Origin of the sequence: Serratia sp. 22264 (assembly GCF_052045345.1) — a bacterium.
Classification (GTDB): Bacteria; Pseudomonadota; Gammaproteobacteria; order Enterobacterales; family Enterobacteriaceae; genus Serratia; species Serratia plymuthica.
In genome coordinates, this window is the sequence record NZ_JBQEOY010000001.1 from 1,129,301 (window position 1) to 1,185,251 (window position 55,951).

Genomic DNA, 55,951 nt, shown 5'->3' on the forward strand with positions numbered 1-55,951 from the left:
CAGCAGAACCAGCAACATCACCGCGGCGGAAAGCACGAAGCGGTAACTGATCGACACCGGAATGGCTACCGGTCCTGCCTGTTGCAGGGTAATCGCAATCCAGGTGGTGCCCCAAATCAGCACCACGGCAAGGTACAACAGCACGTTCATAATCGACTCCGGCAAAATAGATTGCCGCAGTATCCGCCGTTGCTCGCTGTCGCGCTTTCAGCGCTTTGCGCACAATTGCATATTCTTGCGCTTTTTTTAGCAAAAGCGCGGGTCGTGGACTGGTGCGGTGTGGCGTCACTCTTTACACTGAAAACACTTCAGCGAAGCGGGGCCGGCGATGTCCAGATACAAGGCGTTTGAAACACTGCGGGAACATAAAGCGCGGTTGCACGGCAGCGTGCTGCTGGGTTCCGGCGTGGAGCTGGCCGCCTGGTCCAACCGTGACGATCGCATTACCCAGGAAAGCGCCGATCACCATACCCTGAGCCTCTATGTCGCCGATGGTTACGAGTGCTATCAAAAAGTGCCCGGCGGCTGGAAGAACGGCGGCGGGCCGGACCGTTTCTGCATTATGCCTCGCCAGTATGAATCCACCTGGGACGTGCGCAGCGATTTATCTTTCGTGCACCTTTACTGCACCGACCGGCATCTGCGGCAAGTGGTGGAGCAAACCTGGGATCGCAGCCCGGCGGCGATCGCTCTCGAACCCTGTGCTTTTGCCGAGGATCCGCAAATTACGCTGTTGTACCGCCAGTTTTTGCTTAACTGCAACTGGCAGGAGCGCGCCAATCACTTGGCGCTCAGCAGTGCTACAACCCTGCTGATGTCGCATCTGGTTCAGCGCTACAGTCAACTGCAATGGGCCTTGCCGACAGTGCGCGGTGGCCTGGCGCCGGCGGTGGCCAGGCGGGTAAAAGAGTATATCGAGCAGCACCTCGACAAGCCGCTGTTGCTGGCGGACCTGGCGGCGCAGGCCGGGCTGAGTGAGTTCCACTTTGCCCGCATGTTCAAACATGACACCGGCCTGGCGCCACACCAGTTTGTGATGCGCGCGCGGCTGCAACAGGCGGAAAAATTGCTGTGCCACAGCTTGCTGCCGCTGACGCAGATTGCGTTGGAATGCGGCTTCAGTTCCGCCAGCCATTTCAGCAACCGCTTCAAAGCGGCTTATGGATTTGCCCCGATGCAGATGCGCCAAGGGCGTTAACCCTGACAGGAGATAGCATGGAACAGCAGTTCGCAGGACTTGGCGTATTGTTTATTGCCGGATTTGGGCCGATTACGCAGCAAACGGAGCACAGCAAGGCGTTTTATGTCGACGCGCTGGGGCTGCCGCTCAAGCCGATGCCCGGCAATGCCGATTATCTGCTGGCCGAGCATGGCGCGCTGGAAGGGGTGAAGCACTTTGCCTTGTGGCCGTTGGCGCAGGCGGCGCAATCTTGCTTCGGCAGCGAACATTGGCCGGCCGATCTGCCGGTGCCGCAGGCATGGATGGAGTTTGACGTCGCCGACATGGCGTTGGCCACCCAAGGGTTGATCGACAAGGGGTACCGCCTGCTGGTCGCCAACCGTGAAGAGCCCTGGGGCCAGAGCGTCACGCGCCTGCTCAGTCCGGAAGGGTTGCTGATCGGCATCACTTTCACGCCCTGGTTGCGCGACTGAATTACAATCATGGCCCGTTAGGGCATTTTGCTGTTGGCTTATGAGGGATCATGGATGGAAAACAAAACCCTAGAGATACTCACCTACACCCTCAAGAAGGGGGCTGGCCGCGATTTTCACAAGATCATGACGGAAACCAGCGTCCCTCTGCATCGTAAGGCGGGGATCGACGTTGTCTGCTTTGGGAACTCTTTGCACGATGCAGATTCGTACTTTCTGATCCGGGCTTTTGACAGTGCCGAACATCTTGAAAGCGCCCAGGATGAATTTTACAAAAGCGATGCCTGGCGCGCGGGCCCGAGGGAGGCGATTATCGAAAGGATTGAGCAAAGCATCAAGTCTGTACTGACAATCAGCAACGCTGCACTGGATGCGATGCGGGTTTAGCCTGTCCAAATAGCGTTAAGGCAATAACCGGAACGTCAATCAGGACGTGCCGTTACGGCACTTCCGAACCTCAGTGTCGTTCACTTGCGTACGCTTTCCACCTTTCTAAACTGGCTGCGCAGCAACAGGCAATTGATCAGCACCAGCACCGCCGTTACCGCAAACACCCAGCGGAAGCCCATCAATGCGGAAATACTGGAGCCAATCAGCGGGCCGACCACGTTGCCGAGGTACATAAACGATTGGTTATAGCCGAAGATGCGGCCGGTAACCTGATCGGAGGAATACTTCAGCAGCAGCGTTTGCACTGCGGGCATCAAGGCGCCATCGGCAAAGCCCAGCAGGAAGCGCAAGATCCCCAATTGCAGCGGCGTTTGCACCCAGGCCATGATGGCGAACAGTAGGGTGGTCAACCCCAGCGCCGCCATCAGAATGCGAGCGGTGCCGATACGGTCGCCAAGCCGGCCGAGACGCGGCGCGGAAACCAACGCGGCAATACCGGGAACGGCAGCGATCATGCCGCTGATAAAGGCGATATTGCCGCTGTCGCCGGACAAATCCTTGATGAACAGCGTCAGGATCGGGCTGATGGAGGAATTAGCCAACTGGATCATCAACGTACTGATGAACAGCGTGACAATCAGCGTCGGATAAGGCAGCGACTGGAATACCGCCTTGCCGCTCAATCGGTTGGCCTTTTTCACTTCGATATGGCGTTCTTTTATCAGGAACAGGGTAATGAGGAAGCTGACGAACATCAGCCCGGCGGTAACGAAAAACACCACGCGCAGGCCCAGATGGTCAGCCATCAAGCCCCCCAGCAGCGGGCCGACGATCACCCCGGAAACCGGGCCGGTAGATAAAGTGCCCAGCGCCCAACCGCTTTTATCACGCGGCACCTGCGAGGCCACCAGCGCCATAGCGTTGGGAATATAACCGGAGGTCAGGCCCATCAACGCGCGCAGTGCAAACAGCTGATAAACGTGGGTCACCATGCCCTGCAGCACAATGACGATCGCCATCCCCAGCGAAGCGCGCAGCAGCATCAGCTTACGGCCTTTGCGGTCCGCCAGGCTGCCCCACAGCGGCGACACCAGTGCAGAGACCAAAAAGGTGCCGCTAAACACCAACCCTGACCAGATGCTGAGCGACTGGTGGCCGCTGACGCCGAGCTGTTCAATATACAGCGGCAGAAAAGGGAGGATCTGGCTCATCGCCAGCCCGGTGAAAAAACAGCCGAGCCAGACCGAAATCAGATTGAGTTTCCACGCTTCCATCAACTTGTCGTACCACTTTGAATTAAGAGGACATTATTGAGCAGAATAATAATAACACCGGTTATCAGGCGTGGGTGGCGAAATGAGTGAGCAAAAGTAAAACCCGCGTTGCGCGGGCTCAGAGATTTAGCGTTGGTTGTCCTGTTCTACGGCGTCATACAGCCGCTGGAGAATATCCGGGAAGGCGGATTGTACGCGGTTCCAGCTTGGCACAAAGGGTTTATCGCCGGGGTTTTCGCTGAAGGCTTGCCCGGCCTGCGAAATCACCCGAGAGAACAGTTCGACCGCTGATTCTTCGCTGTGGCGATCGAAATCCAGACCGTTCATTTTGGCATCGTGCTCAAAGGCATCGATCATATCCAACGCCGTGCGGTAGTAGGTGGCGCGCAGTACGCGAAAAGAATCGCTGGTGATCGGCACCCCCTGGATCGCCAGTTTGCGGTACAGCGCTTTGGTGATATCACCCGCCATACGCTGCAGGCCGCTGTGCGGATCCTCTTCCGACATTGCCTGGTGCTTATGATCGTAATTATCGGCGATATCCACCTGGCAGATTCTATTAGTGGCGGTGTTGCGGTGGACTTCCGACAATACGCCGATCTCCAGCCCCCAGTCGCTGGGAATACGCAGGTTGTTGAGAATGTGGGTCCGCATGGCGAACTCGCCCGAGAGCGGGTAGCGATAGCTGCGCAGATAGTCGAGAAAATCCGAATTGCCGTACACTTTCTGCAGCGATTTCAGCAGCGGAAACACCAATAATCGGCCGACCCGGCCATTCAGCTTGCCGTTAGCCACCCGGGCATAATAACCCTTGCAGAAATCGTAATGAAAATGCGGGTTGGCCACCGGATACAGCAGGCGTGCCAGCATGCGGCGATCGTAAGTGACAATGTCACAGTCGTGCAGCGCCACACAGCTGGAACGGCGTGAAGCCAGTGTGTAGCCGACGCAAAACCACACGTTGCGGCCTTTGCCCGGTTCGTTGGGCGCCAGCCCTTCGGCGCTGAGCTGGTCGGCAATCGCCGTCAGGCGCGGCCCGTCGTTCCACAAAATGCGGTGGCGCTGCGGCAGGCGGGAGAAAAAGCTTTTTGCATGCAGGAATTGCTCATGGTTGGCGCGATCCAGGCCAATGACGATCTCCTCCAGATAGGGCACCTGCGCCAAAACATCGACGATCTTGTCCAGCGCCGGGCCTTCCAGTTCGGAATAGAGCGAAGGCAGTATCAGCCCCATGGTGTTGCGGCCGGAAAATACCTGCAACTCGTATTCCAGTTCGGACAATTCGCGCTGTGCGAGATTGTGAAAGTTGGTGATGATGCCATCTTGATAAAAATCACTCATGGTGAGATCTCCCGTTAATCAGAAAATGATCCAATCCTTCGCACCAGCCCTGGGGGCCTTGCAGGCGCGTACGGTACAGCCGGCCGGCGAAATCGCCCGGTAAATCGAGAGGTTTGTCCTGCTGCCCCCGGATCAACACCGCCAGATCGCTGGCTTGCAGCAGGGAAATATCGTTGGGGCCGTCGCCCAGACTGAGGGTGGTAAGGGGCGAACCGTGCGGTAACTGATAATCCGCGGTTATCCAACGGGCGGCGTTGCCTTTGCTGACGGCCGCGCTCATCACGTGATAAAAGCGTCCGCCTTGGGTCAACTCGAGCTCGTGCTGCGCCAGGAGCGTGCGAAACTGGGCAAGTTGTGCATCGTTACCGGCCCAGCGCAAGGGTTCAGAACCGGCACGCCGGCGCGCCAGATGCGCCTGATCGCGCGTTAAACCTGTCCATTGCGCGACGGTTGCGTCATCCACATCGGCAAAGCCCTGAAAGGCAAAACCCGTCTGGCTGCGCAGTTCCCGCAGCGTGGCGCAAAGGCTGGGGTAATCTGCACCCAGGTGCTTGGTTGGATAGTCGGGACGATCGCGCCATTGCGCGGGGAAGACAATCTGCGCGCCGTTTTCCGCAATAAACGGCCAGTGGCTCAGCCCGAGTTGCCGCTGCAACGGGGCGACTTCTGCGGTAGTTTTACTGGTGGCGATAATCAGCGGCGTCTTCGTGCGCGCCAGTCGTTCCAGCCAGGGCTGCGCCGCGTGCCAGCGGTAGCTGTGGTGATCCAGCAGCGAACCGTCCAGATCGGTGAAAATTAACAGATTGGGGCTCGGTTTCAGCATTTCATCTCCATGATATCGTGCGCAATTCACTGATAAACAGGTTGATTACTTTGTTGTCATGTAGACCGACTGAGAAACGGCGCGTGGCGTTGTAGAGGGTGCTTGCCGTAGACACCGTGACTCCTCCAGGTGAAAATTGTGATGTGAATCACAATTTACCCTAACGGCTTATCGCAGGGGGCGCAAGTTTTGGCCGTCACCCGCAAAACGGGTTATTGCGTTTAATCGTTGCAAAATGGGGGGCGTGTCCGCTTGGCTGGCGGGATTACGACGCAATCAGCCGGTTAAACAGCGTTTGTTGAATATCCAGCTTTTGGGCAAGAAAGGCATGTACGGTGATAAGTGAATCTTCGAGCGAATAAATAACGCGATAGCCGTTGACCGTATTACATTCACGGTATTTATCGCAGCCAATTTTCAATAGTTCAGGGCAAATCTGACAGCCGGTTGGAAAGAGGTTTACCCTGGTTTCGAACCCAGTAATGATGCTTTCAACGACCGGTAACGGCAGCACATTATTGGCTTTCAAATGGTGGACAATCTCGAGCAAAGTACTCTTTGCCGTTGCGGTATACTCAATATCAATCCGTTCCCTCATGCGACATCTCCTTTTGAGCGCATTACTTATCTATATCAGCCAGCAATTGGTCGCGGGAATAAACTTTGCCTTCTTTTTTGTCTTTTTCAGACAGCGTTAGCAATTTAAGCAAGGAAATGGCGTCATCCCTTTGCTGGCGTTGTTCATAAGATTCGATCACATAAGCAGGGGTACCATTTTGCGTCACCAAAATAGGCTCAGACAAATCGAGCGCGGCGGCGTGCTTCTTAACATAGCTGATGGTTTCAACTTTCATACTGGCGTCCTCGTGTCTTGCGTGAGCCAAATTTAGTTCATATTCAGACTATAAGCAATGCACCACGCAGAACCGAATCTGCTACTCTGCGGGGAGGCGGTTTTCGCCATCCAGTAAAATTATCCCTATCGAATCAGGAGGCAAACGTGCCCGAGGAAAAGCAAAGCATTCACCTGCGCCCGATGATTGAAAGGGATCTGCCGGCGGCGTTCGGGCTGTCGCAACAGGCGCGCTGGCCTCACCGCCTGGAGGATTGGCAGCAGGCGTGGGGATTGGGGATGGGAGTGGTCGCGGTGGCCAACGGAGAGACGGTCGGCACCGCGCTGCGCTGGTTGTGGGGGGCGAATCGCGCCACGTTGGGGTTGGTGATTGTCGACGAACGGCATCGCGGGCAAGGCATCGCCAGGGAAATGGTGCAGACGCTGATGGCACCATTGACTGACCATCAACTGCACCTGGTGGCTACCGAACAGGGCAAGCCGTTGTATCAACAGTTGGGGTTTATCGAACAGGGGCAGTTGGCACAGCATCAATGTCGGGAGTTGCCTGCCCGCGACGCCGTGCCTTTGCCGGAGGACGTCACCCTGCGCCCGGTATCGCCGCAGGATCTGCCAACCCTGGCCGAGCTGGATTTCGCCGCTTGCGGCATGCGGCGCCAGCCGCTGCTGGAGACATTGCTGAGTAGCGCCGGGCAGGCGCTGGTGCTGGAACGGCAGGGGATTGCCGTCGGTTTCGCGGTGCGTCGCCGCTTTGGTCATGGCAACATGATCGGCCCGGTAATTGCGCCCGATATTGCCTCCTCCGTCGGGTTAATCGACGCGCTGTGCCGGCCCTGCACCGGCCAGTTTGTGCGTATCGACACGCCGCAGGCCAACAGCCTCGGCCCCTGGCTGGTCGAGCGCGGTTTGCCCAGCGTGGACACGCCCGCCATCATGGTGCGCGGCGCGCCTCATAGACCGGATCCTGCGAGCGTGCAGACTTTTGCATTGTTTTCGCAAGCGCTGTCATAAAATTGAAAATCAGGTACCACGGCGGTGCATCGCCAGATGCATTGCCCAATTGTTGTGCAATAGTTATCAACTGATGACTTTGCTGTAACCGCAGGTTTTGCCGTTCCTGCGCCGCCGTACGCCGCCGCGCGTGAAATATCCCCAGAAAGTCCGCAATTGGCACAGGCCATGCATTGTCATCATCAGTCTTTGTTACCTGAGTAACAGACAGCGGTTTGATGACAACTCACCAACAGCGGGCGAACTATGGCAGACCATCCTGATGTGATCGCACAGATAGAAGCGTCATTTGCGGTACAAACCCCGACCGGCAAGCGTATTGCCGGTTATCTGCTGGCCAATCTGGCGCAGGTGCCGTTTGAAACCGCCGACGGCATCGCCCGCAGCACGGCGACCAGCGGCATTTCGGTCGGCCGTTATCTGCGCAGCCTGGGTTACCGCAATCTCGACGATCTGAAACGTACGCTGCGTGAACAAGGGGCGGCGCTGTACCAACCCTGGGGCGTCACCGATCGTCTGGGGGCTTACCGCCGGCGGCGCGATCAGCCGCAGCCGCAAAAGCTGCGCCAGGCGTTAACCCTGGAGCTGGAGGCGATAGAACACGTTTACCAGTTGGCCGGCGGGGAGGCGTTCAACCGCGTCAGCCGCCAACTGGCGCAGGCGGAAGCGGTGTTTGTGGTCGGCATCCAGTCTACGCGCGGCATCGCCAACGCCTTTTACAGCCATCTGGAGTATCTGCGGCCCAGAGTCTATTACGCCGACGGGCTGTCCGGTACCTACGTGGAATCGCTCAATTCGGAATTTGGCGCGCCCTATCTGGTGCTGACCGACACTCGCGCTTACTCGACCATCGCCCGGCAGTATTGTCAGGCGGCCTGCGCGCGCGGGCTGCGGCTGGCGTTGATCACCGACATTTACTGCCCGTGGGCGCGGGATTACCCGATTGACCTGCTGCAGGTAAAAACCGACACCGGCCAGTTTTGGGATTCGCTGGCGCCGCTCAGTTGCCTGTTCAACCTGCTGCTGTCCTCGGTACTGGAACAGGGCGGCGCGGCTGTGGAGCAACGGCTGGCCAACAACCGCCTTCTGCAAAAAGAACTGGGCCAATTTGAATCTTAACCGCATGGGAACAGGTAATGAGTGACAATGTAACGTTAATGGATCTGGCTGAGGCGTTTCCCGATCTGCCGATCGAGTTGAAATACGCAGGCGCCGATAACCTCACCGGCCGGCCTATTTACCGCGAAAGCCGCTGCCTGTTGCATCCCGACGCGGTACGCGGGCTGACACGCTGTCTGTTGGCGGCACGGCTTGCCGGTTTATCGCTAAAGGTGTTTGACGCCTATCGGCCGCAGCAGGCGCAGGCGCTGCTGTGGCTGGCATGCCCGGATCCGCAATATGTCACCAGCACGCAAACCGGCTCGCACCACAGCCGCGGCGTGGCTATCGACGTGACGCTGCTGGATGCGGCGGGCGCGGCGCTCGATATGGGCACCAGCTTTGATGAGATGAGCGAGCGTTCCCATCCGTTTTACCCCGATTTTCCTCCCGAGGTGCAGCGCAACCGGCTATTGCTGAATGCGGTGATGGCCGCCGGGGGGTTTTGCGGCATCGCCAGCGAGTGGTGGCATTTTGAGCTGCCCAACGCCGGTGACTATCCGCTGTTGGCCGATCGCTTCGGCTGTTTTTCTTACGATTAAAACGACGCACCTTCAACACACCAGGAGTCAGTTTATGAGCAAAGTTAAATACGCCGCGCTGGCGGTGGCAGTCGCTGTAGGTCTGGCCGGTTTGGCTCCGGCGCAGGCGGCGGTACCCAAGGATATGCTGGTGATCGGCAAAGCGGCCGACCCGCAGACGCTGGATCCGGCCGTGACCATCGATAACAACGATTGGACGGTAACTTACCCTGCCTACCAGCGGTTGGTGCAATACAAAACCGAAGGCGGCAAAGGCTCCACCCAGGTTGAAGGCGAACTGGCGGAAAGCTGGGCCGCTTCAGACGATCAATTGGTCTGGACCTTTAAGCTCAAGCCGGGCAACAAGTTCGACGACGGCAGCGAGGTTAACGCCGAGGCGGTGAAATGGTCGTTTGAACGGCTGATGAAGATTGGCCAAGGGCCGTCAGAAGCTTTCCCGAAAGATCTGCAGGTGACGGTGGTGGATCCGCTGACGGTGCGTTTCACGCTGAAAACGCCGTTTGCCCCGTTCCTCTACACGCTGGCCAATGACGGCGCCGGCATCGTCAACCCGGCGATCGCCAAGGCCAATCCGGCCGACGAAGGCAAAGCCTGGCTGGCGAATCACAGCGCAGGTTCCGGCCCTTACAAGCTGGATCGCTGGCAGAAGGGCCAGCAGTTGGTGCTGGTGCCCAATCCGCATTACGGCGGCGCCAAACCGGCGTTCAAACGCGTAACGGTGAAAATCATCGCCGAAAGCGCCACCCGCCGCCTGCAATTGACGCGCGGCGATCTGGACATCGCCGAATCTCTGCCCATCGACCAGCTCACGGCGCTGAAAAGCGAAAACAAGGTGGCGGTCAATGAGTTTCCTTCGTTGCGCGTCACTTATCTGTACCTGAACAACGGCAAAGCGCCGCTGAATCAGGTGGATTTGCGCCGCGCCATCTCTTATGCGGTGGATTATCAGGGCATGGTGAAGGGCATTCTCGGCGGCAACGGCAAACAGATGCGCGGACCGATCCCGGAAGGCATGTGGGGCTACGACGCCGCCGCACAGCAGTACAGCCTGGATGCGGACAAGGCCAAGGCCGCTCTGGCGGCGGTGAAAGACAAGCCGACGTCGCTGAACTTCCTGTATTCGGTCAGCGATCCGAACTGGGAGGCGATAGCGCTCTCGGTGCAGGCCAGCCTGGCGACGGTAGGCATTAACGTCAAACTGGAGAAGCTGGCTAACGCCACCATGCGCGATCGCATCGGCCAGGGCAATTACGACATCGCCATCGGCAACTGGAGCCCGGACTTCGCCGACCCCTACATGTTCATGAACTACTGGTTCGAATCCGACAAGAAAGGGCTGCCGGGCAACCGCTCGTTCTACAGCGATCCGCAGGTGGATGCGCTGTTGAAAAAAGCGGTTTCGGTGTCCGATCAGCAAGTGCGCACCGCCGATTATCAGGCCGCGCAGAAAATCGTCATCGACCAGGCGGCCTACGTCTATCTGTTCCAGAAAAACTATCAGGTGGCGATGAACAAAGAGGTGAAGGGTTTTGTGTATAACCCGATGCTGGAACAGGTGTTCAACGTTGGGCAGATGAGCAAGTAATTCTCTTTCGGGCAGCCGTTTGGCTGCCCCCTTGCACCACGGGAAACGACTATGAACGTTTGGAGCCTTATCCGCCAGCGCTGCTGGGGGCTGGTGCTGGTGATGTTCGGGGTGTGCGTCATCACTTTTACCATCTCGCACCTGATCCCCGGCGATCCGGCGCGGCTGCTGGCCGGCGATCGCGCCAGCGAGGAAATCGTCCGGCATATTCGCCAGCAACTGGGGCTGGACCAGCCGTTATACGTGCAGTTTGGCCGCTATGTGCTGGATCTGCTGCACGGCGATCTGGGCACGTCTATCCGCACCGGGCGGCCGGTGCTGGACGACCTGCGCGCCTTCTTCCCGGCGACGCTGGAGCTGGCGTTTTGCGCTTTGCTGCTGGCGATCGCTCTGGGGGTGCCGCTCGGCGTGCTGTCGGCGGTTTACCGCAATAAATGGCCCGATCATCTGGTGCGTCTGCTGTCGGTGACCGGCATCTCCACGCCGGCGTTCTGGCTGGGGCTGGGGGTGATCATTTTGTTTTACGGCCAACTGAACGTCTTGCCCGGTGGCGGCAGGCTGGACGACTGGCTGGATCCGCCCACCCATATTACCGGGTTCTATCTGCTGGATTCGTTGCTGACCGGCAACGGCGAAGCGTTTTGGAACAGCCTGCAGCACCTGATCCTGCCGGCGCTGACCCTGGCGTTCGTGCACCTCGGGGTGGTGGCGCGGCAAATCCGCTCGGCGATGCTTGAACAACTGGGCGAAGACTATATCCGCACCGCACGCGCCAACGGCCTTTCGCACTGGCGGGTGGTACTCGGCCACGCGCTGCCGAACGCGTTGATCCCTTCGGTGACGGTACTGGGGTTGGCGTTGGGGGATTTGCTGTACGGCGCAGTGCTGACCGAAACGGTATTCGCCTGGCCAGGCATGGGCGCTTACGTGGTGGATTCCATTCAGGCGCTGGATTTCCCTGCGGTGATGGGCTTTGCCGTGGTGGTGTCTTTTGCCTATGTGATGGTTAATTTGATCGTCGATCTGCTTTATCTGTGGATCGACCCGCGAATGGGGCGCGAGGGCTAATGACTATGTCTCAACTTGAACAACCGTCGTCTCAAATCGAGCCACCGCCGGCGGCGGAACCTGCGCTGCGCTTTGTCGGCGCGCGGCGCGCCTGGTATCGGGTGCGGCGCAGCCCGCTGACGCTGTTGGGTGGCGCCATCATGTTCTGCGTGCTGTTTTTGATGCTGTTTTCCCCCTGGCTGGCGCCGCACAATCCGGACGCCATCGACCTGACCGCGCGGCTGCTGCCGCCTTCGGCCGAACACTGGTTCGGCACCGACGAAGTAGGCCGCGACCTGTTCAGCCGGGTGCTGGTCGGCAGCCGGCAGTCTGTTGCCGCCGGGCTGGCGGTGGTGGTGCTGGCGGGCGGAATTGGCTCGCTGCTCGGCTGTTTCTCCGGCGTGATGGGCGGCACGGTGGATGCGTTGATCATGCGCTGCATGGACATCATGCTGTCGGTGCCTTCGCTGGTGCTGACCATGGCGCTGGCGGCCGCGCTCGGGCCAAGCCTGTTCAACGCCATGCTGGCGATTGCGGTGGTGCGCATTCCGTTTTACGTGCGGTTGGCGCGCGGGCAGACGCTGACGCTGCGGCATCAGGCTTATATGCAGGCGGCGCGCACCTTTGGCGCTTCGCGCTGGCATTTGATTGGCTGGCATGTCCTGCGCAATGTCATGCCGCCGTTGGTGGTACAGGCGTCGCTGGATATCGGTACCGCCATCCTGATGGCCGCCACGCTGGGCTTTATCGGCCTTGGCGCCCAACAACCGACCGCCGAATGGGGTGCTATGGTGGCCAACGGCCGTAACTATGTGCTCGACCAGTGGTGGTATTCGGCCTTTCCCGGTACGGCGATCCTGATCACCGCCACCGGTTTCAACCTGTTCGGCGACGGTCTGCGCGACTTGCTGGATCCTAAAACCCGGGGGCGTTGATGAGTGACACTACGGTTTTATCGATTGATGAGCTGCAACTGGAATTCCCGGTTTACGGCGGCAGCGTCAAGGCGCTTAACCGCGTTTCGTTGCAGGTCAAGGCCGGCGAAATCGTCGGCGTGGTGGGGGAATCCGGTTCCGGCAAATCGGTAACGGCAATGATGACCCTGCGCCTGCTGGCCGAAGACGGTTACAACGTGACCGGCGGCAAGCTGGAGGTATTGGGCACCGACGTGCTCAGCGCCAGCGAGCGGCAAATGCGCCAACTGCGCGGTGCCCGGGTGTCGATGATTTTTCAGGAGCCGATGAGTGCGCTGAACCCGACGCGGAAAATCGGCCGCCAGATGTGCGAGGTGATCCGCCTGCACCAGCGGCTGTCGGCGCGGCAGGCGCGTGACAAGGCGATCCAGTTGCTGCGTGAAATGCAAATTGCCGATGCGGAACGGGTGATGGAGCGCTATCCGTTCGAGCTGTCGGGCGGCATGCGCCAACGGGTGCTGATCGCCATGGCGTTTTCCTGCGAACCGGAGCTGATTATCGCCGACGAACCGACCACGGCGCTGGATGTTACGGTGCAGCGGCAGGTGCTGCGCCTGTTGCAACAGAAGGCTCGCGCCAGCGGCACGGCGGTGCTGTTTATTACTCACGATATGGCGGTGGTGTCGCAGCTTTGTGACCGGGTGTACGTGATGTATGCCGGGCACGTGATCGAAAGCGGGGCCACGGCGCGGGTGATTGACCACCCGCGCCACCCGTATTCTATCGGGTTGTTGCTGGCGGCACCGGAACGCGCAGAGCCGCGCAGCCTGCTGCGGGCCATTCCCGGTACGGTGCCCAATTTGAGCGCGTTGCCGCCGGGTTGCGCATTCAGCAACCGCTGCAGCTACGCCAGCGGCCAATGCCGGCAAACGCCGCGGTTGACGCCATTAGCCGCTGACCCGACGCAACGGGTGGCCTGTTGGCATCCGCAGTCTATCGATCTGGAGGTGCAAAATGAACGTTGAAGCGCTACTGGAACTGCGCGACGTGCGGCTGCGCTTTCCCGCCAGCTATAACTGGCGCGGTAAGCCGAGAGAATATGTCCATGCGCTCAACGGGCTGGATCTCAACATCATGCGCGGCGAGACCCTGGGGATCGTCGGCGAATCCGGCTGTGGCAAAAGTACCTTGGCGCAACTGCTGATGGGATTGTTGAAGCCCAGCAGCGGCGAGTTGCTGCGCGCCCGTTCCGGCGGCTCCTGGTTTGGCAGCGGCATGCAGATGGTGTTTCAGGATCCGCAGTCGTCGCTCGACCCGCGCCTGCCGGTATGGCGCATTATCACCGAACCGGTCTACGTGCAGCAGCATAACGGCGTGGCAGAGCGGCGGGCGCTGGCGGCCGAACTGGTGCAGCAGGTTGGGTTGCGACCGGAGTCTATCGACCGGCTGCCGCATGAGTTTTCCGGTGGTCAGCGCCAACGCATCTCGATTGCCCGTGCGCTGTCCTCGCAACCGGATATCATCGTGCTGGACGAGCCAACGTCGGCGCTGGATATCTCGGTGCAGGCGCAGATCCTCAACCTGTTGGTGGAGCTGCAACGCCAGCGCAATCTGACCTATGTGCTGATCTCGCATAACGTTTCGGTGGTTCAGCACATGAGCGATCGGGTGGCGGTGATGTATTTGGGGCAAATCGTTGAGCTGGGGCCAACCGCGCAGGTCTTGCGCCAGCCGCAGCATCCTTATACCCGGCTACTGCTGGATTCGGTGCCGCGTGCCGGGCGTGCGCTGAGCGACAGCACTATTGAAGACCGCAAAGGGGAGTTGCCGGGCAATCGCCAGTTGCCGCTGGGGTGTTTTTTCCGCGAGCGTTGTCCCTACGCCGGGGAAGGCTGCCAGATGCCGCAAACGCTGCGGGTGAATCTGGGGGGGACGGCGGTGCGCTGTCATAAAGTGGCGTGACGGCCACATTTTCAGCGAATGATGCCCCGCGTAGAGCGGGTAAAAAAATCAGTGAACAGCCGCAGTAACGGGTATTCCACGCTGAGGCGGGCGGCTTCTTGCCGCACGTCTTCCAGCGCCATCGCCTGGTGATACAACATGTCGTAAAGAGAATGAATAACCCGCTGCTGTTGCTCGTCGGCGGCCAGAAAGGCCGGCGCCAGCAGATGCAGGCCGTCCGGTTTGGCGCGGTTGCCGCCGGCCTGGACGAACGGCGGCAAATCCTGCACCGCGAGCGTGCCGTCGGCCAATCGCGCGTGGGCACCGATAATGCAAAACTGATGCACCGCACAACGCGCGCCGACCCAACCGCCGTCGCCCAATTCCACATGCCCGGCCAGCCCGCTGTTAATGCCGATATGCGTGGCGTTGCCAATGATGCAGTCGTGGGCAATATGCACATTATCCTGCAGATGGTTGTCATCGCCGATCGCGGTGTGGCGGCAGCCTTGAACGGTGCCGCGATGCAGGGTGGCGTATTTGCCGATGCGGTTGCGATCGCCGAGGGTGAGCGTGGTCGGTTCACCGGCGTATTTCAGGTCCTGGCCGGCTTCGCCGATCGAAGAAAACTGGTCGATGACGTTGTCGCGGCCGATGCGCGTCATGCCGTTAATGACTACGTGGGAGGCGATAGAGGTACCTTCGCCAATCTCAACGCCGGCGGTGATGAAGCAAAAATGACCGATGCGTACGTGCGCACCGATAATCACGCCAGGCTCAATCACGCTGCTGGCGGCAATACGGGCAGAAGGAGAAATCATGCTGCTTCCTGATGGCGGCGCGTGGCGTATCCTTCAGCCAGGCCAGACATCGGTTAACCATTAAGCCGGATTCTGGATTAATCAGGGGAAAAACAAGAAAGTGCGGGCATGAGGGCTTGCCTCTGGGCCAGGTGCAACAAAGTTGTCTGAGGCCAGCATAAGCCTCTGCCGGTCTCAGACCGCCCGATTATATTTTATTTATTTTATGAACCATTCAGTAATAACGAGATGTTATTACCGGAGGAGTGCGGCTGCCGTTTTCCAGGGGGCGAAAATCATCAGGCTGGCCGCAGCCAACGCCCAGGCACCGAGGCCGCCGTACAGCATCACCAGGCCAAAACTTTGCGTCAAGGCGGCATGAACCAAGGGGGCCAAGGCATCCCATTCGGGGAGCGTTTTCAAGGCGGTGAGATTACCCGCCACTATCTGCTCCGCCACCGAATGCAGCGGCAAGGTGCCGAATGATTCGGGCAGCGTTTGTTGCAGATAAGCGTCAACGCCCGCCAGCAAGATAAACCCCATGGCCGCAATATTGACAGCCAACGCGATCATTCTGGCGCTCATGTCTATCCCGGAGGCCATGCCGGCGCGGGCATTCGACACCGAACCTGTGGTGGTGTTGGTCACCGGGGTATTGGTGATGCCCAGGCCGATGCCGGCGATAAGTAACCCCGGCAGCATAGCCAATCCGCCGGCATGTTCGCCGCCTGATTTCATCAGCAGGAAACCCAGTCCAAGCGCGAATAGCCCTGCGGGGATCACGGTTCCGGCGCGGTAACGCAAAGCCAATCGCTCGCCCACCGGGGGGAAGACCAGCGTGGGCAGCGTATAGGCGAGCAGCGACAAACCTGTGGTCAGGCTGTCATAGCCCAGCCCAATTTGAAAATAGAGCGGCAGGTAGATCATAAAGGGCCAGAAGCTGAAATTCATGCCGATAGAGCCCATCAGCGCCCCGGAAAATTGCCGATTCCTGAACACGGAAAACTCCATCATCGGATAGGGGCTGCGTCTCTCAACCCAAATAAACAGCAGCAGGCTGAGGGCTGCAGCCAGAAGAATCCCCCCGGCACGAACGCTGGCGAAACCGAACTCCGCCCCCTGAGTGATAAAATACACCAGCCCAAAAACCGACAGCGACAATGTGACGATCCCCAGAGTATCCAGTTTTGCCGCCTGCGGATCGCGGGATTCTTGCACGCTGAAAATCACCAGTAACAGTGTCAGAACGGCGATGACCGCATGAATCAAAAATACCCACTGCCAGTTGGCGAGCGCCACGATAACGCCGCCGATCGCCGGCCCAAACCCTAAGCCAATGCCAAAAACGACGCCCCAAATGCCGAAGGCCTGACCACGCTGTTTGCCGCTCTGAAACTGATGCGACAATGCAGCCACCTGGCAAATCAACATGGCGCCGCCCGCCATGCCTTGTATAAAGCGGCCCAGGATCAGCAGCGTCGAGCCGTTGGCCAGGCCGCAGAGTAAGGAGGTGAGGCCAAAAGCGGCAATAGCGATGATGAAAACTCGCCTGCGGCCAAAACGGTCAGACAGCGTTCCGGTGGCCATCATCACGGCGGTGCAGGCCAGGGTATAGGCATTCATAATCCACTGCATATCGCTGAAATCACTGTGTAATACCCGTTCCAGCGTCGGCAGTATGACCGGTACGCTGGAGATTTCCAGGCCGAACATCAGCGCGGCGAGGCAAATTGCCGTTAATGCCAGTCGGTTTTTACTGGCGTGAGAGAGCGTCATGAATTTTTTCCACAAAAGAAAGGTTAGGGAAACGAACAGCCATTCTGGATAAATGGCTTGCATGATAGAAATGATTTAATTTATCGTTATTAATTAATTCCCATCATGTAATCGCCCTATGAACATTGACCCGACACTGCTGCGCACCTTCGTTGCGGTTACCGAAACCGGCGGCTTTACGCGCGCGGCGCAGCAACTGAATCTGACCCAATCCGCGATCAGTCACCAGATCCGTCGGCTCGAGGAGCAGATTGGCCGGCAGTTGTTGCACCGCACTACGCGGCGCCTGACGCTAACCGAAGACGGTGAAGATTTGCTGCGCCACGCCGTGCACGTTTTGCAGGCGCTCGACGCCATGCAGCGGCGCTTTGAATCCTCACCCGTGTCGGGATCAGTACGCTTTGGCCTGACGGAGAGTTTTCTGGGGGAACGATTGCCGCCGCTGTTATCCCAGTTTGCCCGGGCTTTTCCTGCGGTCAGGTTGGAGGTCAATGTCAGTATCGGGCTGGATCTTTGCGGGATGGTGAAGGGCAACGAACTGGATTTGGCCGTCGTGATGTCGCTGGCTAACCGTATTGAGGGCCGGTTATTGCGGCGGACGCAACTGGTGTGGGTAGCGGCTGAGACATTCAGCCTGGCGGGCTCGTCGTTGCCGCTGGCGTTGTTGCCCGCGCCGTCGGTCAGTCGCGAAGCCGGGATCGCCGCTTTGGAAAGCAAGGCAATCCAATGGCACACCGCCTTCACTTCACAAAGCCAACAAGGGCTACGGGCGGCCGTGCTGGCGGGGTTGGGCATTGCCGTCATGGCAAGCGGCGATCTGGCGCCGGGGATGAAAGTGATCGAAGACGAGTATGGGCTACCTGAATTGCCCGACGTCGATTTCACCCTGATCGTCAACGGCGCGGAACCTGGCGCGGCTGCGCAGGCATTCGGCAAAATACTGCTGGAGATGTCGGCGCCGTTGCCTGCCGCAGGGGGAGATTAAGTGCGGCTCAGGGCATTGGCCAATCGGTCGGGGTTTTGCTCATCACGTCGAAGAATACGTCTTTGGTCACTGACCAAAAATGCAGGAATCCTTCCTGGCTGAAACTGATGCCCATCAGGCCCATCACAAACCAACAGGTGGTGAACAGCCCGAGGCTGCTGAACATGAATGCCATGCCGTTACGGCTGGTCTTACGGCAAACGACGTTTAACTGGCTGGCCATAAACATCATTACGGCGCTCAGCAATTCCCAGCGCATCATAATCAAACCCGTGGCTATGGTACTCATCGAACGTGATCCTTTGTGACAAAGCCGCAGCCGGCAGGGCGCCGGAGAACAGTGCGGGCAAAAATGGAGTAGTGTGATCTGCGTCACATTGTAGCACTGGGATAAAGGGGTGCTCAATCCCTGTACGGCATAAAAGCCGGTACCCGGAAACATTCCAATATGCTGAAACATTTATGCCATTTCATTAGCAACCTTTTAATGGGGGCCGTTAACCAATAACGCTATGCTTGCCGACTTTTCACTGCCCTGATTTATCTGGGGAAAATGTGACGTCAGACAGGTACTGCACTGCGTATGGCCCTCTTAAAAGAAAAAATCCGTGACCATTCCGCTGAGGAAATGTTGTTTATTCGCCGTGCCTGCGTGGCGATGGCGTTGGTGATCGCCTGCTTCGGCGCACTGATCGTCAACCTGTATCACCTGCAGATTAAGCAACATGCGTTTTACCAGACGCGCTCCAATCAGAACGACATCAAAATGCTGCCGATTGCCCCTAGCCGCGGGCTGATATTCGACCGTAACGGCATCCCACTGGTGCGTAACATTACGCTGTACCAGATCCAGGTTATTCCCAGCAAAATCGTCAATATGGCCGCGCTGCTACAGGCGCTGACACCGATTGTCGATCTGACGCCAGAGGACATCGCCACCTTTCGCGACGATATGCACCACAACGGCCGCTATAAACCGGTGACGCTGAAAAGCGGGCTGAACGACACTGAGGTCGCCCGTTTTGCGGTCAATCAATATCGTTTTGACGGGGTGACCATCGACACCTATCAGCAGCGGGAATATCCGTATGGCGCCGAACTGGCGCACGTGGTGGGTTATGTATCGAAAATCAACGATGGCGATGTGAAACGGCTCGATAAAGCCGGCATCGGCGAAAATTACTCTGCCGACCATAACATCGGCAAGCAGGGCATTGAGGCTTACTATGAGTCGGAGCTTCACGGCACCACCGGCTATCAGGAAGTTGAGGTGGATAACCACGGCCGCGTGATACGCCTGCTGAAAGAACAGCCGCCGCAGGCCGGCAAAAATATCTATCTGACGCTCGATTTGCCGTTACAGCAGTATATCGAGTCGGTGCTGAAGGGGCAGCGAGCGGCGGTGGTGGTTGAGGACCCGCGCGATGGCGGTATTTTGGCGATGGTGTCCAGCCCCAGTTACGATCCCAACCCGTTCGTTAAGGGTATCAGTTACAAAGCCTATAAAAGCTTATTGACCAACCCGGATCTACCACTGATTAACCGCGTCACTCAGGGGCTGTACCCGCCGGCGTCTACCGTGAAGCCTTACATGGCTACCTCTGCGCTGTTCGCCGGGGTGATAACCCCCAACACCAGCTTCTTTGGCGCGCCGACCTGGACGTTGCCGGGCACCCAACGCCGTTACCGCGACTGGCTGAAGAGTGGCCACGGTATGCTGAACGTCACCAAAGCGATAGAGGAGTCCGCCGATACCTTCTTTTATCAGGTGGCGTTTGAAATGGGCATCGATCGCATTCACAGCTGGCTGAGCCAATTCGGTTACGGCCAGGCGACCGGGATCGATCTCAACGAAGAGTATCGCGGCGTACTGCCCAGCCGCGACTGGAAGCAGCGGGTGCATAAAAAACCCTGGTATCAGGGCGATACCGTATCGGTCGGCATCGGCCAGGGGTATTGGGTCGCCACGCCAATTCAGATGGTGAAGGCGCTGACCACGCTTATCAATAACGGCAAGGTGAAAACGCCCCATCTGTTGTATTCCATGCGCCAGGGCAATCGGGTGAGCCGCTATCAACCGCCGCTGCAGACGGCACAGATCGGCGATGCCAAATCACCGTACTGGGGCATTGTGCGCAATGGCATGTACGGTATGGCCAACTTGCCGAATGGCACCGGTTACAAGCTGTTCCATACTGCGCCGTATCAGATCGCCGCCAAATCCGGTACTTCGCAGGTATTCAGTCTGAAAGAAAATCAGACCTATAACGCCAAGATGATCCCGGTACGGTTGCGTGACCATATTTTCTACACGCTGTTCGCTCCCTATAAAAATCCGCGGGTGGCGATGGCGCTGATTCTGGAAAACGGCGGCGGTGACGGCGTGGTGGCGGGGCCAACCGCACGGGCAATCCTTGACCATATTTTTGACCCGGCCAACGCGCCGAAACCTGATGATGGGCAGAAAGTTAAACCGGAGTTAAACGACAGTGAGGATGTGCAACAGTAAACGCGTTTGTTTTTACTTTCTTACAAACTGCAATCTTCTAAAGATTTCCGTCAGGGTAGACTGAAATAATTACATAATCCGAATAAAAACGCAGGGTTAACAGTGGCGCCACTAATAAAAAAAAGCGGTAAAAATTATTCCTCACTGAGGTTTGGCTGGATTTGCGCCGGTATTCTGGTGTGTTTTTTCCTGCTGGCGTTCCGGGTGGGCTATTTGCAATTGATGGAGCATCAGCAGTTGGCGGACCAGGCGGATCAGCGCTCAATTCGCACGCAGGTGCTACCGACCAACCGGGGTATGATCACCGACCGCAATGATGAAGCGCTGGCGGTGAGCGTGTCTTCGAAAGATATCGTACTGGATCCCAAGCATATTCTCGACACCCATACCGATACCGGCAACGAACGCTGGCAGAGCCTGGCCAACGTGCTGAAAATGCCGCTGACGGACGTGCAAAAGTTGATTCAGGCCAACGCCCATAAGCGTTTCGTCTATCTGGCCCGCAAGGTGGAAGACGATAACGCGAACTACATCAATAAACTGCATCTGACCGGTGTCAGCACCGAGCAGGATTTCAGCCGCTTTTACCCGATGGGCCAGGACGCCGCCGGGCTGATAGGTATTGTCGGGCAGGACAATCAGGGGCTCGAAGGCATTGAGCTGGGCTTCAACCACCTGTTGCAGGGCAAGAACGGGATGCGGGTGTACCAGAAGGACGGCAGCGGGGCGGTGATTGGCGTGATCAAGAGCGTCGATCCCGTACCGCCGCCGAACGTTACGCTGAGCATCGATAAATTTATCCAGTACGTACTGTTTGCGCAAATCCGCGATGGCGTGCTGGCCAACCAGGCCGATTCCGGCTGTGCGGTGCTGGTGAAAGTCAGTACCGGCGAGGTGCTTGGCATGGCCAGCTACCCGTCGTTCAACCCGAACAACTATGCCAATACGCCGGCAAAAGATATTCGCAACGTTTGCAGCAGCGACAGCTTCGAGCCGGGTTCGACGGTGAAACCGGTGGTCGTGATGGTCGGGTTGGAACATAGGCTGATTAAGCCGGATACGGTGCTGGATACCACGCCGTACCGGGTCAACGGCCACTTGATCAAGGACGTTGGTCACTGGTCCAAACTGACCATTACCGGCGTGCTGCAAAAATCCAGTGATATCGCGGTGTCGCATATCGCATTGGCGCTGCCTGCCACTGTGCTACCGGCGGTCTACAAGAGCTTTGGTCTGGGGTTGCCGACCGAGTTGGGCATCGGCAACGAGAGCAGCGGTTATCTGCCGCAGCATCGTGAACGCTGGGCCGATATCGAACGGGCGACTTTCTCCTTCGGCTACGGATTGCGCGTTACGCCGCTGCAAATGGCGCGCGAATATGCCGCCATCGGCGCTTACGGCGTCTATCGGCCGCTGTCGATCACGCGGGTGACGCCGCCGGTCATGGGGCAGCGGATCTTGCCGGAAGAGACGGTGAAAACCGTGGTGCATATGATGGAAAGCGACGCCTTGCCGGGCGGCAGTGGGGTCAGCGCCGCGGTGCCGGGTTACCGGCTGGCGATTAAAACCGGTACTGCCGAGAAGATGGGTGCCAACGGCAAATATGACGGCGGCTATATCAACTACACCGCAGGTGTGGCGCCGGCCAGCGATCCGCAGGTGGCGCTGGTGGTGATGGTCAACAACCCGAAAGCCGGCAAGCACTTCGGCGGTTCGGTGGCCGGCCCGGTGTTCGGCAAGATCATGGCGCAGGTGCTGGAGCATATGAATATCCTGCCGGACGCTCAACCGCTGAATGTGGTTTCTCGGGTGAAGGGGTAATGTTTTTGCGTTGCCGATAGAAAGCTGAAAGGGGGCCGGTTTCCGGCCCCCTTTCGTTTACCCGGCAGGCTGCGTAATAAGCTGCCTGCAAGTCAAATTATCACTTACCCTGAACTGCCCACCATTTTGCCACGCAGGCATTAGGCGCCTGGATTTTTTTGCCGTCTTTGGTGACGTAGGGAACCGGCGAATAAATAAAGGTGCAAACGCCGGCGGGACGTTGCGCGGCGGAGGCGACGGCAGACATGCCCACTGCGGAAGCCAGAATTGCCGAGAGAAGCATTACGTTTGATAATTTCATAACTCATCCTTAATAATGAAAATAGAATTAAACTTGTCAGCCTAATCAGAGTTTATCTGATGCCGATCGACGTATTATCATTACCTTCAGTAATGCCATTTCTTTTTTTTGAAGGAATGACAGGGGGAGGTTATTAGCTTATCCAGTCATCGTCTACGGTGAATTTTATTATATATTCCCTATGATTCATTCATTAATAATTTGCGTAGATGATTTCAATTCATATTTCGTTTTTTAATTATGTATTCTTGACGTGGGATCCGATAACCGTTTCCTGTTCATGATGATTTTCTTGCCGCGAATATGCAGAGTATTTCCGAAACGGTTGCGACAGGGCCGCCATACCTCGATAGTGCGGGCGCGGGGGCCGTAGCGGCGGCACTTGGCTTCACCCGCCTGAGGTCGGAAGCGACGGTCATCGGCCAACCTAATGCCTATAAGGAGATGTTTACTTGATTTATAGTAAACTAATGTAACTATATTAAAATTTAATTGTTTATCGAGATTGGCACTGATACTTATGACAAGGAGCAACGAAGCTGACAAAAGGAATGAAAATGAAAAAATTACCTGGAGTAGTAGTAGGCACACTGATGTTGATGTCTGGCTCTGTCTTGGCCAAAACGGTTCCCGATTGCGTTAAAGTCGATCGGGCTCAAATTGAAGCATTATTTGATAAATGGAATGACGATTTACAGACTGGAGATGCCAGGAAGGTGACAGATAATTACCTGAGCGATGCGATCTTGCTCCCCACGGTTTCCAATAAAGTACGTTTGACGGAAGCTGAGCGGATTGATTATTTTGAACATTTTCTGGCGAAAAAACCGGTTGGCAAGATAGATAGCCGAACGATACGTATTGGCTGCAACAAAGCCGTGGATACGGGGACCTATACCTTCAGTTTTAAAGATAAATCAACCGTTTCTGCACGTTATACTTTCACCTATGCCTGGGTCGGCAACGAGTGGAAAATTTCCACCCATCATTCTTCCGTGATGCCAGAGAGCTGAAACCGATATGATGGTATGCGGCTGGTATTATTGCCTCGTGGTTAAGCAGAACGTTTAGGCAATGAGAAATAATTAACCCTGAGATTTAAAAGGGGGAGATTAAAGGCAATGAAATAATATTAACTCAGGCAAGAATAGTGCGCTGTTGCAGATATTCCGGCCTGAGATTTTTATTATTCAGCTATCGTTAACGGCTGGTTTGGTGACCGATAATACCGCCCAGTGCTGCCCCGCCCAGCGTGCCCAGGGTGCTGCCGTCGGTCAATACTGCGCCACCCAGCGCGCCTACGCCGGCGCCGATTGCGGTGTTGCGATTGCGGTTAGACATATGCCCGCATGCAGTGACAGAGAGCGTAGCCATTACGAGAACCAACACGCCGGCAACACGTTTAATGTTCATAAGAATTATCCTGGTAAAATGATCGATTACTTGGCTAAAAATACGGCAATTAATCGTTCGGTAGAAGTTGAGATGAATGTATTCCTCCGGCAGAAAATAGAATAGGTAAATATTCTTAAATTTGAGTCGCCGTATATTATTTAAGGGCCGCCAGATGGCGAATATCCGGCCAGACGTAAATCACATTGCTGGAACGCCACAACGGACCGGGATCGGTATAGTTACCGGCCGGAGCACCGCCCAAGGCCTGATAAAACCGCATGGCGTTGTCATTCCCGTCGACCACTCCCAGCGCAATGCTGCGATAACCGAGCTTTTGCATTTCTCTTGCCGCTGCACCGAGCAGCCTGCGGCCGATACCCTGGCGTTGATGTTCATCGCTGACGAACAGTGATTTTATCTCGGCATGCTCGCCAAACTGCGGATGGGAAGGGGCGTCGGCCAGACAGAATCCGGCCAATTGACCAGCCGATTCGGCCAGCAGCACTTGCGCTGCGCCAGGTTGTTGCAGTTTTTCTTGCCACTGGACCAACCGCCTTGGTTCATCCAGCGCGGCATAGGCCGCTTGCGTTGCCAGCCCTTGGTAGGCGCTGCGCCAGACCTGCACGTGCAGACGCGCGATCGCCGGTGCATCCGCAGGCCGCGCCATTCTCAGTGTTATCATCATTGCTCCCGTTATTTGGCCGCTATCGCCATTATTTGCGTCTTGGACACCTGTTTTCGAGCAGGCGTCCCACCGATGTTTCGTTGCGTTATCCCGCCTTTCCCAGAGCATTTTTTGTCATTGTTTTAATGCAACTGTGTAAGTTACATTAGTCGCGCTTAAAGTGTGATGTCTATCACATATCGAAAATACCAACAATAAAGTGTGCGGTATCTCGGAGAAATTCCATTCCATTTGTGAACGGCTTTCTCCGCTTAAAAAACCGGGAGACAACGATGTTAGAAATGATTGAGAGTTTGGCAACCGTGGTGATCCTGGTGCCGGTAATGATAGCCGTGTTGCTGGGCTCGATTTATGGTCTGGGTGAAGTGTTTAACGTTTTCTCCGCTATCGGCAGAAAAAAAGACTGAATTCCATGATCAGGGGAGCGCAATGCTCCCCTGATGCAATTAGAGTACCGTCGCCAGGAAATTACGCGTTCTTTCATGCTGAGGCGCATCCAGCACCTGCTGCGCAGTCCCCGTTTCGACCACTTTCCCCTGATCCATAAAGATGATTTGATCGGCCACTTCGCGGGCAAAACCGATCTCATGGGTGACCACGACCATCGTCATGCCGGAGTGCGTCAGGCCCTTCATCACCTGCAACACTTCGCCAACCAGTTCCGGATCGAGCGCGGAAGTCGGCTCATCAAACAACAGCACCTCGGGATTCATCGCCAGCGCGCGGGCGATCGCCACACGCTGCTGTTGGCCACCGGAAAGCTCGCGTGGCCAGGCGTTAATGCGATGCTCCAGCCCCACGCGGGTCAGCAGGGCCTTCGCCCGTTCGACCACCACGGCCTTCTTTTCCTTTTTCACCAGCAATGGCGCTTCCGTAACGTTTTCCAGCACCGTGCGGTGCGGGAACAGGTTGAACTGCTGGAACACCATGCCGATGCTTTTACGCTGTTCGGCGACCTCAGACTCCTTCAGTTCATACAGATGCTTGCCTTTCTGGCGATAACCGATCAGTTGTTCGCCCACGCGGATGGTGCCGCCGTCGAGCTTTTCCAGGTGGTTGATGCAGCGCAGCAAGGTCGATTTCCCCGAGCCGGAAGGGCCGAGGATCACCGTGACCGAACCGGCCGGGATCTGCAGGCTGATGTTTTTCAGCACTTCGGTACCGGAGAAGGACTTACGTACCCGGTTGATATGAATGGCTGCGCTCATTGTTCTGCTCCCTGGTTCAGTTCGGGCGTGGCCTTACGGTTGCGTAACAGCCAACCGCCGCGCGTGGCCTGAGTGCCACGACCGAAATAGCGCTCAACATAGTGCTGGCCAATCGACAGAATCGAGGTCATCACCAGGTACCACAGCGTGGCGACCAGCAACAGCGGGATCACCTCGTAGGTGCGTTGGTAGATAATCTGCGCCGAATACAGCACGTCTTGCAGGGCGATAACCGACACCACGGCGGTGGTTTTAAGCTGCCCGATCACCTCATTGCCGGCCGGCGGCAAAATGGTGCGCATGGCCTGCGGCAAAACCACTCGCCACAGGATCTGCCCACGGCGATAGCCCAATGCCTTGGCGGCTTCCAGTTGGCCGCTGCCCACGCTTTGAATGCCTGCACGCACAATCTCTGCCGCATAGGCCGACTGATGCATGACCAGAGCAATCACCGCTGCGCTGAAGGTGCTGATAATGGTGTTGGTCGGCGCGCTGGCGACCTCGCCCAGAAACGGGAGCCACAGGCTGATGCGCGGGTAAAGCGCGGCGATGTTGTACCACAGGAAAAGTTGCACCAGCATAGGTACCGCGCGGAAGAACCAGGTATAGAACCAGCTTACCGCGACCAGCACCGGGTTGGCGGAGAGGCGCATCAACGCCAGCAGCACGCCGCCGGCGAAACCGAAGATCACCGAGATGACCGTCAGCTTCAGCGTCATGATCACGCCGTTGATGATTGACGTCTCGGTAAAGTTTTCCGCCACCACCGCCCATTCGAAGCGCGGGTTATGCAGCATCGAATTGGCGATAACGCCGACGATCAGCAGTACGATCAGGGCGCTGAACCAGCGCCCGTAATGCCGATGACCGACGATGCTCAGTTCGGCATCATCGGCAGGTTGTTGCGCACTCATTTTGCAATCTCTTCGTTGATGCCGGCGGTTTTCACCGCACCGAAACCGATATCCCAACCGTCGAGGATTTTCTGGTAGCTGCCATCGGCAATCAGCGAGTTAAGCGCGGCCTGCACCGGTTTCACCAGTTCGGAACCTTTTGGCAACGCGATGGCTACCGTGGTGCCTCCGATATTGATGTCGCCGGCCAGCGCCAGCGCTTTAACATGGCTCGCCTGGTAGCGCAGGCCTTCATAAGGGCCGAAGAACATCGGTACGCGGCCGCTGATCGTCGCCTGCACGCCGGCCGGGCGGTCCGGGAAGATCGGAATGGTGATCGCCGGTTTGCCGGCGCTGACGCACTGGTCGCTGGCCTGCTGCAAACGGGTGACCTGCGAAGTGCCGGCACCGGCGCCGACGGTCTGGCCGCACAGTTGCGCCAGCTCGGTGTACGGGCCGAGCGCCGCATCTTTACGGGCGATCAGCGCCAGTTTGGAGGCATTGTAATAGCCGACGAAGTCCACCTGTTGGAAACGCTTCTTGTTGGCGTCGATGTTGGCCAGCGCCACGTCGTAGCGACCGGATTTCAAACCGGGAATGATATTGTCGAAACCGCCGGTGTCCTTCCAGTGGATCGCGACACCGAGACGATCGGCAATTGCGCTCATCACGTCGATTTCACGCCCGGCCAGCGTTTTGTTGTCCGCCTCGTAGAAGGTGGTCGGCGGCGTGTTCGGGTTAGTGCCCGCCACGATAAAGCCGGCTTTTTTGACGGCGTCGGGCAGGCTGTCGTGCAGTTTCGGATCGGCGCTGGCTTTCAGCGCGGCCTTGAAGGGAACATCGCCTTCGGCGGCATAGCCTGTGGCCAACGGGGCTAAGGTGGAAGAAGCCAACAGCAGGGACAGCACAGTGCGTTTAACGGTAGTTTTCATGGTATTCCCCTGCAGATTAAGCCGATTTTACGTTGGCGAAGTTGATTGCCGGTTCCGGCAGGCCCAGGTTTTCACGCAGGGTTGAATAGTGATATTCCTCGCGGAACAGGCCACGGCGGCGCAGCTCCGGTATGACCAGCTCGACGAACAGCTCCAACTGATTTGGCAGTACGGCGGGCATGATGTTAAAGCCGTCGGCGCCTTGCTGTTCCAGCCACAGCTGGAAGTCATCGGCGATCTCTTCGGCGGTGCCGACCACCACGCGGTGTCCGCGCGAGCCTGCCGCTACCGCAGCCAGTTCCCGCAGCGTCAGGTTTTCCCGCGCGGCCAGATCGGTCAGCAGTTTCACCCGGCTTTGGCCACCTTCGGTTGCGCCAACATCCGGCACCGGGCCATCGAGCGGGTAGTCGCTCAGATCGAAGCCGAAGCGGGCGGAAAGCTGCTCGATGCCGTTATCGATATCCACTAACTGATTCAACTGATACCAGGTCTCCTGCGCTTCAGCCTTGGTGCGGCCGATAATCGGCATCACGCCCGGCAGGATCAGCAGGTGGTCCGGGTTACGGCCGGCCTCGGCCACGTACTTTTTCTGGCTGCGGTAAAACGCCTGGCCTTCCTCCAGCGTGGCAGCGGCGGTAAAGACTACCTCGGCGGTTTCCGCCGCCAACTGCTGCCCGGCCGGTGAAGAGCCGGCTTCGATAATCACCGGGCGGCCCTGTGGGGAACGTGAAATATTCAGTGGTCCCTGTACCGAAAAGTGTTTGCCCTTGTGGTTGGCCGCGTGAATTTTGTCGTCGATGGCGTAGATGCCCTGTTGTTTGTCACGCACGATGGCGTCTTCTTCCCAGCCGTCCCACAGCTTGTAGCTGGCTTCGAGGAACTCGCGCGCCACTTCGTAACGTTCGGCGTGCGAAGGCAGATCGTCACGGCTGAAGTTGCGTGCGGCATCGCTGGAAAAGGACGTCACCACGTTCCAGGCTGCACGGCCGTGGCTGATATGGTCGATGGACGCCATGGCGCGCGCCAGATGGAAGGGTTGGTCGAAGGTGGTGGAGGCGGTGGCCGCCAGCCCGATATGGCGAGTATTGACCGCCAGCGCCGCCAGCAAGGTCAGCGGCTCCAGGCGCGACATCGTCGAAGGCAAACGGTGTACGCTGGTGGCCAGCGCGTCGCCGACGAAGAACATGTCAAAGGTGCCTTCTTCGGCTTTTTGGGCGATCCAGGTGAACCAGTCGATATCGGTCGGTGATCCGCTGGCGCCTTCTGCGCGCCAGCCGCCGACATGGTGCCCCAGGGCTTGAACAAACAGGCCGAGACGTAATTGACGCGATGGTGTTGAAGGTGAAGCACTCATAATTAGTCCTCTATTTATTATTGATTTAATAATGCAATTAACCGTGCCGTCGCGCCGGGCTGCGCCAGTGCGCAGTCGCGAACCACGCGGTCGCCATCCAATTGCGGCAGCAGTTGCAGGATGCTGCGCAGCTTGGCTTCGACGTCCGTTGGGCGGGCGGCGGTTTGTTTTCTGGTGACAATGTCACTAAATTGGCGGCCGTCGTGCAGCGTCAGCGTCACGCGATGGAAACGCAGTTCCGGATCCAACTCATCTGGCGGAGCAGAAAGGTCGGCGTGCCGTTCCACCCGCGCCGCCAGTGCGGCAATCATCGGGTCTACGGGGTTTTCACCGTAATGCATCAGCGGCACGGCACCGCTGTACAGTGCATCGGCGATCACGTATTCCAGGCTGAAACGCGCTTCTACGCCGTTTACCGGGCGGCGAATATGGGGAGCGGTATCCGCGCCGGGCGGAAAACTGACCTGAATGCGGCTGATGGCGGCAGGTATCTCGTCGGCGGTAATACCTTGTTCGAGCAGGTTTTCACACAGGGCAAAGGCGGCTTCGGCCGCGCTGTGGGTGCCGCCGCAGGTTGGGTAGCGTTTAAACTCCAGGCCCGGTTGCAGGATGCGCCACGGCGCGCCCCAATCTGCAGTCAGCAGATCCGGCCGCTGCCGGCCGTCACCGTGGGAACTGAACAGGCTGTCAATCACGCCTTCCGGCTGGCCGGCAAAGCCCGCCTGCGCCAGCAGCACGGCATTGACCGCCGCGCGCGCCGCCAATCCGGCGTGCAGCGGTTTGGCGGCAGAACCGAACTGGCTGCGCAGCCCGGCGGCCTGGGTAGCCGCCAGGCCGAGTGCAATCTGCGTCTGGGGCGGGGTCAATCCCAAATAGCGTGCGGCGGCTGCGCTGGCGGCTACCGCGCCCAGAGTCGCGGTGCTGTGGAAACCCAACTGATAATGCTGGGTTCCGGCCGCCAACCCCAATCGCCCGGCGGCTTCTACCCCTATCGCATAGGCGCTCAACAGCGCGGTGGCATCGTCGCGATCGTCGGTCAGCGCCAACAAGGCAGAGAGCACCACCGTGGTCGGGTGGCCGCGTAGCGCAGGGTGGTAATCGTCGAAATCCAGCGAGTGGCTGACGTAGCCAAAATACAAGGCACGGTTCTCAGCGCTGATCGGCGGGAACACCGATTTCACCGCCGCCAGCCCGGTATCGCTCAGCGCGCCGTGGACGATCGGCAACGCGCAGGCAAAGTAGTCCATCAGGCCGCGACGAGCGGCTGACAGGGCGAGAGCATCAGGCTGGGTATCCAGCACCAGACGGGTAAATTGAGCGGTTATGAGCGATGACAAGAGTATAAACCCTGATTTTTTATGCGGTTATGAGCCGGCCTGCGATTCAGGTTTTATTGTGTGGTGATTTTCCTTGCCCCGAAAGAACGAACGAGACTTTCATATTTCAAAATGGAATATCATAGACAGAAGCTAATGCGGTGAGGCCCGCCGGCAGGCACTGTCGTTGCTGGCTTAGCTGATTTTGTGCAAAGCAAAGCCGGAATTGCTCTTAAGCCGCGTTGCGCCGTTAAGCCGGAAACAACCGTTCGCTCAGCAGATCGATAAACACCCGCAGTCGGGGAGCCAGGTGCTTGCTGGAGGGCCAGAGAATTTTAAAGCTGCCGGTATGGTGGCTGTGCTCGCCGAGAACCTGCTGCAACCGTTGCCCGGCCAGCGCCTGTTCCACGGCGAAGTCGGGCAGGCAGGCGATGCCCTGGCCCTGTTCCGCCAGATAAATCAGCGTATCGACGGTATTGCACACCACGCTGGTCCGCAGACCTTCGCCGAGGATTTTGTCCCAGTCCGCCACCGGCCAGCTTTCGACTTTTCCGGTGGTGGGGAATTTATACAGCAGGCAGGCGTGTTGGCGCAGATCGGCCGGCTGTTGCGGAATACCCGCCTGGCGTAAATAGCCGGGGGCCGCCACCAGTTGCAGGTGGAAGGTGCCCAATTGGCGGCTCATCAGCCGGGAATCTTCGGTTTCTCCGACGCGGATCACCGCGTCAAAGCCTTCCTCAATCACTTCAACCCGGCGATCGGAGAAATCCACCTCCAGTTCAATCTGCGGATATTGACGGATAAACTCCGCCAGCACCGGATTAAGCAGGCTGCCCACCAGGGGCAAACTGACGCGTAATTTACCGCGTGGCGCACTGCGGGTATCGCTCAGTTCCTGTTCCGCCGCCGCCATTTCGCCAAGGATCCGCTGGCAGCGCTGCAAGAAAAGCGTGCCTTCCGCCGTCAGCGTCATGCTGCGGGTGCTGCGGTGAAACAGCCGCACGGCCAGGCGTGTCTCCAGCCGGGCGATGCTTTTGCCGATAGCCGAAGCGGAGACACCCAGCACGCGGCCTGCCTCGACAAAACTGAGCGTTTCGGCTGCCTGAACAAAGGCCGAGACGCCTGCCAGATTATCCATGTTCTTCCCCTATTGCGGACGCTAGTGTCCAGTATGAAGGGAAATCTAGCCTGTTTTTCCGTTAATCACCACACTCTATTCTCGGTAGCTACAGAATTGACTGTCTACTGGAGTGTGACCCATGAGTGAATACAAGCTGGCAGCTCAGGCTATTGATAAGGCCATTGATCTGGCGCTGGAAGAAAAACGGCTGGTTGGGGCGGTGGTGTTGGTGGCGCAGGGCGGTGAAGAGGTTTATCGCCGTGCGGCGGGCATGGCGGACCGAGAAGCCGGCAAGCCAATGGCTGCCAACGCGCTGTTCCGGCTGGCCTCGGTCTCCAAACCTATCGTTTCCACTGCCGCGCTGGTGTTAATGGCGCAAGGGCGTTTGGGGTTGGAGGACCCGGTGACGCGCTGGTTGCCAGCTTTCCGGCCTCGCACCGCCGACGGGCGCGAACCGCCAATGACGGTGCGTCATCTGATGACCCACACCGCCGGGTTGAGTTACCGGTTTTTCCAGCCGGAACAGGGGTTCTATGCCCAGGCGGGCGTCTCCGACGGGATGGATGATGACCGGCTCAGCCTGCAAGAGAACCTGCAGCGCATTGCTTCGGCCCCGCTGTTGGCGGCACCGGGAACCGAGTGGCGCTATTCGATTGCTACCGACGTGCTGGGTGCCGTGATCGAGCAGGCCAGCGGCTTGCCGTTAGCGGAGGCGGTGGCGCAGTTGGTGACCGGGCCGCTGGCGATGTACGACACCGGTTTTACCGCCACGGATGCACAGCGGTTGACGGTGGCTTATGCCAACCACCACCCCGAACCCCGGCCGTTGCAACAACCCGATCGTTTGCCTTTTATCGAGGATACGGCCGGTTTTAACCTGTCGCCGGCCCGGGCGTTAGAGGCTGGCGCCTATGCCTCTGGCGGCGCAGGCATGGTGGGCTCCGCCGAAGATTTCTTGCTGCTGTTGGAAACCTTGCGCCAGGGCGGCGCGCCGCTGCTGCCAACGGAGTGGGTAACGGCGATGACCAGCAACCAGATAGGCGATCTGCCGATGCCATTCTGGCCGGGGCGCGGCTTTGGTCTGGGGATCACCGTGCTGAAAGATCCGCAGGCGGCGCAGACGCCGGAATCGATCGGCACCTGGCGTATGGGCGGCACCTACGGCCATTCCTGGTTTGTCGATCCGGCCCGGCAACTCAGCGTGGTGGCCTTCACCAATACGGCGCTCGAGGGGATGGCGGGGGCGTTTGTCGGCGAGCTGTGCCAGGCGGTGTATGACGGGTTGGGAGAGCCGCGATGAAGATCCTGCCGCCGATTTTTTTCATCGCGCTGGGGCTGTTCGGCGTTTACTGCATCGAGTTTGGCGTGGTGGGCATTTTGCCGTTGATCATTGCGCGCTACGGGGTTTCAACCGCGCAGGCCGGGTGGCTGGTCGGCCTGTTTGCCGTGACCATCGCCTTGCTGGGGCCGTTGCTGGTGCTGCTGGCTTCGCGCTTCAACCGCAAGCGAATGCTGTTGATTTCGCTGGCCGTGTTCTCGTCGGTCAGCGTACTGTCGGCTTATGCCGCCAGTTTCAGCACCCTGATGATCCTGCGTATCCTGCCGGCGCTGTTCCACCCGATTTATTTTTCGCTGGCGATGGTGGCCGCGGCGTCGTTGTACCCCAAACAGCAGGTGACCCGGGCGACGGCCTATGCGTTTATCGGCACCAGTATGGGCATGGTGCTGGGGATCCCGCTGACCCACTGGATCGCCGGTCAGTTCAGCTATGAAGCCTCTTTCCTGTTCTGCGCGTTGGTTAACCTGCTGGCGGGCGTCGGCTTATTTTTCCGCCTGCCCGACGCCGCCACGCAAAAACTTAGCTACGGCAAACAGTTGGCGATATTGCGCAGCGGCGCGCTGTGGCTGAATATTGCCGCCTGCGTGCTGATTTTTGCCGCCATGTTCTCCGTTTATGCCTACGCTACCGAATACCTGAGCCGACAAACCGCCATTCGCGAGCCGATGGTGGGTATCCTGCTGGTGATTTTTGGCGCAGGCGGGGTAGCCGGTAACCTGTTGGCCGGTAAGTTGCTGAACCGGAACCGGGTAGCGACTACGTTACTGCACCCGATAGTGTTGGCGGTCGCCTATCTGCTGCTGTACCGCTACGGCAGCGCGCAGACGGGGCCGATGATCGCGCTCTGCCTGTTCTGGGGCGCAGCGCACACCAGCGGCCTGATCGTGACCCAGATCTGGCTGACATCCGAAGCGCCACAGGCACCCGAGTTCGCTACCGGGCTGTATATCGCCTTTATCAATTTGGGCGTGGCGGTCGGTTCGGTGGTCAGCGGGTGGTTTATCGATGCGTTGGGCCTGCAGGGCAGTATTCTTTGCGGTGGGCTGTTCGCTGCGCTGGCGGTAATAACGATTGCGGTCAAGATCGGGATTTACCCACGGAGAACGGCTGCGGTGAGCGAGGGTATGGCGTGATCATGGTTATTACTGCGCAGTGAGTACGGAAGCAGGATAAATCATTAATCGCCGCTGTGAATACCCACGGTGGCGATTAATCCCCTGCATGTTACTGGCGAGGGGAGGTTATTATAAACCGTTATAACCATCCCAATAAGCGCCCGTGGCTTCTTGCGTAAAGACAGTATAAATCTTTTGATTGGGATCAATTTTGTAGGTTTTATTCAATACGATGTTATTAAGTTCAAGTTGGCTTTTAAATTTTTCGCTGGATAAATAATCGGCTTTTGTTTTGGCCTCCGCCAGGGATAAATGGGCGTTGCGGTCGCATTTGCCCTGCTGGTAGAACTGATCAAACGTCGGCGTGCTGGCCTTGATGCTGTCTTGAACCAACGTCCTGATTTGAGAATCGTTTTCGTTTGAGATTTGGTAAATATAGTGTGAAGCGTGTTTTTCGGCAGGGCTTTTTGCTGCACATGCGGCCAACATGAGGCAACCCAATGCCAACGCGCTGGCATTCACTCTTTTATTGCATTCCATTACCTTTCCTTTTGATAATTTCAAATAGAGCGAGGATACGAAAATAATGCTAACAGAACCCTTTTATTTTCGTCAATAAATACAGGGAGGCAGTTAATTGCAACGTCGCTCTATTTATTTGAGTTATTATTCTGTTGCTAGTCTGTTTTATAGTGCGCTAATTATATCCGGGAAAGAATTGCTTTCGGGAAATATGATGCCTATATCCAGTCCAGGTTACCGCAACCCAGATATGGCGTCAGATGCACTGATAAACTGCATTTGCTGCGTCTTCCGCCTTATCAGGTGATGACATAGGCTGCTGACAGGTTCTTTCAGGAGGCAGCAACATGAAGTTTACAGTTAAATCCGGCGGCGCAGATCCAAGGTGGATCCTCGCCAGTCTTTCTCTTTCGATGCTGCTCTCGTCGCTGGGCACCAGCATCGCCAACGTCGGTTTGCCTACGCTGGCACAGGCGCTCAACACCTCTTTCCAGGCGGTACAGTGGGTGGTGATCGCCTATCTGCTGGCCATCACCACCTCAATTATCGCTTTGGGGCGTCTGGGCGACAGGATTGGCAGGCGGCGGTTGCTGCTGGCGGGCACCGCGCTGTTTACCTTTGCGTCTGCGCTGTGCGCTGTTGCACCGAACATCGGGCTGCTGTTCGCAGCGAGGGTTACTCAGGGGCTGGGGGCGGCAGTCATGATGGCGATGACCATGGCATTGGTGGGCGAGACCCTGGGTAAAGACAACACCGGCCGGGCGATGGGGCTGCTCGGCACTATGTCCGCCATCGGGACTGCGCTCGGACCTTCGCTGGGGGGCGCGCTGATTTTTGGTTTTGGCTGGCGGGCGATGTTTCTGATCAATCTGCCGGTGGGTCTGCTGGCGTTTATTCTTGCTTACCGTTACCTGCCGGCTCCGGCTCAGGCACCGCAAAAGGAGCGGGCCAGGTTTGATTACCTCGGAACCTTGTTGCTTGGGCTGACGCTGGCCAGCTATGCGCTCTCCATGACGCTGGGGCGCGGCGATTTCGGTTGGCTTAATCTGCTGCTGCTATTGTGTGCCGCATTGGGGATCGGGTTGTTTGTTTGGGTGGAGAACCGCACTGTATCGCCGTTGATTCACCTGGCTATGTTCCGTCAGCCGGGGCTGAGCGCCGGGCTAACGATGAGTCTGCTGGTGATGGCGGTAATGATGACTACGCTGGTAGTGGGGCCGTTTTACCTGACGCACGGCCTGGGGTTGGCGGTTGAGCAGGCGGGGTTGGCGATGTCGGCAGGGCCGATTACCGCTGCGGTGGTCGGCGTGCCGGCCGGCCGGTTAGTGGACAAGCTGGGGGCGCAAAAGATGACGGCCGTGGGTTTGATTATCCTGGCCACCGGCGCCGGTGCCATGTCGATGATGTCGATAAGGCAAGGGGTTCTGGGGTACGTGGCGTCGCTTTGCGTGATCACCCTTGGCTATGCGTTGTTTCAGGTCGCCAATAATACCGCGCTGCTTAAAGACGCTACCCCCGAGCGGCGCGGGCTGATTTCCGGCATGATAAACCTGTCGCGCAACCTTGGGTTGATCACCGGTGCCTCCGCCATGGGCGCGTTGTTTATGTTTGCCTCGAACACGGCAGATATCAACGTCGCCGAGGCTGCCGCCGTGACCGTGGGTATGCATTTCACCTACGGCGCGGCGGCGTTGCTGGCGCTGGCCGCATTGGGCATTGCCCTCGGCGGCCGGGCGCTTAGGGTCCGCTATTCGGCGCGTTAAGAAACCCAGTGGGAAACGCCTTCTTTGCAATACTGTTAGAAATACGTAATCGGGGATTGTAAGCCGGAACCAAAAAAATTTCCGTCGCCAGAAAAACAGAATGTGGTTGCTGTTTTTAGAAATGTGCATGACAGTAAAATATAGGTTTCACGGACACTGGTGTAAGTGCCCAGATGGGAGGTTTCAATCCAAAGTAAAAATAGAAATATTAGATGATCGGTAATTCGAAACATTGAAGTTTAGCGGCTGTCGAATATTCATAACCTGTATGATTCTTTCTGCACTTATCTTTAAAAAAGTATCGAATTGCTCCCAGAAAAAAAGAGGGGAAAATTACGGGATCTGGTTGCGTATTTATCATTAAGTGTCTTTTTATTCCTTACATCTATGGGTGGCGGTGCAGCAGTCTAAATAATGTTGCGGAACGGTATTTTCGTATTGTCGCATCTTCTAAATTGTGATCTTACTCAATAAAACACATATTTACAGAATGTTTTTTTTGTCTGATATTACCAAAGGCGGAATAAGTAAAATATTGTAATTGGTTATAAAAAATCACATAGGAGTATGTAGACGGAAATATTCAAAATGCTGATGCCTGGTACGAGCGAACTACAGCGTAAGCAAAGAGCAGCAACAGGAATTATGTCGCATGTACAGGAGGGGGGAACATTCTATCAGTGACCTGTCAGAACTGTTTTCAGTATCACCCCAAACGTCTATCTGACACTTAGCCGTGGTGGAGAAAAACAGTAAGTTATTTTATATATAAGGAAGACGGATGGCTCAGGATATTTTTATAAAATTTAATGGTATCGACGGTGAATCTCAGGATTCCACACATACAGGAGAAATTGAAGTACTTAACTGGGACTGGTCTGTTGGTCAGACTTCGAATATGCATTCTGGCAGTGGTGGCGGTGCGGGGAAATGTACTGTTGAGGACCTCCATTTTGAACACTATATCGACAAATCAAGTTCTAACCTTCTTCAGTATTGCTTGACCGGAAAACATATTCCCGAAGCGGTTCTGACTATGCGAAAAGCCGGAGGCTCTCCTCTGGAATATCTGCGTATTACGCTTCAGGAGATTCTTATCACCGGGGTGCATCCGGTTTACTGTCAAACCATGCGCGCACCGCGCGAGGCGGTAAGCCTGGCTTTCTCCAGAGTAACAATGGATTATGTTTTGCAGAATGCAGAGGGAAATACAGCGGGTACCGTTTCCTCAGGATATGACATTAAAGCCAATACAGTAATCTAACTATTGGTAATACAAGGAAGGATAAAAATGTTATTCGTTGATAAAAATGGTTTAGTGGATGCGGAGCGCATTATTGTAAAGCGATTCAGTACGATAGAACGCGGAAAACTGAATAAAGTGAACGGGATTGTTGTACATCAAACGGGAGGCTCCACAGCAGAAAGTTCTTTTAATAGTTATAAAAATACAGGTGCAAATGGAGCTCATTTTCTGATTGATAAAGATGGGGCTATTTATCAGACAGCTTCTGTATTTAAAGTCACCAACCATGTCGGTAATATAAGATCCCGATGTTACATGGAAAAGACATGCACACCTTCAGAAATTTCCACAATAAAACCATTACTGAATAAGTATAAACAACTCTCTCGCTTAGAACAGAAGAAGCCATATCCGGAAAGATATCCTGCTAACTTTGACTCACTGGGGGTAGAAATTGTGGGAAAACCTACTTCAGGCGAGGGGGAGAATGCTGTTTATGAAAAAATAAATGATGCACAAAACAGCTCTTTAAGATGGCTTATAGCTGAACTTACTGACACATTGAAAGTATCAATGACTGAAATATTTAGACACCCTGAAGTATCGTATAAAGTTAAGACAGAAGCAGGCACAGCCCGATGGTAAAAAAAATATTTTCCATGTTGGGTGTGATTTTTACCATAAATGTGGCTTTTGCAGCCCATACAGCACCCAGAACAATAGTAGAAGTTAAAGTTAATGAAACAGGAAAAAGTGAAGATGAGTCGATAAATGTGAGGGATGGTTGCCTTGCGTTTAAAATCACAGAGAAAGATGTGAGGGAATTCTTTTCTCAAGCATATCCTGTGCCTTTAAATTTCAATGTTCATGAACGTTACTCCCCCTGTTATGCTAAGGGAATCATTGAGTTTAGCAACAATACTCGTGGCAAATGGAAGATTTCCTCCAGTGGAGGAGGAACACTACTATGGGATACTGGTGATATAGCAACATTATTTTATAATGATTATAAGTGGACAGATCCTTTTGAGGATACATACACTTCTGAGGATGAATCCAATTCAGAATAAAAACCCAGGTTATTATAATTTAAAGTACGTCTCAATAGACGTACTTTATGTCCTAAATGCTTCAAGATTTTTCACATGATTTGACTGAGCAACACTGAAGTAAATAGTGGAAAAATTTTGGCGGCTTCCGGCTTGCAAACCCTAATGTTCACAGAACATTTTATCACAGCAAGTCCCCGCGATAGGCGATATGGATCTTGTTGCCGTCCGGGTCGCGCAGGTAAGCGCCAAAATAGCCTTTACCGTAATTCGCACGCTCGCCGGGTTCCCCCTCGGCGCTGCCGCCGGCCGCCAGGCCTGCGGCATAGGCTGCCAGCACTTGATTCTCATTGTCGGCGGTGAATGCCACCATGCTGCCATTGCCTGCGCTGGCGGGGTGACCGTTATACGGCTCGTAGGCGTAAAATCGCGGCAAAGTCAGCCCCGGTTTTACCCAACAACGCGCGGCAGGGCCGCCATCGGGCGTTACCGGCCGTTGTATTAATCCCAGCGGCAGCAAAATGGCATCGTAAAATTCTGCGGCCTTGTCCAGATTGCTGACGCCTACGGTGATATGGCTAAACATCTTCTCTCCTTGTTCCGGGGTCTATTGCCTGTTCATTCATACTATCTCAAACAGACAAAAAGCCGGCATTGCGCCGGCCAATTTTCACCCCAGATACTCGATAATGGACAGACCGCCGTTGTAATCCGTGCTGTAGATAATGCCCTGGGCGTCGACAAACACGTCGCAGGACTGGATCACCTGCGGGCGGCCCGGGCGTTTATCCATCATGGTCCGCGGTGCGGCGGGCACCAGCGCGCCGGTTTCTTTCGGCTGATAAGGGTTGCTGATGTCGTAGGCGCGGACGCCGGCATTTTGGTAGGTGGCAAAAATCAGCGTCGAGCTGACAAAGCTGCCGGGGCGGTTCTCATGCAGATTATGCGGCCCGAAGTGCGCGCCCTTGCTGACATAATCCCGTTCATTCGGCTGCGGGAAGGTGGAGATGCTTACCGGGTTGGCCGGCTCGCGGATATCAAACAGCCAGATCAGCTTTTCGCCGTCCTCCTGGTTGTCGAGCACCGCCTCATCCAGCACCACCAGCAGATCCCGCTCCGGCAACGGCAGCGCGGTGTGGGTGCCGCCGCCAAAGGGCGGGCTCCAGTTGCGGTGGGCGATAAGCTGCGGTTGGTTGCGATCGCGGATATCCAACAGCGTCAGCCCGCCGTCGCGCCAACTGGCGTAAGCGGTGTCGCCGCTGATAATGGCATGGTGCAGGGCGTAGCGTTTGCCCTCCGGCCAGGTTGGCGTCTCGCCTCCGGCGCTGTGCATGCCCGGCAACCACCAGCGCCCGGCGATTTGCGGGTTGCGCGGGTCCGCCAGATCGACAGTCAGAAAAATATAATCGCTGTAGCCGTCAATCAGGGCGGAAACGTATGCCCATCGCCCACCGACATACCAGATGCGGTGCACGCCGATGCCCTCCAGCGCCAGAAAACCGATTTCCTGTGGCCGCTCCGGCGTGGAGATATCGAAAATACGTACCCCGGCGCTCCAGCCGCGGGCGTCGTTGCCTGACACCGTCTGGCTGATGGCACGGGTGTAATAGACCTTTTCGTCGGCAAAACGGGCGTCGGCAAACAGGTCACGGGCGTTGATCACCAACAGCAAATCGTCATGCGCCTGCAAATGCACGTTCCAGGTGCCGGGCGGCGCAGGGACAAAGCCGACGGCGCGCAGATTTTTCGCGTCGCGCACGTCGACGATGGAAAACCCCTGCGACACCATATGGCCAATGTAGGCGTAGCCCCGGTGAACCATCACCTGTACGCCATCGGGCCGTCCGCCCTGGTCGCTGTGGCCAATCAGCCGCATGTTGCGGCTGTATTCGGGTTGGGGAAGCGGTTGCGATGCCATGAACCTTCCTTATTTTTTAGCCTGTTGCGCTTCAAGCGTGGCGAACCACGGCGCAACGAAATCGTCCGATTTGCCCCAACCAGGGATCACCTTGGCCAGCGAGGCGACGTTGGTGGCTTCCGGGTGGCTCAGCAGCAGCGCTTGCGGAATGGCGGCGGCTTTAAACTCATAGGTTGCCGGGGTTTTCTCGCCGGCGATTTTGTTGGCCACCAGGCGCAGGTTAACGGCGCCGATCAGCTTGGGATCGACCGCCACGCTGAGCTTCCAGGCGCTGCCCTTGGCACGCATCAGCGCCAGATCCTGGTTCGAGATATCAATGCTGTAGAGTTTGATTTCGGTGCGGCCATTTTCCTGCAACGCTTTGTACGCGCCCTGGCTAAAGGCGTCCCAGGTTCCCCAGATGGCGTCGATTTTGCCTTTGGGGTACTTGGCCAGGATTGCGCCGATCTTGTTGGCCGTATCGCCCTGAACGTCGGAAGACACCGCGCCGATAGACTCAAGCTCTTTGATGCCGGGCTGGTCGCGCAGCAGTTTCTGGTACTGCGCCTGGCGCCGCTCCATCGGCGGGAAACCCGCAACCCAAAGTTTGACGATGTTGGCTTTGCCGTCGAAGTCTTTCACCAGTTGGCCGAAGGAGAGATCGGTTAATGATGCGTCGTCCTGCTGGCTGACGGTAACGCCCGGGATCTCGCCCTGAACCGCGGTATCGAAGGCCGCCACCGCAATACCGCTGTCGGCAATGCGCTTGAGCAGAGCGGTTGAGTATGGATCGCGCCCCTGCGACAGAATAATGCCGTCGTATTTCTGGCTGATCGCCTGATTGACGAAGTCCTGGAATTTGGCGTCATCGCCGTTGGTCAGGAAAGTGTTGACCTGAAACCCCAGTTTGCGGCCTTCCTGCACCGCCCCGGTGACGAACTGCGTGGTATTGTCGTCCGAGCCCAGATTGCGGATCACCGCAATGCGGATCGGGCCCTGATGGTTGGCGATCGCCGCAGGAACCGGTGCGGCAGTGGGGGCGGAGAAAGCGGGAAACACGGCGAACAGGCTTAACGCCAGTAATGAGGTGTTGAACAGTTTCATTAAGTTTTACCCTGCGTGGTTAAGCATCATTAAAAAACGGGAGGACAATTCATCGTCACCATTGGAATGGTTTTTTTTACCGGCATGAATTGAGGCAGCCAGTTTCCACGGCGGCCGGGCGGATGACAATGAACGAAAAATCATAAGCTAATGCAAAACAGTATTAGTCATCGGCTTTCCCGTCTCTATGATGGCAACAGCAAACAAAATAAGGACTTGAGCATGAGTGATACCCACATTCGCGTGGTCGCCGGCCCCGCCAACTATTTTGCTTTCCCCGGTGCGATTGGCCGATTGGCGCAGTTTTATTCCCCGCAGCAATTGGATAACGCGCTGTGGATTTATGGCGAGCGTGCGCTGGCGGCCGCCAAACCCTGGCTGCCTGAGGTGTTTGACGCGCCTAAAGCCCGCAGGGTGTTGTTCAACAGTCATTGCAGCGAAAGTACGGTGCAAAGCATCGTGCAACAGGCGGGGGCGGATCGGCAGGTGGTGATTGGCCTGGGCGGCGGCGCGGTGCTGGACACCGCCAAAGTGGTGGCGCGCCGGCTGGGGCTGCCGGTGGTGGCGATCCCGACCATTGCCGCAACCTGCGCCGCCTGGACGCCGCTTTCGGTTTGGTATAACGAGCAGGGTCAGGCGCTGCGCTACGAAATTTTCAACGATGCAAACCATCTGGTCCTGGTGGAGCCGGAAATTATCTTGCGTGCGCCGAAGGCGTATTTACTGGCGGGCATTGGCGATACGCTGGCGAAATGGTACGAAGCGGCGGTGCTGAGCCCGCAACCGGAACGCTTGCCGTTAACCGTGCAACTGGGTCTGAATACTGCGCTGACCCTGCGCGACGTGCTGCTCACCGAAAGCGAAGCGGCGTTGCAGGCGCTGGCGCATGGGCAATTGAGCGCACCTTTCCTCAACGTGCTGGAGGCGATTATCGCCGGCGGCGGCCTGGTGGGCGGGTTGGGGGATCGTTACACCCGCATTGCGGCGGCACATGCGGTGCATAACGGCCTGACCGCCTTGCCGCAGACCGATGCTTTCCTGCATGGCACCAAGGTAGCCTATGGCATTTTGGTGCAAAGCGCCTTGCTGGAGCAATGGGAAACCGTGACGCAATTGATCGCGCTTTACCGGCGGTTGGATCTGCCGGTAAGCCTGGCCGCATTGGCGGTGGACATTCACGATGACGAGCAGGTTCGGCGCCTGATTGCACGCACGTTGCAGCAGGGTGAGTCGATTCATTTGCTGCCGATAGCGCTCAGCGAGGCCACATTGCGTTCTGCGCTGAACTATGTGGAAGCGCAAGCCGCCTAAATAGCCGCGCCTAAGAGTGCTACAGGTGAGGACACGCCGTGAATCCGTCCATGGAAGCTCGTATCGCGCGTATATGCGTTCAACGGTCGGCTAACCTGCATGCCCCCGCCTGTCTCAGGCTCGGGGTGTGGCGGTACTGAACCAAACCGGAGAAAAGGGCTTTCCCCCAGTTCGATTAGCTTTCAGCGGCGTTATTACGCAACCAGGCTACCGTATCGCCGATCGTTTGTTCTACCGGCCTGAATGTCAGACCCAGTTCCCTTTCGCTTTTGGCATGATTGAAATGGGAGCGGTTGGCTTCTTTGACCATCAAACGTACCGTCGCCAGGCTGAGCAATATCGGCTTGCCGCTGAGGCGGGCATAAGCTTCCTGCAGCGCGGCGATGATATAGAGCAGCGGTAATGGCAAGGTACGCTTTGGCGTTTGAACCCCGGCTATTTTGCCCAGCAGCGGCACCAGTTGCTGCATGGTCATATGCCGTCCTGCAGCCAGGTAACGTTCTGCGCGTTTGCCGCGCTCGGCCGCCAGGATCATCGCTAATGCCACATCTCGCGCGTCAACCACTGAAAAACTGCCCGGCACCAGGCCCGGCAATTTGCCGTTCATCACGTCATTGGCCAACTGGCCGGAAGACGTGGGGCCAAGATCGGCGGGGCCCCACATCCAACCCGGCAGGACCAGGCTGCCGTTCATGTCGGGGTGGCTTTGCAGAAACGCCAGTACCACCTCGTCAGCCAGAATTTTACTGCGGTAATAATCATCGGCATCCTCCGAACGACGCAGACAGGTTTCGTCTATCGGCATGCCCGGTTCACCGTTGAGCACCGCAATGGAGGAGGTATGAACAAAACGGCGTATGCCTGCGCGGTATGCCTGTTCCAACAGGCGCTCCGTGCCGTCGACGTTGATCGCTTTCAGTTCGGGCCAGTGGCTGCCGCCCTTGTAGTTGTCGCGAAAATAAGCGGCGGTATGAAACAGTACGTCACAGCCTTGCAGATGCGCGGCAAAGGCGGCCACATCGGTCATATCACCGGCAATCAACTCAACGCCTTCGACGGAATCGAACTGCCGGCGGCCTTTTTCCAGCGAGCGTACCAGCGCTTTGACGTGGCAGCCTTTTGCAATCAACTCTCTGACCAGGTTATTGCCGAGCAGCCCGGTGGCACCGGTGACAAAAGCCGTTTTCATGTTCATCATCGTTAAAATCTTAAGTGAGTTTCAAAGTTCATATGATATCTTAATTTAGTGGGGCGCATTTAAAATATCAAGTGATATCTTAAATGCGTATCTATGACGCCAAAGCAGCCTAAAGTCGAAGAAAATGAAGACAGAAAAAAAGCGGTTAACCCGCGAAGAAAGCCAGCAGCAAACCCGCGAACAGTTACTTGAAACCGCACGCCAATTGTTTGTCGCCGGCGGTTACGGCGGTACTTCAATCCGGGATATCGCCAGCCAGGCCGGGTATTCCCAGGGGGCGTTTTATTCCAACTTTGCCTCCAAGGAGGCCTTGCTGCTGCAACTGTTACAACGCCATATGGAAGCGGAGGCCACGCAACTCACTGCGTTGGCTCAAAGCGATATCGATACCCCGGAGCGAGTGTTGACGGCGCTGGAGGCTTGGGCGGCGACCCTGAATCTGGAGGCGGACTGGTGCATGCTGTCGGTTGAGCTGCAGTTGCACGCGAAACGCAGCCCGGCCTTCGCCGTGGAGTACAAAAATATCTGGGACGTGCATCAGGCCAAAATCGGCGCGGTGATCGGTTCACTGTTTCAACGGGTGGGCAAAGCGCCGCCGGCGGATCAAAACGAACTGGCGGCGGCCTTTATGGCGATGGCGCATGGGCTGGCTTTGCAGAAGACTGGCACCGGCGCCGATCCCTCCGGCAAATTGATCATGCTGTTTCTGCGCAGCCTGCTGTTTGCGCCATCGGCAACCTGAAATGTCTATCGCAGGCGCGCCGTTCACGGAACGTAAATGATTTCAAAACTCGAGGTTTTGTCGTAATAGGGCGTCATGCCCCCGTCGACGTAATAGACTTGCAGATCATAATGATAAACCAGCTTTTTATCCGGATTGAGGATCAGTTCCAATACCGAGATCTTCACGTTGACCGAATGAGCGGGATGGTCTTTATCCAACTCGACGGTTTGATTGTCGATATTCACCAGAATACGCTTGATCGGACGCGGGCCTGAGGGATCGTAAGCACCGCTGTCGCTCCTGAATTCAACGGTTTTATTGATGTCTACCGGGGCGGACTGTTTGATGAATTCCCGTACTTTGCTTTGGTATTTGGCGTCCAGCGCGAGCAGCACCGGGAGGTTGTCCGGGTTAAAGCCGACGAATTGCACCGTCAGATAGCCCTTGAGCAACAGGTTTTGCGGTGAGCGGTCAAATAACGCATCCCAGATCAGCGCAAACTGTTGGGCGGGCAGCGTGAAGGAATCCACGATGCCGCTTTGCAGGTTGATCAGCGCATTTTTCTCCTCGGTTTTTCCATCGGGCAAGCCCAATTGCAGCTTCAGCGTGTCGGCATTGGCGAACGGCGCCAGCTTGCCGTCCAACTGCGTTTGCGCAAACTGTTCAGCGGCATCGGCGATGCGCGCCTGGTTTACCTTGGGCGAGAGAAAATAATCGAAGGTCACTTTGACATCGTCCAGCGACGTCGCGTGTTCTGCGGCGGCGAAGGAAATCGACAGCATGGGTTTGTCGTCGTCGGCGGCATTGGTGGCCAGCAGGAAGGTATCCGGCAGATAGTAAAGGTAATTTTTGCGGACATAGTCCTGATAATAGTTGTACCACACGTCCTTGTAAGGCATTGGGGTGAGAATCAGTTGCAGACGCGGTGGCGGCGGCACAATGCCCTGGTAAATATAAGGGTAATAGTTCTCGGCAAAATAGAAAATTTTAGGCGAGGTAATGGTGTTGAGAATGCCGTGATCGGTGACGATGGCCACCACCAGCGTGGTTTGCGCGTCGTAATCCGACAGGGCGCGCAGCAGGGCGTCGCGCTGTTCCAGCCGATCCAGATCCAACTGCGCGTGGTAGCGGTTTTCCGTGGCGGTCAGCAGCACTTTATTGAATATCATTTCATCGACGTTGCCGAAGGTACTGAAGGTCAGCACCACATAGGGGACTTGCGGTACCTGCCTGCTCAGTGCGAAATCCAGCGTCATGCTCCAACTGGTGCCGTCGGTACTGGTGGCGATCTGGTAACGGGTTTCCCCCGAAACGATCTCGGTGCAGACCTCTGCGGCCAGATCCTCTGCCAATGTGGCCGGCGCGGCGCGATAGCGCAACCGTTTTGCCTCGGCGTCTGGAAACTGTTCGCGCGCGTTGTCCAGAATGATTTTGTTCAGTGTGACCAGATCATTGAGAAAGGTATTCATGGCTATCCTCAGTGCGAAGGGGGTGGGCCAGAGATCTGAATGGGTTCAGGCAGGCCGAGGTCCAAAGGAAGCGCCCGTCATGCCGCCGGTAAAGCGGGCTTTCCAACCGGTCGGCGGGCCGTTGCCAGCGGGTCAAAGCGTCAATCACGGGCGTGAGTTGCGGGATCCCGCGCTGTCTGGCGTATTCCAGGGCGACGTGCCATTCGTGGGGATGAGCGTAATAGGGCGTCAGAGTGCTAAGCCTGTCGTAGTGCTTGCCGCACCACTGCACGGCCCGGTTCAGCATCTGAAGAATACGCAGGTAGGCCGGTGCCACAACGCCGGTTTCAGCCTTTAGCGTATTGAGCAAGATCAGTGCGTTGGTATTTACGCAGCAATCCAGTTGGCGGATGTCATTGTCGTCCTTCATCCAGGTATGAAAACTTTGGCACTCCGCCCACTGATGTTGCACGGCCGCCAGGCGGGGATCGACCCGGCGGACCTGATAAGCGTTCATGTGCGCAACGGTCTGCCTGAGCTGCGCCAGCGAAATGCGGCCGAACTTGTAAAGCAGTTCGGTAATGATGGCGGTGTCGTCAATGTCTGCGCAGATGCTTTGGTTCGCCATCCATGCAGGATGGGCTGCGGTTGGCCAAAAGCTGAAATGGAACGGCCGGGTTTCGCAGGCGATTAAAAAATCGAGCGCCTTCTCGATATAAGGCGCGGTCTGTGGGGTGTACTTCAGGGTTCGCAATACCTGGGCGGTGACGAAGGCATTTTCATCCCGATGCCAACGGCCATCCGGCGTTCTGACATGGGAAATAAAGGCACCGCTGGCGCACTGCTGCTCAAGCAACGCCGTCAGGTTGGGGCGGGCGTCACTCACCGCTGGGGGGGCCGTTCTCAGTGGCAACACCTCGAATTGCGTGTTTTGCGGGCTGAAAGTACAGCTGATGCCGTGACGGCCCTGCATATCAACCGAAAAACCGACCACGTTGAACTGCAACGGGACCTGCGCGGCCATCGCCCGTTGCAGCAAGGGCAGGGTGTGGCCGCTTTGTGCCGACAGCGCTTGCACGGCAGGAAATACCCGCTGGTTATCGCCAAAGAAACCGGGCGCGATGGTGAACAGCGTAAAACTCTCCAGTGTGCCGTTTTGGTCATAGGCCAGGCTAAAACCGTAGGTGGTGGGTGGAAAACCTTCGTCACTCAACGTGTGTTGCAGTGCGCTATCCAGCAGGGGCGTTAGTGCTGCAAGCCATCCCTCGCAGCCGAAAAAGGCCATGACCGCCGCAATATCTGCGTGGGTGATCAATGCGCTGTGCCATTGAAAGTAATATTCGCGCGGTGAAGCAGGCAGTTCCGGGTAATAGCCGACCATCAGCAACGACAAACCTGCCTGTTGGCAACCGGCAACCGGGTAATCCGCCGCGCCGCCAGGCCATACGGACGCGTCGGGCACTTCGGAATACACTTTAAACTTGACGGCATCCGGCGCATATTTTCGCCCCAGCCAGGAGCCAAATCGCAGCGGCTGCGTACTTTCGCGCTGCATGCGATTGACCGCGTCAAAACTGGCCTCAGCATTGGCGTGCGGGGGAGCGGCGGTGATTCGTTGGCAATGCCGGTAAAAAGCCGCGATCCCGCGATCCTCCGCGTAACGCGGCAAAAAAGGATCCAGCGTGCAGGAAAGCGCCTGCGGTTTAGCCGAGGAGACGGTGAACTCAAGCGGGCAACCGTTATAGGCCAGCAGGCTGGTGTTAAAGGCGGCGGCCAGGCAACCGGAGGCCAGGCGCGCCTGGCTGAAACGGGCGATCTCGGGGGCCAGCGTGGTCCGCAGGTAAGGCGCTTCCTGGCACAGGGCGTTTACCAGGGCGTTCCATGCCGCCGGCAATACTGAGTTATGTTCGGCCATCGTCAGTCACCTAGGCCAGGTTCGGGATAACGATGGCCGGCGGATTTTCACTGCCGTCGCGTATGGCCGTGCCACCACCGACCAAAAGGTAGGTAATCTTGTAGTTAACTACCCAGGGGGTCTCGGTCGGGCAGCGATATTTAAAGGTTTTGCTATCGCTATTATCTTGGCTGAACGGGTACTTCTTGGTTTTCCGGCTCAGTTTATCGTCGATATAGTCCAACTCGACGATCACCTGATTATAATTTTCCCACGAGAATTTCCTGTCGAGGAAGATGGCGATTTCGTTGAACGTCAACACCGCTGCGGGATCCAGGTTCAGCAAGGTTGAAGCCGACTGTGATGGCGATTGGTAGCTGCTGCGGCCTTCCCAGCCGGAAGAGGCGGCGGACCTGAAGACAAACTCGCTTTGAATTTGAAACAGTTCTTTGCTGTCGCGGCTGCGGGCGATGTTCTTGGTCCATTTTCCGTCATCGGCGACAAAGGGCTCGGCGGTGTAAACTTTCTGGTTGTAGGTGAGAGAGAAGGTAGCGGCTTTGATGCCGTACTCTTCGAAACCGTCCGGCCCCAGCACGGTAAAATCGATTCTCTGGAAGAACGGATCGTTGACGTTAACTTCAATAAAGTAGGGCGGTTCTTTTTTTGCCCGCAGGATGTCGCTGCCGATAAAGTTTTGCGGCACCGCAGACTGGCTGAGCGCTTTCGACGAGGTGTAGTTGAAATTCAGGCTCTTGGTTTCTTCGATTCTCACCAGTTTTATTTCCAGCGAGGCGCTCGGGAACAAACCGCCTTTACCGCCTTCTTCGCCGTCTTTACCGCTGGAAATCAGCGAATCCAAAATCGAGTCGCTGGCCGATTTCGCCTGGGTATTGCTGTCGTCATTGGGTTTGAGCGACGCGGTGAAGAAGCTTTTCAGGATCTCCTCTTTAACGAATTGCAGCGCCCATTCCTTTTCCTTCGCCTCCTCTTCGCTCGGCATGCTCTCGGTCACCTTGATGATCAACTTTTGATCCTGCTGCAGCTTCTTGATCACGCTGTCAAAGCCCAACCAAAAACTGGCGGGGGTTTCCACCGGGATCGGGATATTGGCGCCAAATTTAAGATCGAACTCTTTGTAAAGGCTTTCAAACCTGGCCTCGACCTCGACTTTTAACGCCGGGGTGATGCCGGTAAAACTAAGGTTATAGGCCACGGCGGCCGGTGCCTGCGCCTGATTAAACGCCGCTTCGAGGATGACGGCCTGTTCCGGCGTCAGTTTGGCGCTGAAGATGGCGCTGTTATTGCCAAACAGGCTGGGACACTGCGCGCTGATCAACTCGCCGTTGGCACTGCCGACATCAAGCACAAAAAAGTTGACCGTGCCTTTATCATACGGCACCTGAGCTTTGCGGGCATTTTTCGGATCAACATGCAGTTTGCGCAGGTACTCGTTAAAGGCACTGTCCAGCACGGCATCATCAATCGCCGTATTCACCTCAAAGTTAATGTATCCCCCTTGTTGGTCACTGCCATCTCCGGTGTATTTGATCAGTGAAAATACGGGCTTTTCGCCTTGCTGCGCGATATGAATGTCACCGGGCAAATACCAGAACTGGTTGTCATCGGAGTCATCGGCGAAGAAGGTAATATTTTTGATGGTTTCGGTTCTTGCTCTGAGTAATAACATGGCGATTCCTTAATTGAGGTTGGCGATATCGATATCGTCTTGACGGGTTGCGGATTGAACGTACGCGGGTTTTCCCTCGCCTTGGCCCGGTTGGTAGGTGAACCAGATGTCCAGGTTGACGATGAGCCGTTCAGGGTCGATTTGATCGGCGCTGAATCGCTGGGGGGCGTCATCGGATTCGGTAAACTGAAAAACCTGCTGCAGGCTATCGGTGGGTGAATAGGCATAGCTGACAGAAACGATCACCATGGCAATCTGTTGCCAGTCCATGCTGGCGGACAGCCTGAGTACGCGCTGGCGATACAAGGTTGAAAACAGATAAACATCCTGGCTGGTCGGCTCGTTCAGTACGGCGGGAATATGGGGCGAATTGGTGGCGGTGCTGTATTCCTTGCTGACCTCAAACAGATACAAATCAGGATCCGGTAGCATCACCGGGTAGCTGTCCTGCTGTGCCGTTTGGCTAATCTGGTAACTTTTCGAAATGGAGCTGTTCGGCCGCTGAATATGGCGGCAACGCAGCGTGACCAGTACCGATTGATACCAGCTCCAGTCGAACTGGCTCGCCGCCTTGATCACAAAATCATAGCGGCCATAAACGGATTCTATATCCAGATAAACATCGTTCAATTCGGTTTGCAGGCTGTCGGAACTGACGGAGGTCACACCGCCAATTGCCTGATTGAAATAAACGACGAAGCTGTACTCGACCGGCCACAGCATTTTTCCGGTTTTGGGATCCCGGATGCTGGCCACTCTAAACAGTTTTGGGTCGGCATCGTCGCGGCGAAAGTTAAACTGCCGGTTGTTGTCGCCATAACGCAGGCGCGCAACCACCAACTGAATATTGTCGTCCAGCTCGGTGGACAGCAGATTGACCCGCACCTCGCGGAAGGTGAAAAAATCATCCTGCAGATCGCTTTTGGTGATCACCCGGTCGGCCTGGTAATCGGTGCCTTTGACCAGTTCGGCAAACAAGGCCTGCGGATAAAGCGAGCGTTTGACTACCGTGGTTTCAGTCAGTTTTCCGCTTAAACGTCGTTGGTCAATATCCTCAACCGACAGCCGTTGCAGATAAAACCCGGCCTTTGGCTTGGATTGCTGCGGGACTTCGGCAAATACCGGGGTAAAAAATTCGCTGATCAGGATCTGCGTCAGTTCGGCCGCGGCCTGCTTGAAGTGGCCATCGGGGTCCGTGTCCCTGACTTTCACAGTGACCACTTTTTCGCTGATGAGACGCGACGAGGTTTCTTCGATATCGACGGAAAAAATCAACAGGTTGAAACCGACCGACTCTTGCAGGAACTGATAAACCTGGTCCCAGCGGGCTTCCAGCTCAAAGGTGGCTGGGGGGAGCTGTTGCAGATAGTCAATTTTGTAGCTGATGGCGATCGGCGTGGAGGCCGGCGCGTGCATCAGGCTCGCCAACAGCGCAATATCGGCGTCCGGCGGCAATTTGGCCAGCAGATAGCAGTTCTGTTGCTCACTCAATGAGGTTTTGCTGGTTTGACCGGCGATAAAGCCGGGAATGTCCAGCGTGGCGCTGCAGGCAATGGCTTGTAACGGCAATAACAGCGCATCGCGCGGGATATCCGGGCTGGCGTCTGCGGCCTTGCGTGCCGCTTCGGGGCTGCTTTCCAACTGCGTTTGCAGCGACAACATGGCGTAGTAAACCGTGGCCGGTTGGTTGCTGTTCCTAAATATCTGTAGCTGGACGGCGGGCTGGTTGTCGTCATTCACGGTAATACCCGGTGCGGCGGCACAGTAGTAATAAATTGGCCTGTCCGGGTCGGCGCGAATGAAACAGATGTTCTGCACGACCAATTGGTTGTCCATAGCGACCTTCCCATGTGTGACGGTGGAAACAGGGCAAGGCGAGCTTGCCCCGGATTGCCTCAGCCCCTCAAAACGTCACGACCACGATGCTGCTCGTCACTTTTTTGGTGACCTCGTGTTGGTCATTGTCGGCGCCAAAATACACAGTGGCGGTGTAGTTGATTTGCGCCTCATTGTCTTTCTCAGGCTGCATCAGATTGAAGGTCAGGTATTGGGTCATCGATTTGGGATCAAACTCGGTCAAGGCAAAGGATTGGGCCTGCGTGAAATCCCATTTTGGGTAATACACCGTCATATCGAAGGTGATCAGTGAAATATCTTTCTGCGTAGGCTTTAAGATAATGGTGTATTTCTGCTGCTTCGGCAGGGCGTTGGAGATCAGGATTTGGTTGCCGCGAATGCCGTCATAGTCAGGCAACTGCGGGTTGGTTTCCATGCCGCTTGGCACGTAAGTCAGGCTGTCGCCATCCATGACATAGTAATCGGCGGAGTAATAAATCGGTTGTTCGACTTTAGTGCCGATCGGATAAATAAAGGGTTTGGGGGGCGACGACTCCTTGACAACCTGACTGACCAATTTTTTATCGACATTGTTCGCCGAATCGGAATATAGCGTTTTGACCACCACTTGGCTGAAGATTTTCCAACCCATAGGATCCAGCAGCGTCGCTATATCCGCATAAACGATGCCGCACTGCGCAACGTTAATGGTGACAACCAACTCATCCTTGACCTGGATATTGCCGGAATGATAGGGCTTGGCTTGCATGCCGCTAAAACTGACGGTATAGGAGTAAGAAAATGAACGGCCCAATTCGGGTTTGATATACCATTTGCCGGTTTTTTTCGGCTTGGTGTCACCCGGGGAAAACTGCAGGGTGCTCTGATTGTCTTTGTCGTAGACGGCAGTTACCACGATATTGGCAACGTTATACTTCGCCAGATCGTCGGTGACAAAGAATTCGGGCTGCAGGTATTGGTAGAACGGGTCATTGAGATCGTACTCTTTAAAGTACTGGTCCAGATGTTCTGAGCCGACGATGGACTGGATCGACGGCAACTGGGCCTGCGGCGCAATGGAAAACGACACCACCGAGTTCTCATCGTAGACCCGGGTAAAGCTTTTGGTTTGGTTGAGGCTGGATTTGAATTTATCAAAGCCGTCGGCGTCATTAAGCAACTCGAGGCTCATGTCCAACCCGGTTTGGCTGCTGAGGATTTGCTCAACCTGTTTTTGTCCCCAGTCGCGCAGGCCGTCTTTCCATTTAATGTACTGCTCTGGCGTCATGCCCATCTCTGCTGCGGTCAGGCCGATTTCGACGTTGATGCTAATGGCGCCTTTTTCGATATATTCGCGCTCGATCTTTTTCTCATCGGCCGACCAGGTGTGGTAGGAGATATCTTGTGTCACCGACTTGGTGATCTCGCTGTCGTAGCTGACCGTTACCTTTGCCGCCGGCAGGGAGGCATCCAGGTTGAAGTCAAAGCGCACCGCGACACTTGAGTTTTCATTGGTACCTTGCAGCACTTTTTCGAATAGGGTGGCGCCTTCGCCGGTTAGCGACAGGCTAAACACGGTGTTGTTGTCCCCCAGCCCGGAAGGCGACAGTGTAGTGGGGATTTGGCGATGGAATTTACCGTCGTTATCCAGAATCAACGAGGCCTGCGCCGACGTAAATCGCGGTTGCAGCAGTTTGATTTTAGCCGCATCTTCCGGCATTAACTCGTTGAGGAACTGGTCATTGCCTTTGCCGCTGTCATAGAGCGCCACAAATTTGGCGGCCTGAGCGTCGTCCAGCCCCGTATTTTTCAGCGCCGTGTCCATAGCCGATTTTTTGCTCGGATTTTCAGGATCCGCTACGTAAGCCTGCTCCGCTTTAACATACTGAACAATCAACGTGGATTTCGCCTCCAACTGTGTTTGAATGTTGCCAAACAACTGGGCGCGGATCTTCTCTTGCATGTCCAATTCAGGGTGCGGCAGCATGACGGTAAATTGCGTATAGCCGCCTAGCGTGTCTTCGCCGCGATACTTGTAGAACATAAAGCTTGGGTTGTTCGGTCCCCTCGCGACAAATACCGGGATTTCCGGTACCACGTAATAAATATCCTTGTCGACACTGTCGCCGTAACAGGTATAAGCATATTCCGTGATGCCGAGATATTTGGTCACGGCGATCTTGACCGATTGCTGCAAAGCGGTGGTTAACATAGGGAATTCCTCTTGTTTATGTCACTTGTTGTATTGCAGTTTGACGGGGCTGACGGTGGCCTGCTGCGGGCCAGAGTCGTAGGTTTTGGGGAACAGCGACGAGGTTTTTCCTTGCCAGTGGTAATCGATTCGGCCGTTTAGTCCGGCTGCATGGGCATTGATCCACCAGTTGGCCTGCCATTGCTGGTTGGCAAACGCGAAGCTGAAGTTTTGTTTTTTAACCTGGCCTGCAGGGACATAAGTGGCCGTGCCGTTAATCGATTTAAAGCCGTCCTTCAGGTGCCCGGCTTCAAACAGCACGCTGTAAAAGCCCAGGTCTTGCGGGGTGAGCGCGACCGCGTCTTGCCAGCCGAATTGGCTTTCATAGCTGGAGTAGTCGGAAAACGTCACTTTGAGGGTGATGTCGCCGACCGCCGTTTCGGTCTTTAAGGTCACCGGCGGGAAATTGGGCCACTGCATCGGCGTTTGTTGGCCCGCCCAACGCAGTTCGATAGACATGATGTTGAAACCGTTCGGGTTGAACCCCAGGCTGACCAGGCACTGGTGGTGCTCGATGGGTTTGTCCGGTCGGCTGGGTTCCGGCAACGGCGTTGGCGTAAAGGTGATAATGCTGTCGGCGGGCAGTTGGCCGAGCAGGGCAGCGATGTCTTGTTGCTGCGCCAGCAAATAGCGTTGCGGCACGCTGTTGCTGTAGCTGACGTCATAGCTGAGCTTGTTGGGGATCTCACCCACCGAGTGGATGTTGCGTAACGTGTTGCTGACCAGTTGCGACGCGGTTTTCACCAACGAATCCCTTACCAGCTGACGGGTCTGTTCCGAGGGGGTATTGTCAAACTGCTCAAGCAGGGTGATCACGCCGGCGTCAATCTGCTGGTTGAGCAACAGGGCGATAGCCTCCGGTTGGCGCGCCTGTTCGTTGAAGGCCAGGGTTAAAAACGCGACCCAGTCCGCATCCAGGCTGGCGGTGGCGCGGCTGCTGACGCTGAACTGACTGTGCGTGACCAGGTAAACCTGGTTTTTGGCCCCGCGAATGGCGTTGTCCAGCAGGCCGGCTTCAGCGTGGGTCAGCGGCATTTTTGATTGTTCGAACTCGACGTTATAGCTGTCTGACTCCGGCTGGCGGACAAAGCGCAGGAATAACGATTGGCGAATATCGCCTTGCGCCAGGCTGATTTTCCCCGGTGCCGGGATGAAATGCCGGCGGATATAGGCTTCGATCGCCGCCGTATCGACCGGCATGTTTGGCGCGATAAAGGTTGCAAGGCCCCCGCCGGGGCTGGTCAGCAAATGCAGCGCGCTGACTTTGCCTGCCGGGGTGTCCAGCACCACCTGCGGGGTAAAGCTGCCGTAGGTGTAACACTCCGATGGCAAGGTTTGATCGTGAAACGCCAAGGCTCTGCCGAGCAGGAAAAAATTCTGTAACGTTTGTTGGGGATTCAAAAAGTCAGTCATTATTTTTCACCCTTGATATCAATCGTTTGATCGCCGGTCACATAGGGCGACCATGAGCCCGTAGAGGTTTTGTAACGAAATCCGGCAGCAAAAATAGAGGTGACATTCCATTGATATTCGAAGCTGTCCTGCTGGTGGGTAAAGGTATGCTCCGACGTTCGGGTTTCGTTTTGCGGCTGAAAGGTCACCACGGCTTTAAGCATTTCGGTGGGCAGATGGGCGGTGATCCGCGCTCGTTGTGCACCAAACTGCGGGAAACTGTAGGCACCGATGGTGGTGTCCTGGGTTATTGGCATGGGGAGCGGCACGGCCTCGCTGCCGGATAAGGAATACGCCGTCGCATCGGCATAGGTATCGTCACCGAGGATCGGGCAACTGAAATAGGGCGTTGCCGTCGTTAACGCCAGCTCCTGCAGCCAGCCGGCAGAGTGGTAAAGGCCGCCAATCCGGCTTTGCTGGGTAAACCCCGGGTCGATGCTGATGGTCAGGAAACGGCAGGGCAGCGCGGCGTAATCCAGTACCAGAGC

General features: G+C 56.5%; 54 protein-coding genes and 1 pseudogene (2 of these 55 cut by a window edge). 25 read left to right on the top strand and 30 right to left on the bottom strand.

Annotated elements, in window-relative coordinates:
• Positions 1 to 150, bottom strand: partial view of a DMT family transporter gene (locus ACTJJ1_RS05490; RefSeq protein ID WP_440832676.1) — the 5' portion only. 753 nt of this gene lie to the left of the window's left edge; 150 of the gene's 903 nt are visible here — the first part of the coding sequence; it begins with the start codon at positions 148 to 150; the stop codon falls past the left edge of the window.
• Between the two features lie 178 nt (positions 151 to 328).
• Between ACTJJ1_RS05490 and ACTJJ1_RS05495 the strand changes: the two genes are divergently transcribed.
• The 3 genes from ACTJJ1_RS05495 to ACTJJ1_RS05505 are packed head-to-tail and all read left to right on the top strand — an operon-like array spanning position 329 to position 2,040.
• On the top strand, positions 329 to 1,198 hold the full coding sequence (locus tag ACTJJ1_RS05495; RefSeq protein ID WP_020438991.1) for a helix-turn-helix domain-containing protein: 870 nt from the start codon (positions 329 to 331) through the stop codon (positions 1,196 to 1,198).
• Between the two features lie 17 nt (positions 1,199 to 1,215).
• Positions 1,216 to 1,653: a glyoxalase gene (locus ACTJJ1_RS05500; RefSeq protein ID WP_440832678.1), complete on the top strand. Its 438-nt coding sequence runs from the start codon at positions 1,216 to 1,218 to the stop codon at positions 1,651 to 1,653.
• A 54-nt stretch (positions 1,654 to 1,707) separates the two neighbouring features.
• On the top strand, positions 1,708 to 2,040 hold the full coding sequence (locus ACTJJ1_RS05505) for an NIPSNAP family protein (protein ID WP_440832680.1): 333 nt from the start codon (positions 1,708 to 1,710) through the stop codon (positions 2,038 to 2,040).
• 80 nt (positions 2,041 to 2,120) lie between these two features.
• Here the strand turns inward: ACTJJ1_RS05505 and ACTJJ1_RS05510 are convergent, their stop codons facing one another.
• The 5 genes from ACTJJ1_RS05510 to ACTJJ1_RS05530 form a co-directional block, all read right to left on the bottom strand.
• On the bottom strand, positions 2,121 to 3,317 hold the full coding sequence (locus ACTJJ1_RS05510; protein WP_006325102.1) for a multidrug efflux MFS transporter: 1,197 nt from the start codon (positions 3,315 to 3,317) through the stop codon (positions 2,121 to 2,123).
• Positions 3,318 to 3,443: 126 nt separating this feature from the next.
• A complete protein-coding gene (locus ACTJJ1_RS05515) occupies positions 3,444 to 4,658 on the bottom strand; it encodes a glycosyl transferase (protein ID WP_202290860.1) in 1,215 nt (404 codons plus the stop codon).
• Positions 4,651 to 5,481, bottom strand: a complete 831-nt coding sequence (locus ACTJJ1_RS05520) for a mannosyl-3-phosphoglycerate phosphatase-related protein (RefSeq protein WP_440832683.1) — start codon at positions 5,479 to 5,481, stop codon at positions 4,651 to 4,653. Before ACTJJ1_RS05520 ends, ACTJJ1_RS05515 begins: the two co-directional genes overlap by 8 nt.
• Positions 5,482 to 5,746: 265 nt before the next feature.
• Positions 5,747 to 6,079 carry a type II toxin-antitoxin system RelE/ParE family toxin gene (locus tag ACTJJ1_RS05525; RefSeq protein WP_166728809.1) on the bottom strand — a complete coding sequence of 111 codons (333 nt, stop codon included), beginning with the start codon at positions 6,077 to 6,079 and terminating at the stop codon, positions 5,747 to 5,749.
• 22 nt (positions 6,080 to 6,101) lie between these two features.
• Positions 6,102 to 6,335, bottom strand: a complete 234-nt coding sequence (locus tag ACTJJ1_RS05530; RefSeq protein ID WP_006325108.1) for a type II toxin-antitoxin system Phd/YefM family antitoxin — start codon at positions 6,333 to 6,335, stop codon at positions 6,102 to 6,104.
• A 146-nt stretch (positions 6,336 to 6,481) separates the two neighbouring features.
• On the opposite strand from ACTJJ1_RS05530, the gene ACTJJ1_RS05535 reads away from it, so the two are divergent.
• The 8 genes from ACTJJ1_RS05535 to ACTJJ1_RS05570 all read left to right on the top strand — a co-directional run bounded on the left by ACTJJ1_RS05535 (position 6,482) and on the right by ACTJJ1_RS05570 (position 14,553).
• The gene (locus tag ACTJJ1_RS05535) at positions 6,482 to 7,345 is read left to right on the top strand and encodes a GNAT family N-acetyltransferase (RefSeq protein ID WP_409442578.1); all 864 of its coding nucleotides are present in this window, start codon (positions 6,482 to 6,484) and stop codon (positions 7,343 to 7,345) included.
• A 246-nt stretch (positions 7,346 to 7,591) separates the two neighbouring features.
• A complete protein-coding gene (locus ACTJJ1_RS05540; RefSeq protein WP_004944177.1) occupies positions 7,592 to 8,464 on the top strand; it encodes a MurR/RpiR family transcriptional regulator in 873 nt (290 codons plus the stop codon).
• A 17-nt stretch (positions 8,465 to 8,481) separates the two neighbouring features.
• Positions 8,482 to 9,045, top strand: a complete 564-nt coding sequence (ddpX, locus tag ACTJJ1_RS05545; RefSeq protein ID WP_440832686.1) for a D-alanyl-D-alanine dipeptidase — start codon at positions 8,482 to 8,484, stop codon at positions 9,043 to 9,045.
• Positions 9,046 to 9,079: 34 nt separating this feature from the next.
• Entirely contained in the window at positions 9,080 to 10,630 is a 1,551-nt protein-coding gene (locus tag ACTJJ1_RS05550; RefSeq protein ID WP_440832688.1) for an ABC transporter substrate-binding protein, read from the top strand.
• A gap of 51 nt (positions 10,631 to 10,681) precedes the next feature.
• Positions 10,682 to 11,698, top strand: coding sequence for an ABC transporter permease (locus ACTJJ1_RS05555; RefSeq protein ID WP_004944186.1), 1,017 nt, complete (start codon positions 10,682 to 10,684; stop codon positions 11,696 to 11,698).
• Entirely contained in the window at positions 11,698 to 12,612 is a 915-nt protein-coding gene (ddpC, locus tag ACTJJ1_RS05560) for a D,D-dipeptide ABC transporter permease (protein WP_440832690.1), read from the top strand. The genes ACTJJ1_RS05555 and ddpC overlap by 1 nt, the downstream gene beginning before the upstream one ends.
• Positions 12,612 to 13,616: an ABC transporter ATP-binding protein gene (locus tag ACTJJ1_RS05565; RefSeq protein ID WP_063198412.1), complete on the top strand. Its 1,005-nt coding sequence runs from the start codon at positions 12,612 to 12,614 to the stop codon at positions 13,614 to 13,616. Before ddpC ends, ACTJJ1_RS05565 begins: the two co-directional genes overlap by 1 nt.
• Entirely contained in the window at positions 13,606 to 14,553 is a 948-nt protein-coding gene (locus tag ACTJJ1_RS05570; RefSeq protein ID WP_020453820.1) for an oligopeptide/dipeptide ABC transporter ATP-binding protein, read from the top strand. Before ACTJJ1_RS05565 ends, ACTJJ1_RS05570 begins: the two co-directional genes overlap by 11 nt.
• An 11-nt stretch (positions 14,554 to 14,564) precedes the next feature.
• Here ACTJJ1_RS05570 and lpxA read toward each other — a convergent pair whose 3' ends face one another.
• Positions 14,565 to 15,353, bottom strand: a complete 789-nt coding sequence (gene lpxA / locus ACTJJ1_RS05575) for an acyl-ACP--UDP-N-acetylglucosamine O-acyltransferase (RefSeq protein WP_440832693.1) — start codon at positions 15,351 to 15,353, stop codon at positions 14,565 to 14,567.
• Between the two features lie 234 nt (positions 15,354 to 15,587).
• Entirely contained in the window at positions 15,588 to 17,108 is a 1,521-nt protein-coding gene (locus ACTJJ1_RS05580) for an MFS transporter (protein WP_440832695.1), read from the bottom strand.
• Between the two features lie 118 nt (positions 17,109 to 17,226).
• On the opposite strand from ACTJJ1_RS05580, the gene ACTJJ1_RS05585 reads away from it, so the two are divergent.
• Entirely contained in the window at positions 17,227 to 18,093 is an 867-nt protein-coding gene (locus ACTJJ1_RS05585; protein WP_440832696.1) for a LysR family transcriptional regulator, read from the top strand.
• Positions 18,094 to 18,100: 7 nt separating this feature from the next.
• Here the strand turns inward: ACTJJ1_RS05585 and ACTJJ1_RS05590 are convergent, their stop codons facing one another.
• A complete protein-coding gene (locus ACTJJ1_RS05590) occupies positions 18,101 to 18,382 on the bottom strand; it encodes a YjcB family protein (RefSeq protein ID WP_004944199.1) in 282 nt (93 codons plus the stop codon).
• A gap of 294 nt (positions 18,383 to 18,676) precedes the next feature.
• On the opposite strand from ACTJJ1_RS05590, the gene mrdA reads away from it, so the two are divergent.
• On the top strand, positions 18,677 to 20,602 hold the full coding sequence (gene mrdA / locus ACTJJ1_RS05595; RefSeq protein ID WP_440832698.1) for a penicillin-binding protein 2: 1,926 nt from the start codon (positions 18,677 to 18,679) through the stop codon (positions 20,600 to 20,602).
• 102 nt (positions 20,603 to 20,704) lie between these two features.
• Positions 20,705 to 22,423 (top strand): penicillin-binding transpeptidase domain-containing protein, encoded by a 1,719-nt coding sequence (locus tag ACTJJ1_RS05600; RefSeq protein WP_440832700.1) that lies wholly within the window; start codon positions 20,705 to 20,707, stop codon positions 22,421 to 22,423.
• 100 nt (positions 22,424 to 22,523) lie between these two features.
• Here the strand turns inward: ACTJJ1_RS05600 and ACTJJ1_RS05605 are convergent, their stop codons facing one another.
• The gene (locus ACTJJ1_RS05605; RefSeq protein ID WP_006325133.1) at positions 22,524 to 22,724 is read right to left on the bottom strand and encodes a hypothetical protein; all 201 of its coding nucleotides are present in this window, start codon (positions 22,722 to 22,724) and stop codon (positions 22,524 to 22,526) included.
• 557 nt (positions 22,725 to 23,281) lie between these two features.
• Between ACTJJ1_RS05605 and ACTJJ1_RS05610 the strand changes: the two genes are divergently transcribed.
• A complete protein-coding gene (locus ACTJJ1_RS05610; protein WP_440832702.1) occupies positions 23,282 to 23,737 on the top strand; it encodes an SgcJ/EcaC family oxidoreductase in 456 nt (151 codons plus the stop codon).
• 187 nt (positions 23,738 to 23,924) lie between these two features.
• Here ACTJJ1_RS05610 and ACTJJ1_RS05615 read toward each other — a convergent pair whose 3' ends face one another.
• Together ACTJJ1_RS05615 and ACTJJ1_RS05620 are read right to left on the bottom strand one after the other, a co-directional pair.
• A complete protein-coding gene (locus tag ACTJJ1_RS05615) occupies positions 23,925 to 24,137 on the bottom strand; it encodes a glycine zipper 2TM domain-containing protein (protein ID WP_004944210.1) in 213 nt (70 codons plus the stop codon).
• A 136-nt stretch (positions 24,138 to 24,273) separates the two neighbouring features.
• Entirely contained in the window at positions 24,274 to 24,801 is a 528-nt protein-coding gene (locus ACTJJ1_RS05620; protein ID WP_440833603.1) for an N-acetyltransferase family protein, read from the bottom strand.
• A gap of 275 nt (positions 24,802 to 25,076) precedes the next feature.
• On the opposite strand from ACTJJ1_RS05620, the gene ACTJJ1_RS05625 reads away from it, so the two are divergent.
• Complete coding sequence (locus ACTJJ1_RS05625) at positions 25,077 to 25,211, top strand: AcrZ family multidrug efflux pump-associated protein (protein ID WP_006325135.1); 135 nt, start codon at positions 25,077 to 25,079, stop codon at positions 25,209 to 25,211.
• A gap of 39 nt (positions 25,212 to 25,250) precedes the next feature.
• Here ACTJJ1_RS05625 and ACTJJ1_RS05630 read toward each other — a convergent pair whose 3' ends face one another.
• The 6 genes from ACTJJ1_RS05630 to ACTJJ1_RS05655 all read right to left on the bottom strand — a co-directional run bounded on the left by ACTJJ1_RS05630 (position 25,251) and on the right by ACTJJ1_RS05655 (position 31,645).
• A complete protein-coding gene (locus ACTJJ1_RS05630) occupies positions 25,251 to 26,012 on the bottom strand; it encodes an amino acid ABC transporter ATP-binding protein (RefSeq protein ID WP_006325141.1) in 762 nt (253 codons plus the stop codon).
• Positions 26,009 to 26,926, bottom strand: coding sequence for an amino acid ABC transporter permease (locus tag ACTJJ1_RS05635; protein WP_440832705.1), 918 nt, complete (start codon positions 26,924 to 26,926; stop codon positions 26,009 to 26,011). Before ACTJJ1_RS05635 ends, ACTJJ1_RS05630 begins: the two co-directional genes overlap by 4 nt.
• On the bottom strand, positions 26,923 to 27,837 hold the full coding sequence (locus ACTJJ1_RS05640) for an ABC transporter substrate-binding protein (protein WP_440832707.1): 915 nt from the start codon (positions 27,835 to 27,837) through the stop codon (positions 26,923 to 26,925). Before ACTJJ1_RS05640 ends, ACTJJ1_RS05635 begins: the two co-directional genes overlap by 4 nt.
• Before the next feature lie 16 nt (positions 27,838 to 27,853).
• Positions 27,854 to 29,191, bottom strand: a complete 1,338-nt coding sequence (locus tag ACTJJ1_RS05645) for an LLM class flavin-dependent oxidoreductase (protein ID WP_073438768.1) — start codon at positions 29,189 to 29,191, stop codon at positions 27,854 to 27,856.
• A 17-nt stretch (positions 29,192 to 29,208) separates the two neighbouring features.
• The gene (locus ACTJJ1_RS05650; protein WP_440832709.1) at positions 29,209 to 30,528 is read right to left on the bottom strand and encodes an MmgE/PrpD family protein; all 1,320 of its coding nucleotides are present in this window, start codon (positions 30,526 to 30,528) and stop codon (positions 29,209 to 29,211) included.
• Between the two features lie 229 nt (positions 30,529 to 30,757).
• Entirely contained in the window at positions 30,758 to 31,645 is an 888-nt protein-coding gene (locus ACTJJ1_RS05655) for a LysR substrate-binding domain-containing protein (protein ID WP_440832711.1), read from the bottom strand.
• 121 nt (positions 31,646 to 31,766) lie between these two features.
• On the opposite strand from ACTJJ1_RS05655, the gene ACTJJ1_RS05660 reads away from it, so the two are divergent.
• Complete coding sequence (locus ACTJJ1_RS05660) at positions 31,767 to 32,927, top strand: serine hydrolase domain-containing protein (RefSeq protein ID WP_440832713.1); 1,161 nt, start codon at positions 31,767 to 31,769, stop codon at positions 32,925 to 32,927.
• Entirely contained in the window at positions 32,924 to 34,099 is a 1,176-nt protein-coding gene (locus ACTJJ1_RS05665) for an MFS transporter (RefSeq protein ID WP_409442583.1), read from the top strand. Before ACTJJ1_RS05660 ends, ACTJJ1_RS05665 begins: the two co-directional genes overlap by 4 nt.
• 111 nt (positions 34,100 to 34,210) lie before the next feature.
• Here ACTJJ1_RS05665 and ACTJJ1_RS05670 read toward each other — a convergent pair whose 3' ends face one another.
• Entirely contained in the window at positions 34,211 to 34,621 is a 411-nt protein-coding gene (locus tag ACTJJ1_RS05670; RefSeq protein ID WP_440832716.1) for an Exc2 family lipoprotein, read from the bottom strand.
• A gap of 329 nt (positions 34,622 to 34,950) precedes the next feature.
• On the opposite strand from ACTJJ1_RS05670, the gene ACTJJ1_RS05675 reads away from it, so the two are divergent.
• From ACTJJ1_RS05675 to ACTJJ1_RS05695, 5 genes and pseudogenes are all read left to right on the top strand, one after another.
• A complete protein-coding gene (locus ACTJJ1_RS05675) occupies positions 34,951 to 36,366 on the top strand; it encodes an MFS transporter (RefSeq protein ID WP_440832718.1) in 1,416 nt (471 codons plus the stop codon).
• A 619-nt stretch (positions 36,367 to 36,985) separates the two neighbouring features.
• Positions 36,986 to 37,122: pseudogene (locus ACTJJ1_RS05680) on the top strand (recombinase family protein); the annotation flags it as partial.
• A gap of 25 nt (positions 37,123 to 37,147) precedes the next feature.
• Positions 37,148 to 37,630, top strand: a complete 483-nt coding sequence (locus tag ACTJJ1_RS05685; RefSeq protein ID WP_440832720.1) for an Hcp family type VI secretion system effector — start codon at positions 37,148 to 37,150, stop codon at positions 37,628 to 37,630.
• 27 nt (positions 37,631 to 37,657) lie between these two features.
• Positions 37,658 to 38,257: a peptidoglycan recognition protein family protein gene (locus ACTJJ1_RS05690; RefSeq protein WP_440832722.1), complete on the top strand. Its 600-nt coding sequence runs from the start codon at positions 37,658 to 37,660 to the stop codon at positions 38,255 to 38,257.
• A complete protein-coding gene (locus tag ACTJJ1_RS05695) occupies positions 38,251 to 38,682 on the top strand; it encodes a hypothetical protein (RefSeq protein WP_440832724.1) in 432 nt (143 codons plus the stop codon). The genes ACTJJ1_RS05690 and ACTJJ1_RS05695 overlap by 7 nt, the downstream gene beginning before the upstream one ends.
• 163 nt (positions 38,683 to 38,845) lie before the next feature.
• Here ACTJJ1_RS05695 and ACTJJ1_RS05700 read toward each other — a convergent pair whose 3' ends face one another.
• The 3 genes from ACTJJ1_RS05700 to ACTJJ1_RS05710 form a co-directional block, all read right to left on the bottom strand.
• Positions 38,846 to 39,247, bottom strand: a complete 402-nt coding sequence (locus tag ACTJJ1_RS05700; RefSeq protein WP_202290870.1) for a VOC family protein — start codon at positions 39,245 to 39,247, stop codon at positions 38,846 to 38,848.
• A gap of 84 nt (positions 39,248 to 39,331) precedes the next feature.
• Positions 39,332 to 40,579 carry an LVIVD repeat-containing protein gene (locus ACTJJ1_RS05705; protein ID WP_440832726.1) on the bottom strand — a complete coding sequence of 416 codons (1,248 nt, stop codon included), beginning with the start codon at positions 40,577 to 40,579 and terminating at the stop codon, positions 39,332 to 39,334.
• Between the two features lie 9 nt (positions 40,580 to 40,588).
• Positions 40,589 to 41,662, bottom strand: a complete 1,074-nt coding sequence (locus ACTJJ1_RS05710) for a sugar ABC transporter substrate-binding protein (protein ID WP_004944331.1) — start codon at positions 41,660 to 41,662, stop codon at positions 40,589 to 40,591.
• Between the two features lie 222 nt (positions 41,663 to 41,884).
• Between ACTJJ1_RS05710 and ACTJJ1_RS05715 the strand changes: the two genes are divergently transcribed.
• A complete protein-coding gene (locus ACTJJ1_RS05715) occupies positions 41,885 to 42,973 on the top strand; it encodes an oxidoreductase (RefSeq protein WP_440832729.1) in 1,089 nt (362 codons plus the stop codon).
• Between the two features lie 175 nt (positions 42,974 to 43,148).
• On the opposite strand, the gene ACTJJ1_RS05720 is transcribed toward ACTJJ1_RS05715, so the two are convergent.
• Positions 43,149 to 44,171 (bottom strand): SDR family oxidoreductase, encoded by a 1,023-nt coding sequence (locus ACTJJ1_RS05720; RefSeq protein WP_409442589.1) that lies wholly within the window; start codon positions 44,169 to 44,171, stop codon positions 43,149 to 43,151.
• A 124-nt stretch (positions 44,172 to 44,295) separates the two neighbouring features.
• On the opposite strand from ACTJJ1_RS05720, the gene ACTJJ1_RS05725 reads away from it, so the two are divergent.
• A complete protein-coding gene (locus ACTJJ1_RS05725) occupies positions 44,296 to 44,913 on the top strand; it encodes a TetR/AcrR family transcriptional regulator (protein ID WP_006325179.1) in 618 nt (205 codons plus the stop codon).
• 23 nt (positions 44,914 to 44,936) lie between these two features.
• On the opposite strand, the gene ACTJJ1_RS05730 is transcribed toward ACTJJ1_RS05725, so the two are convergent.
• From ACTJJ1_RS05730 to ACTJJ1_RS05760, 7 genes are all read right to left on the bottom strand, one after another.
• Positions 44,937 to 46,364 (bottom strand): hypothetical protein, encoded by a 1,428-nt coding sequence (locus ACTJJ1_RS05730; protein ID WP_006325180.1) that lies wholly within the window; start codon positions 46,362 to 46,364, stop codon positions 44,937 to 44,939.
• Positions 46,345 to 48,258, bottom strand: a complete 1,914-nt coding sequence (locus ACTJJ1_RS05735) for a hypothetical protein (RefSeq protein ID WP_440832731.1) — start codon at positions 48,256 to 48,258, stop codon at positions 46,345 to 46,347. The genes ACTJJ1_RS05730 and ACTJJ1_RS05735 overlap by 20 nt, the downstream gene beginning before the upstream one ends.
• A 10-nt stretch (positions 48,259 to 48,268) precedes the next feature.
• Entirely contained in the window at positions 48,269 to 49,924 is a 1,656-nt protein-coding gene (locus tag ACTJJ1_RS05740; protein ID WP_062790880.1) for a hypothetical protein, read from the bottom strand.
• Between the two features lie 9 nt (positions 49,925 to 49,933).
• Positions 49,934 to 51,760: a hypothetical protein gene (locus tag ACTJJ1_RS05745; protein WP_440832733.1), complete on the bottom strand. Its 1,827-nt coding sequence runs from the start codon at positions 51,758 to 51,760 to the stop codon at positions 49,934 to 49,936.
• A gap of 67 nt (positions 51,761 to 51,827) precedes the next feature.
• Complete coding sequence (locus ACTJJ1_RS05750; RefSeq protein ID WP_409442593.1) at positions 51,828 to 53,972, bottom strand: hypothetical protein; 2,145 nt, start codon at positions 53,970 to 53,972, stop codon at positions 51,828 to 51,830.
• Between the two features lie 21 nt (positions 53,973 to 53,993).
• Positions 53,994 to 55,424, bottom strand: a complete 1,431-nt coding sequence (locus ACTJJ1_RS05755; RefSeq protein ID WP_440832735.1) for a hypothetical protein — start codon at positions 55,422 to 55,424, stop codon at positions 53,994 to 53,996.
• Positions 55,424 to 55,951: the 3' portion of a hypothetical protein gene (locus ACTJJ1_RS05760; protein WP_440832737.1), read on the bottom strand. It continues 1,224 nt past the right edge of the window; 528 of the gene's 1,752 nt are visible here — the last part of the coding sequence; the start codon falls outside the window, past its right edge; it ends in the stop codon at positions 55,424 to 55,426. Before ACTJJ1_RS05760 ends, ACTJJ1_RS05755 begins: the two co-directional genes overlap by 1 nt.

Excerpts from the sequence above, each read along its gene's own strand:
- ACTJJ1_RS05755 (WP_440832735.1), bottom strand. The coding sequence starts at position 55,424 with ATGACTGACTTTTTGAATCCCCAACAAACGTTACAGAATTTTTTCCTG.
- ACTJJ1_RS05655 (WP_440832711.1), bottom strand. The coding sequence starts at position 31,645 with ATGGATAATCTGGCAGGCGTCTCGGCCTTTGTTCAGGCAGCCGAAACG.
- ACTJJ1_RS05720 (WP_409442589.1), bottom strand. The coding sequence starts at position 44,171 with ATGATGAACATGAAAACGGCTTTTGTCACCGGTGCCACCGGGCTGCTC.
- ACTJJ1_RS05505 (WP_440832680.1), top strand. The coding sequence starts at position 1,708 with ATGGAAAACAAAACCCTAGAGATACTCACCTACACCCTCAAGAAGGGG.
- ACTJJ1_RS05725 (WP_006325179.1), top strand. The coding sequence starts at position 44,296 with ATGAAGACAGAAAAAAAGCGGTTAACCCGCGAAGAAAGCCAGCAGCAA.
- ACTJJ1_RS05500 (WP_440832678.1), top strand. The coding sequence starts at position 1,216 with ATGGAACAGCAGTTCGCAGGACTTGGCGTATTGTTTATTGCCGGATTT.
- ACTJJ1_RS05555 (WP_004944186.1), top strand. The coding sequence starts at position 10,682 with ATGAACGTTTGGAGCCTTATCCGCCAGCGCTGCTGGGGGCTGGTGCTG.
- ACTJJ1_RS05690 (WP_440832722.1), top strand. The coding sequence starts at position 37,658 with ATGTTATTCGTTGATAAAAATGGTTTAGTGGATGCGGAGCGCATTATT.
- ACTJJ1_RS05565 (WP_063198412.1), top strand. The coding sequence starts at position 12,612 with ATGAGTGACACTACGGTTTTATCGATTGATGAGCTGCAACTGGAATTC.
- ACTJJ1_RS05660 (WP_440832713.1), top strand. The coding sequence starts at position 31,767 with ATGAGTGAATACAAGCTGGCAGCTCAGGCTATTGATAAGGCCATTGAT.
- ACTJJ1_RS05715 (WP_440832729.1), top strand. The coding sequence starts at position 41,885 with ATGAGTGATACCCACATTCGCGTGGTCGCCGGCCCCGCCAACTATTTT.
- ACTJJ1_RS05515 (WP_202290860.1), bottom strand. The coding sequence starts at position 4,658 with ATGAGTGATTTTTATCAAGATGGCATCATCACCAACTTTCACAATCTC.
- ACTJJ1_RS05735 (WP_440832731.1), bottom strand. The coding sequence starts at position 48,258 with ATGGCCGAACATAACTCAGTATTGCCGGCGGCATGGAACGCCCTGGTA.
- ACTJJ1_RS05750 (WP_409442593.1), bottom strand. The coding sequence starts at position 53,972 with ATGTTAACCACCGCTTTGCAGCAATCGGTCAAGATCGCCGTGACCAAA.
- ACTJJ1_RS05590 (WP_004944199.1), bottom strand. The coding sequence starts at position 18,382 with ATGAGTACCATAGCCACGGGTTTGATTATGATGCGCTGGGAATTGCTG.
- ACTJJ1_RS05510 (WP_006325102.1), bottom strand. The coding sequence starts at position 3,317 with ATGGAAGCGTGGAAACTCAATCTGATTTCGGTCTGGCTCGGCTGTTTT.
- ACTJJ1_RS05495 (WP_020438991.1), top strand. The coding sequence starts at position 329 with ATGTCCAGATACAAGGCGTTTGAAACACTGCGGGAACATAAAGCGCGG.
- ACTJJ1_RS05645 (WP_073438768.1), bottom strand. The coding sequence starts at position 29,191 with ATGAGTGCTTCACCTTCAACACCATCGCGTCAATTACGTCTCGGCCTG.
- ACTJJ1_RS05670 (WP_440832716.1), bottom strand. The coding sequence starts at position 34,621 with ATGGAATGCAATAAAAGAGTGAATGCCAGCGCGTTGGCATTGGGTTGC.
- ACTJJ1_RS05540 (WP_004944177.1), top strand. The coding sequence starts at position 7,592 with ATGGCAGACCATCCTGATGTGATCGCACAGATAGAAGCGTCATTTGCG.
- ACTJJ1_RS05700 (WP_202290870.1), bottom strand. The coding sequence starts at position 39,247 with ATGTTTAGCCATATCACCGTAGGCGTCAGCAATCTGGACAAGGCCGCA.
- ACTJJ1_RS05675 (WP_440832718.1), top strand. The coding sequence starts at position 34,951 with ATGAAGTTTACAGTTAAATCCGGCGGCGCAGATCCAAGGTGGATCCTC.
- ACTJJ1_RS05745 (WP_440832733.1), bottom strand. The coding sequence starts at position 51,760 with ATGGACAACCAATTGGTCGTGCAGAACATCTGTTTCATTCGCGCCGAC.
- ACTJJ1_RS05570 (WP_020453820.1), top strand. The coding sequence starts at position 13,606 with ATGAACGTTGAAGCGCTACTGGAACTGCGCGACGTGCGGCTGCGCTTT.
- ACTJJ1_RS05730 (WP_006325180.1), bottom strand. The coding sequence starts at position 46,364 with ATGAATACCTTTCTCAATGATCTGGTCACACTGAACAAAATCATTCTG.
- ACTJJ1_RS05530 (WP_006325108.1), bottom strand. The coding sequence starts at position 6,335 with ATGAAAGTTGAAACCATCAGCTATGTTAAGAAGCACGCCGCCGCGCTC.
- ACTJJ1_RS05550 (WP_440832688.1), top strand. The coding sequence starts at position 9,080 with ATGAGCAAAGTTAAATACGCCGCGCTGGCGGTGGCAGTCGCTGTAGGT.
- ACTJJ1_RS05525 (WP_166728809.1), bottom strand. The coding sequence starts at position 6,079 with ATGAGGGAACGGATTGATATTGAGTATACCGCAACGGCAAAGAGTACT.
- ACTJJ1_RS05580 (WP_440832695.1), bottom strand. The coding sequence starts at position 17,108 with ATGACGCTCTCTCACGCCAGTAAAAACCGACTGGCATTAACGGCAATT.
- ddpC (WP_440832690.1), top strand. The coding sequence starts at position 11,698 with ATGACTATGTCTCAACTTGAACAACCGTCGTCTCAAATCGAGCCACCG.
- ACTJJ1_RS05695 (WP_440832724.1), top strand. The coding sequence starts at position 38,251 with ATGGTAAAAAAAATATTTTCCATGTTGGGTGTGATTTTTACCATAAAT.
- ddpX (WP_440832686.1), top strand. The coding sequence starts at position 8,482 with ATGAGTGACAATGTAACGTTAATGGATCTGGCTGAGGCGTTTCCCGAT.
- ACTJJ1_RS05685 (WP_440832720.1), top strand. The coding sequence starts at position 37,148 with ATGGCTCAGGATATTTTTATAAAATTTAATGGTATCGACGGTGAATCT.
- ACTJJ1_RS05625 (WP_006325135.1), top strand. The coding sequence starts at position 25,077 with ATGTTAGAAATGATTGAGAGTTTGGCAACCGTGGTGATCCTGGTGCCG.
- ACTJJ1_RS05520 (WP_440832683.1), bottom strand. The coding sequence starts at position 5,481 with ATGCTGAAACCGAGCCCCAATCTGTTAATTTTCACCGATCTGGACGGT.
- mrdA (WP_440832698.1), top strand. The coding sequence starts at position 18,677 with ATGGCCCTCTTAAAAGAAAAAATCCGTGACCATTCCGCTGAGGAAATG.
- ACTJJ1_RS05605 (WP_006325133.1), bottom strand. The coding sequence starts at position 22,724 with ATGAAATTATCAAACGTAATGCTTCTCTCGGCAATTCTGGCTTCCGCA.
- lpxA (WP_440832693.1), bottom strand. The coding sequence starts at position 15,353 with ATGATTTCTCCTTCTGCCCGTATTGCCGCCAGCAGCGTGATTGAGCCT.
- ACTJJ1_RS05635 (WP_440832705.1), bottom strand. The coding sequence starts at position 26,926 with ATGAGTGCGCAACAACCTGCCGATGATGCCGAACTGAGCATCGTCGGT.
- ACTJJ1_RS05665 (WP_409442583.1), top strand. The coding sequence starts at position 32,924 with ATGAAGATCCTGCCGCCGATTTTTTTCATCGCGCTGGGGCTGTTCGGC.
- ACTJJ1_RS05740 (WP_062790880.1), bottom strand. The coding sequence starts at position 49,924 with ATGTTATTACTCAGAGCAAGAACCGAAACCATCAAAAATATTACCTTC.
- ACTJJ1_RS05615 (WP_004944210.1), bottom strand. The coding sequence starts at position 24,137 with ATGAACATTAAACGTGTTGCCGGCGTGTTGGTTCTCGTAATGGCTACG.
- ACTJJ1_RS05640 (WP_440832707.1), bottom strand. The coding sequence starts at position 27,837 with ATGAAAACTACCGTTAAACGCACTGTGCTGTCCCTGCTGTTGGCTTCT.
- ACTJJ1_RS05610 (WP_440832702.1), top strand. The coding sequence starts at position 23,282 with ATGAAAAAATTACCTGGAGTAGTAGTAGGCACACTGATGTTGATGTCT.
- ACTJJ1_RS05705 (WP_440832726.1), bottom strand. The coding sequence starts at position 40,579 with ATGGCATCGCAACCGCTTCCCCAACCCGAATACAGCCGCAACATGCGG.
- ACTJJ1_RS05585 (WP_440832696.1), top strand. The coding sequence starts at position 17,227 with ATGAACATTGACCCGACACTGCTGCGCACCTTCGTTGCGGTTACCGAA.
- ACTJJ1_RS05630 (WP_006325141.1), bottom strand. The coding sequence starts at position 26,012 with ATGAGCGCAGCCATTCATATCAACCGGGTACGTAAGTCCTTCTCCGGT.
- ACTJJ1_RS05620 (WP_440833603.1), bottom strand. The coding sequence starts at position 24,801 with ATGATAACACTGAGAATGGCGCGGCCTGCGGATGCACCGGCGATCGCG.
- ACTJJ1_RS05710 (WP_004944331.1), bottom strand. The coding sequence starts at position 41,662 with ATGAAACTGTTCAACACCTCATTACTGGCGTTAAGCCTGTTCGCCGTG.